Source organism: Desulfomicrobium macestii (genome assembly GCF_014873765.1).
In the GTDB taxonomy this organism is placed as follows: domain Bacteria; phylum Desulfobacterota; class Desulfovibrionia; order Desulfovibrionales; family Desulfomicrobiaceae; genus Desulfomicrobium; species Desulfomicrobium macestii.
Window position 1 is genome coordinate 1 of sequence record NZ_JADBGG010000032.1, and the last position, 53,774, is coordinate 53,774.

At 57.1% G+C, this 53,774-nt stretch carries 45 protein-coding genes and 6 tRNA genes; 25 read left to right on the plus strand and 26 right to left on the minus strand.

All coding sequences use genetic code 11. The annotated features are described in order from the left end of the window. Positions 1-255 precede the first annotated feature (255 nt). On the plus strand, positions 256-1,095 hold the full coding sequence (locus H4684_RS16570; RefSeq protein WP_192624603.1) for a hypothetical protein: 840 nt from the start codon (positions 256-258) through the stop codon (positions 1,093-1,095). Positions 1,096-1,469: 374 nt separating this feature from the next. Here the strand turns inward: H4684_RS16570 and H4684_RS16575 are convergent. The 6 genes from H4684_RS16575 to serS form a co-directional block, all read right to left on the minus strand. After that, positions 1,470-1,547 (minus strand) — tRNA-Glu (locus H4684_RS16575). A gap of 3 nt (positions 1,548-1,550) precedes the next feature. Next, positions 1,551-1,624: transfer RNA gene (locus H4684_RS16580), tRNA-Gln, on the minus strand. A gap of 25 nt (positions 1,625-1,649) precedes the next feature. Further along, positions 1,650-1,727: transfer RNA gene (locus H4684_RS16585), tRNA-Glu, on the minus strand. A 25-nt stretch (positions 1,728-1,752) separates the two neighbouring features. After that, positions 1,753-1,828 (minus strand) — tRNA-Glu (locus H4684_RS16590). Positions 1,829-1,834: 6 nt separating this feature from the next. Beyond that, a tRNA-Lys gene (locus H4684_RS16595) sits at positions 1,835-1,910 on the minus strand. Between the two features lie 52 nt (positions 1,911-1,962). Beyond that, the gene (serS, locus tag H4684_RS16600; RefSeq protein ID WP_192624604.1) at positions 1,963-3,246 is read right to left on the minus strand and encodes a serine--tRNA ligase; all 1,284 of its coding nucleotides are present in this window, start codon (positions 3,244-3,246) and stop codon (positions 1,963-1,965) included. Between the two features lie 293 nt (positions 3,247-3,539). Here serS and groES point away from each other — a divergent pair, with 293 nt between their 5' ends. Together groES and groL are read left to right on the plus strand one after the other, a co-directional pair. Further along, a complete protein-coding gene (gene groES / locus H4684_RS16605) occupies positions 3,540-3,830 on the plus strand; it encodes a co-chaperone GroES (protein WP_092193716.1) in 291 nt (96 codons plus the stop codon). A 27-nt stretch (positions 3,831-3,857) separates the two neighbouring features. Next, positions 3,858-5,495: a chaperonin GroEL gene (gene groL, locus H4684_RS16610; RefSeq protein ID WP_015774790.1), complete on the plus strand. Its 1,638-nt coding sequence runs from the start codon at positions 3,858-3,860 to the stop codon at positions 5,493-5,495. Between the two features lie 89 nt (positions 5,496-5,584). Here groL and H4684_RS16615 read toward each other — a convergent pair whose 3' ends face one another. The 8 genes from H4684_RS16615 to H4684_RS16650 are packed head-to-tail and all read right to left on the minus strand — an operon-like array spanning position 5,585 to position 15,265. Continuing rightward, complete coding sequence (locus H4684_RS16615) at positions 5,585-6,376, minus strand: NADH-quinone oxidoreductase subunit B family protein (protein ID WP_192624605.1); 792 nt, start codon at positions 6,374-6,376, stop codon at positions 5,585-5,587. An 11-nt stretch (positions 6,377-6,387) separates the two neighbouring features. Then, positions 6,388-7,869 (minus strand): hydrogenase large subunit, encoded by a 1,482-nt coding sequence (locus H4684_RS16620; RefSeq protein ID WP_192624606.1) that lies wholly within the window; start codon positions 7,867-7,869, stop codon positions 6,388-6,390. Continuing rightward, a complete protein-coding gene (locus H4684_RS16625) occupies positions 7,866-9,302 on the minus strand; it encodes a proton-conducting transporter transmembrane domain-containing protein (RefSeq protein WP_192624607.1) in 1,437 nt (478 codons plus the stop codon). The genes H4684_RS16620 and H4684_RS16625 overlap by 4 nt, the downstream gene beginning before the upstream one ends. Then, entirely contained in the window at positions 9,299-9,943 is a 645-nt protein-coding gene (locus H4684_RS16630) for a hydrogenase (protein WP_092193720.1), read from the minus strand. Before H4684_RS16630 ends, H4684_RS16625 begins: the two co-directional genes overlap by 4 nt. Then, the gene (locus tag H4684_RS16635; RefSeq protein ID WP_192624608.1) at positions 9,940-10,845 is read right to left on the minus strand and encodes a respiratory chain complex I subunit 1 family protein; all 906 of its coding nucleotides are present in this window, start codon (positions 10,843-10,845) and stop codon (positions 9,940-9,942) included. The genes H4684_RS16630 and H4684_RS16635 overlap by 4 nt, the downstream gene beginning before the upstream one ends. Next, on the minus strand, positions 10,845-12,785 hold the full coding sequence (locus tag H4684_RS16640) for a proton-conducting transporter transmembrane domain-containing protein (protein WP_192624609.1): 1,941 nt from the start codon (positions 12,783-12,785) through the stop codon (positions 10,845-10,847). The genes H4684_RS16635 and H4684_RS16640 overlap by 1 nt, the downstream gene beginning before the upstream one ends. After that, on the minus strand, positions 12,782-13,516 hold the full coding sequence (locus H4684_RS16645; RefSeq protein WP_192624610.1) for a PTS sugar transporter subunit IIA: 735 nt from the start codon (positions 13,514-13,516) through the stop codon (positions 12,782-12,784). Before H4684_RS16645 ends, H4684_RS16640 begins: the two co-directional genes overlap by 4 nt. 15 nt (positions 13,517-13,531) lie before the next feature. Then, positions 13,532-15,265, minus strand: coding sequence for a proton-conducting transporter transmembrane domain-containing protein (locus H4684_RS16650; protein WP_192624611.1), 1,734 nt, complete (start codon positions 15,263-15,265; stop codon positions 13,532-13,534). Positions 15,266-16,038: 773 nt separating this feature from the next. Here H4684_RS16650 and mraZ point away from each other — a divergent pair. The 15 genes from mraZ to H4684_RS16725 are packed head-to-tail and all read left to right on the plus strand — an operon-like array spanning position 16,039 to position 33,562. Continuing rightward, entirely contained in the window at positions 16,039-16,494 is a 456-nt protein-coding gene (gene mraZ / locus H4684_RS16655) for a division/cell wall cluster transcriptional repressor MraZ (protein WP_092193724.1), read from the plus strand. An 11-nt stretch (positions 16,495-16,505) separates the two neighbouring features. Continuing rightward, positions 16,506-17,468: a 16S rRNA (cytosine(1402)-N(4))-methyltransferase RsmH gene (gene rsmH / locus H4684_RS16660; protein WP_092193725.1), complete on the plus strand. Its 963-nt coding sequence runs from the start codon at positions 16,506-16,508 to the stop codon at positions 17,466-17,468. Beyond that, positions 17,465-17,740: an FtsB/FtsL family cell division protein gene (locus H4684_RS16665; protein ID WP_244150389.1), complete on the plus strand. Its 276-nt coding sequence runs from the start codon at positions 17,465-17,467 to the stop codon at positions 17,738-17,740. Before rsmH ends, H4684_RS16665 begins: the two co-directional genes overlap by 4 nt. 19 nt (positions 17,741-17,759) lie before the next feature. Further along, the gene (locus H4684_RS16670) at positions 17,760-19,694 is read left to right on the plus strand and encodes a penicillin-binding transpeptidase domain-containing protein (RefSeq protein ID WP_192624612.1); all 1,935 of its coding nucleotides are present in this window, start codon (positions 17,760-17,762) and stop codon (positions 19,692-19,694) included. Between the two features lie 2 nt (positions 19,695-19,696). Continuing rightward, positions 19,697-21,127, plus strand: coding sequence for a UDP-N-acetylmuramoyl-L-alanyl-D-glutamate--2,6-diaminopimelate ligase (locus H4684_RS16675; protein WP_192624613.1), 1,431 nt, complete (start codon positions 19,697-19,699; stop codon positions 21,125-21,127). Continuing rightward, positions 21,124-22,482, plus strand: a complete 1,359-nt coding sequence (locus H4684_RS16680; RefSeq protein WP_192624614.1) for a UDP-N-acetylmuramoyl-tripeptide--D-alanyl-D-alanine ligase — start codon at positions 21,124-21,126, stop codon at positions 22,480-22,482. The genes H4684_RS16675 and H4684_RS16680 overlap by 4 nt, the downstream gene beginning before the upstream one ends. Continuing rightward, entirely contained in the window at positions 22,479-23,555 is a 1,077-nt protein-coding gene (gene mraY, locus H4684_RS16685) for a phospho-N-acetylmuramoyl-pentapeptide-transferase (RefSeq protein WP_092193729.1), read from the plus strand. The genes H4684_RS16680 and mraY overlap by 4 nt, the downstream gene beginning before the upstream one ends. A gap of 7 nt (positions 23,556-23,562) precedes the next feature. Further along, positions 23,563-24,855, plus strand: coding sequence for a UDP-N-acetylmuramoyl-L-alanine--D-glutamate ligase (murD, locus tag H4684_RS16690; protein ID WP_192624615.1), 1,293 nt, complete (start codon positions 23,563-23,565; stop codon positions 24,853-24,855). Continuing rightward, a complete protein-coding gene (ftsW, locus tag H4684_RS16695) occupies positions 24,852-25,973 on the plus strand; it encodes a putative lipid II flippase FtsW (protein ID WP_192624616.1) in 1,122 nt (373 codons plus the stop codon). The genes murD and ftsW overlap by 4 nt, the downstream gene beginning before the upstream one ends. Then, the gene (gene murG, locus H4684_RS16700) at positions 25,970-27,061 is read left to right on the plus strand and encodes an undecaprenyldiphospho-muramoylpentapeptide beta-N-acetylglucosaminyltransferase (protein ID WP_192624617.1); all 1,092 of its coding nucleotides are present in this window, start codon (positions 25,970-25,972) and stop codon (positions 27,059-27,061) included. Before ftsW ends, murG begins: the two co-directional genes overlap by 4 nt. A 2-nt stretch (positions 27,062-27,063) precedes the next feature. Continuing rightward, complete coding sequence (murC, locus tag H4684_RS16705) at positions 27,064-28,440, plus strand: UDP-N-acetylmuramate--L-alanine ligase (RefSeq protein WP_192624618.1); 1,377 nt, start codon at positions 27,064-27,066, stop codon at positions 28,438-28,440. Next, positions 28,437-29,282, plus strand: coding sequence for a cell division protein FtsQ/DivIB (locus H4684_RS16710; RefSeq protein ID WP_092193732.1), 846 nt, complete (start codon positions 28,437-28,439; stop codon positions 29,280-29,282). Before murC ends, H4684_RS16710 begins: the two co-directional genes overlap by 4 nt. A gap of 39 nt (positions 29,283-29,321) precedes the next feature. Beyond that, a complete protein-coding gene (ftsA, locus tag H4684_RS16715; protein WP_015774769.1) occupies positions 29,322-30,551 on the plus strand; it encodes a cell division protein FtsA in 1,230 nt (409 codons plus the stop codon). 53 nt (positions 30,552-30,604) lie between these two features. After that, positions 30,605-31,855: a cell division protein FtsZ gene (ftsZ, locus tag H4684_RS16720; protein ID WP_092193822.1), complete on the plus strand. Its 1,251-nt coding sequence runs from the start codon at positions 30,605-30,607 to the stop codon at positions 31,853-31,855. 45 nt (positions 31,856-31,900) lie between these two features. Further along, positions 31,901-33,562, plus strand: coding sequence for a radical SAM protein (locus H4684_RS16725; RefSeq protein ID WP_318779653.1), 1,662 nt, complete (start codon positions 31,901-31,903; stop codon positions 33,560-33,562). Here H4684_RS16725 and H4684_RS16730 read toward each other — a convergent pair. Further along, positions 33,542-36,478, minus strand: coding sequence for a ligand-binding sensor domain-containing diguanylate cyclase (locus tag H4684_RS16730; RefSeq protein WP_192624619.1), 2,937 nt, complete (start codon positions 36,476-36,478; stop codon positions 33,542-33,544). The two genes, H4684_RS16725 and H4684_RS16730, sit on opposite strands and share 21 nt — an antisense overlap. A gap of 217 nt (positions 36,479-36,695) precedes the next feature. Between H4684_RS16730 and H4684_RS16735 the strand changes: the two genes are divergently transcribed. Continuing rightward, complete coding sequence (locus H4684_RS16735; protein WP_192624620.1) at positions 36,696-39,215, plus strand: TonB-dependent receptor; 2,520 nt, start codon at positions 36,696-36,698, stop codon at positions 39,213-39,215. 391 nt (positions 39,216-39,606) lie between these two features. Here the strand turns inward: H4684_RS16735 and H4684_RS16740 are convergent, their stop codons facing one another. The 4 genes from H4684_RS16740 to H4684_RS16755 are packed head-to-tail and all read right to left on the minus strand — an operon-like array spanning position 39,607 to position 42,617. Beyond that, a complete protein-coding gene (locus H4684_RS16740) occupies positions 39,607-40,524 on the minus strand; it encodes an amino acid ABC transporter permease (protein WP_318779654.1) in 918 nt (305 codons plus the stop codon). Further along, positions 40,521-41,333 (minus strand): transporter substrate-binding domain-containing protein, encoded by an 813-nt coding sequence (locus H4684_RS16745; protein WP_092193736.1) that lies wholly within the window; start codon positions 41,331-41,333, stop codon positions 40,521-40,523. Before H4684_RS16745 ends, H4684_RS16740 begins: the two co-directional genes overlap by 4 nt. Then, positions 41,321-42,136, minus strand: coding sequence for an amino acid ABC transporter permease (locus tag H4684_RS16750; RefSeq protein WP_192624621.1), 816 nt, complete (start codon positions 42,134-42,136; stop codon positions 41,321-41,323). Before H4684_RS16750 ends, H4684_RS16745 begins: the two co-directional genes overlap by 13 nt. Before the next feature lie 40 nt (positions 42,137-42,176). After that, complete coding sequence (locus H4684_RS16755) at positions 42,177-42,617, minus strand: universal stress protein (RefSeq protein WP_092193738.1); 441 nt, start codon at positions 42,615-42,617, stop codon at positions 42,177-42,179. 432 nt (positions 42,618-43,049) lie between these two features. On the opposite strand from H4684_RS16755, the gene pal reads away from it, so the two are divergent. The 3 genes from pal (at position 43,050) to H4684_RS16770 (ending at position 46,036) form a co-directional block, all read left to right on the plus strand. Further along, entirely contained in the window at positions 43,050-43,580 is a 531-nt protein-coding gene (gene pal, locus H4684_RS16760; protein ID WP_092193739.1) for a peptidoglycan-associated lipoprotein Pal, read from the plus strand. 367 nt (positions 43,581-43,947) lie between these two features. Then, positions 43,948-45,480 carry a L,D-transpeptidase family protein gene (locus tag H4684_RS16765; RefSeq protein WP_225940499.1) on the plus strand — a complete coding sequence of 511 codons (1,533 nt, stop codon included), beginning with the start codon at positions 43,948-43,950 and terminating at the stop codon, positions 45,478-45,480. A gap of 10 nt (positions 45,481-45,490) precedes the next feature. Continuing rightward, the gene (locus H4684_RS16770) at positions 45,491-46,036 is read left to right on the plus strand and encodes a YcbK family protein (RefSeq protein WP_192624623.1); all 546 of its coding nucleotides are present in this window, start codon (positions 45,491-45,493) and stop codon (positions 46,034-46,036) included. Positions 46,037-46,163: 127 nt separating this feature from the next. Here H4684_RS16770 and H4684_RS16775 read toward each other — a convergent pair whose 3' ends face one another. From H4684_RS16775 to H4684_RS16785, 3 genes are all read right to left on the minus strand, one after another. Further along, a complete protein-coding gene (locus tag H4684_RS16775) occupies positions 46,164-46,484 on the minus strand; it encodes a type II toxin-antitoxin system PemK/MazF family toxin (protein WP_192624624.1) in 321 nt (106 codons plus the stop codon). After that, positions 46,481-46,960 (minus strand): hypothetical protein, encoded by a 480-nt coding sequence (locus H4684_RS16780; protein ID WP_192624625.1) that lies wholly within the window; start codon positions 46,958-46,960, stop codon positions 46,481-46,483. The genes H4684_RS16775 and H4684_RS16780 overlap by 4 nt, the downstream gene beginning before the upstream one ends. A gap of 111 nt (positions 46,961-47,071) precedes the next feature. Next, positions 47,072-47,155, minus strand: a tRNA-OTHER gene (locus tag H4684_RS16785). Positions 47,156-47,285: 130 nt separating this feature from the next. Between H4684_RS16785 and H4684_RS16790 the strand changes: the two genes are divergently transcribed. Further along, a complete protein-coding gene (locus H4684_RS16790) occupies positions 47,286-48,467 on the plus strand; it encodes a tyrosine-type recombinase/integrase (RefSeq protein WP_192624626.1) in 1,182 nt (393 codons plus the stop codon). Between the two features lie 189 nt (positions 48,468-48,656). Here H4684_RS16790 and H4684_RS16795 read toward each other — a convergent pair whose 3' ends face one another. Both H4684_RS16795 and H4684_RS16800 read right to left on the minus strand, forming a co-directional pair. Next, the gene (locus H4684_RS16795; RefSeq protein WP_192624627.1) at positions 48,657-48,983 is read right to left on the minus strand and encodes a helix-turn-helix domain-containing protein; all 327 of its coding nucleotides are present in this window, start codon (positions 48,981-48,983) and stop codon (positions 48,657-48,659) included. A 41-nt stretch (positions 48,984-49,024) separates the two neighbouring features. Continuing rightward, complete coding sequence (locus H4684_RS16800; RefSeq protein ID WP_192624628.1) at positions 49,025-49,573, minus strand: hypothetical protein; 549 nt, start codon at positions 49,571-49,573, stop codon at positions 49,025-49,027. A gap of 221 nt (positions 49,574-49,794) precedes the next feature. Between H4684_RS16800 and H4684_RS16805 the strand changes: the two genes are divergently transcribed. Beyond that, the gene (locus H4684_RS16805) at positions 49,795-50,502 is read left to right on the plus strand and encodes a helix-turn-helix domain-containing protein (RefSeq protein ID WP_192624629.1); all 708 of its coding nucleotides are present in this window, start codon (positions 49,795-49,797) and stop codon (positions 50,500-50,502) included. A gap of 238 nt (positions 50,503-50,740) precedes the next feature. Continuing rightward, positions 50,741-51,019, plus strand: coding sequence for an ATP-binding protein (locus H4684_RS20705; protein WP_407644774.1), 279 nt, complete (start codon positions 50,741-50,743; stop codon positions 51,017-51,019). Here H4684_RS20705 and H4684_RS16815 read toward each other — a convergent pair. Together H4684_RS16815 and H4684_RS16820 are read right to left on the minus strand one after the other, a co-directional pair. After that, the gene (locus H4684_RS16815) at positions 51,005-53,203 is read right to left on the minus strand and encodes a helix-turn-helix domain-containing protein (protein WP_192624630.1); all 2,199 of its coding nucleotides are present in this window, start codon (positions 53,201-53,203) and stop codon (positions 51,005-51,007) included. The two genes, H4684_RS20705 and H4684_RS16815, sit on opposite strands and share 15 nt — an antisense overlap. A 388-nt stretch (positions 53,204-53,591) precedes the next feature. Continuing rightward, positions 53,592-53,774: hypothetical protein (locus tag H4684_RS16820; protein ID WP_192624631.1), on the minus strand; the 183-nt coding region annotated here is incomplete at its 5' end.

Sequence of the window (53,774 nt, forward strand, 5' to 3'; positions counted from 1 at the left end):
GATTTTTGTCGAGATGAGGAGCGAGACCGGCGAAGAATTCGTCGGAGCGCAGATTACCGTAGAGCGGTGTTAATCATGAATAAATCAACGGGCTGATAGCCTCCTGATGCTGCGGGCCTGCGAAAGGATCGGAAATGTGATCAACGCACGGGAGCTATGGGAGAAAGTAGGGAGGGCGAAAGACGGGCACACGCCAGCAAAGGCCGCCTGATGTCAGACAAAATAACTTTTTGGACTCTATAGAGGTAATACAGCATGGACCATGAATTCCCGAGAGAAGAGTTTGTCCTAAAATTCGAAGGCCCTGGAATCAGAAACCACGAGATGGAAATTTCCACCTTGGTCAACTCTTTGCTCGCGTTCAAAACTGCTGTAGAGTGCTCGAACACGTCCCTGAACGGAAAGAATTCATTTGTTTCAGTCAAGGTCCAGGGAGGGTTTCAAGCTGGATCTTTTCTCACCAAAGTAATCGCTGACTACATCTCTCCAGTTGCACCACTGTTCCCGCAGGCAGTAAACGTGCTAAAAGGTGTAATCGAGCTTAAGAAATTCTTGGGCGGCGAGTCTCCAGTAAAGACAGAACCAAAAGGGGTTGGGCAGGTGGAAGTGCAAAATACGCAAGGAAATGTACAAATTTTCAATACAAACATTGTAAATATGAACAATTCCGCACCTGTGAACAACGCATTGGGCAGGCTTTTCAAACCACTTGAAGAAGGCGCAAGTGCGGTCAGTCTTATGACAGACCTTGAGGACAAGTCCCCTACAAAAATTACTTCAGAGGAAAAGCACCTCGTTATTCCTTCAATTGATGAACAAGAGGACATTTCTTCTTATATCTCTGACCTTGAAGTGCTTACTTCGAACGTCGATGGCAAGGCGTCCGGTTGGAGATTTTACGACACAGAGAATGACGTTGAATTTTCTGCAAATGTTTCAGATGAAAAATTCTTATCTGATGTGAAAAATAAAAAATACAATTTCCAACGTGGCGATCAGATAAAGGCTACTGTTAATTCTGTAAAAAAAATGGTCAGCCAAAGAAAACGCACAGAGCGTTTCATTACAGACGTAACCACGCACATCCGGCCGTAATGGCAAATATCACGAAGGCATAAAAAAAGGGGCGCAAGCCCCTTGTGTATGTCAGCAGTCCTGACATCCAAACCGCATTTTCAAAATTCAAAACTAAGTGGCGCAAGCCAAAAATCGCCAAAATTTAAGTGGCGCAACTTCACGCGCCGCCCGCCGCCAAAACTCCCCACTCGAACGCCCGCCAACCCCCGCCACTCCTCAACATCCATTCCACTATATCCCGCACACCCCTCACCATATCCCGGTTCTCAAATATTCAAATCTATCTGTCGCTGCACATCCTGCGGAAAGGATTTGATTTGACATGAAAAGCGGTCAGCATGCGGATAAAAGAAAAAGGCCTTACATCTTGCGATGTAAGGCCTTGCTTCCTTTGGCGTCCCCAAGGGGATTTGAACCCCTGTTATCGGCGTGAAAGGCCGGTGTCCTGGACCTAGCTAGACGATGGGGACAGGTGGCTGGGTGACTTAGATTCGAACTAAGATTGACGGAGTCAGAGTCCGCTGTCCTACCGTTGAACGATCACCCAGCAAAAAAACAAAAAACAAAAAAAGTGGCGTCCCCAAGGGGATTTGAACCCCTGTTATCGGCGTGAAAGGCCGGTGTCCTGGACCTAGCTAGACGATGGGGACGCAAGTTTCGCGTCGGAGAAAAAAGTGGCGTCCCCAAGGGGGTTTGAACCCCTGTTAGCGGCGTGAGAGGCCGCCGTCCTAGGCCACTAGACGATGGGGACGCATTTTGGTGGGCCGTGAAGGGATCGAACCTTCGACTCTCTGCTTAAAAGGCAGATACTCTACCGTCTGAGTTAACGGCCCGTAAAGAGAAGACGCTTCTATAGGGGGGTACCCACCTTGTCAAGCCGGAAAGTCAGTCTTTTTTCAATTCAATTTTTTCCAGCCCGTTCATGTAAGGGCGCAGGACTTCAGGCACGAGTACCGACCCGTCGGCCTGCTGGTAGTTTTCCAGGATGGCGACCATGGTCCGGCCCACGGCCAGGCCCGATCCGTTCAGGGTGTGAACCAGTCTGCTCTTCTTGGCGTCCGCGGGCTTGAAGCGGATTCCAGCCCGGCGGGCCTGAAAATCCTCGAAGTTGGAGCAGGACGAAATTTCGCGGTATTTGTCCTGGCCGGGCAGCCAGACTTCGATGTCGTAGGTCTTGGCCGAAGAGAAGCCCAGATCCCCGGCGCACAGCGTGACCACGCGGTAGGGCAGCCCGAGCTTTTGCAGGATGCTCTCGGCGTGGCCGAGGAGTTTTTCCAGTTCATTATATGAGGAGTCGGGGTGGACGAAGCGAACCAGCTCGACCTTGTCGAACTGGTGCTGGCGGATCATGCCCTTGGTGTCCTTGCCGTAGGAGCCCGCCTCGGAGCGAAAGCACGCGGTGTACGCGCAGTGGGCGATGGGCAGCGCGGATTCGGCCAGGGTCGTGTCGCGGTAGATGTTGGTCACCGGGACCTCGGCCGTGGGGATGAGATAGTAGCTCGTGTTTTCGAGATGGAAGAGGTCTTCCTCGAACTTGGGCAGCTGCCCCGTGCCCATGAGGCTCTCGCGGTTGACGATGACCGGGGGCATGACCTCGTCGTACCCGTTTTCAAGGGTCTGCACGTCGAGCATGAAGCTGATCAGCGCGCGCTCCAGCTTGGCTGCCCATCCCTTGAGGATCACGAAGCGGCTGCCCGTGATCTTGGCCGCGGTCTCGAAATCGAGTCCGCCCAGGGCCGTGCCCAGCTCCCAATGCTCCTTGGGGGCGAAGGGCATGGCGGGTTTCTCGCCCCAGCTGCGCACTTCCAGGTTGTCCGCCTCGTCCACGCCCTCGGGCACGGAGGAGTGCGGGACGTTGGGAATGGACATGACCCAGTCCGAAGTCTGCTGCTCAATGTCCTTGAGCTCCTCGTCCAGGACCTTGATGCGCGTCGACATGATGCCAAGCTCGGCCAGGAGGGTATCGGCGTTCTCGCCGGCCTTCTTCATCCGGGCCATCTCGCCGGAGGCCTGATTGCGGCGGGCTTTCAGGTCTTCGGCCTCAAGGAGCAGGTCGCGCCTTTTCTGGTCGATGGCCAGGAAAGGTTCAAGGTCCAGCTTGCTGCGGCGTTTGCGCAGTCCGTTTTTGACCTCGTCCGGATTTGATCTGATAAATTTGATGTCGAGCATGGGGATGTCCTTGTAGCGGTCTTGCGGTCAGCCCTTAAGCGGGCGGTGGTGGCGGTTGTGAGGCGAAATGCATAGCCTGCCTTGATCCGAATCACAAGCCGCCCGGTTTGGCGAGGAATGAATTTTTTTTTTGACTTCGTCCCTTGACTTCACTGTCGCAGGGATTATTTGGGCCTCTGTCTCGCGCGGAACCTGAGCTGCATTTTCAGTTCCGCGTTTTGGCGCTCAGGCTTGCCGAGTGCCAAAAAAAATATCTACACGGAAGAAATTCTTAAACATCTTGGAGGAAAAACATGAAACTCAGACCACTGCACGACCGTATTCTGGTCAAGCGTCTCGAAGAGGAGCAGGTAACCAAAGGCGGCATCATCATCCCCGATTCCGCAAAGGAAAAGCCCATCAAGGGTGAAGTGGTTGCCGCCGGTCCGGGCAAGGTCGCCGAAGACGGAAAGCAGATCCCCATGGGCGTCAAGACCGGCGACAAGGTGATCTTCAACAAGTACGCCGGCACCGAGATCAAGATCGAAGGTGAGGAACTCCTCATCATGCGTGAAGACGACATCCTCGCTGTTATCGAAGCCTAATTTTTAAGAATTCAAGGAGACGCACACATGGCTGCTAAAATTATCAAGTTTGATGCCAAGGCCCGTGAAAAACTGAAAATCGGCGTGGACACCCTGGCCAATGCCGTCAAGGTCACCCTCGGACCCAAGGGCCGCAACGTTGTCATCGAGAAGTCCTTCGGTTCCCCCATCATCACCAAGGACGGCGTGACCGTAGCCAAGGAAATCGAACTGGAAGACAAGTTCGAGAACATGGGCGCCCAGATGGTCAAGGAAGTCGCCTCCAAGACTTCCGACATCGCAGGCGACGGCACCACCACCGCCACCATCCTGGCCCAGGCCATCTTTACCGAAGGCATCAAGCTGGTTGCCGCCGGTCGCAACCCCATGTCCATCAAGCGCGGCATCGACAAGGCTGTTGAAGCCGTCATCGCGAGCCTGGACAAGCTGGCCAAGCCCACCCGCGATCAGAAGGAAATTGCCCAGGTAGGCACCATTTCCGCCAACAACGACGCCACCATCGGCAACATCATTGCCGAAGCCATGGGCAAGGTCGGCAAGGAAGGCGTCATCACCGTTGAAGAAGCCAAGGGTCTGGAGACCAACCTGGACGTCGTCGAAGGCATGCAGTTCGACCGCGGCTACCTGTCCCCCTACTTCGTGACCAACCCTGACAAGATGGTCTGCGAGATGGATTCTCCGCTGATTCTGATCAACGAAAAGAAGATCTCCAACATGAAGGAACTGCTCCCCGTTCTGGAGCAGGCCGCCAAGATGGGCAAGCCTCTGGTCATCATCGCCGAAGACATCGAAGGCGAAGCCCTGGCTACCCTGGTTGTCAACAAGCTGCGTGGCACCCTGCAGGTCGTGGCCGTCAAGGCTCCCGGCTTCGGTGAGCGTCGCAAGGCCATGCTGCAGGATATCGCCATCCTGACCGGTGGCGAAGTTGTTTCCGATGATCTGGGCGTCAAGCTCGAGAGCATCGCCCTGAACCAGCTCGGTTCCGCCAAGCGCGTTGTCATCGATAAGGAAAACACCACCATCGTTGACGGTTCCGGCGAAGCCGAGGCCATCAAGGCCCGCGTGAAGCAGATCCGCAACGAAATCGAGGAGACCTCCTCCGATTACGATCGCGAGAAGCTGCAGGAGCGTCTGGCCAAGATCGTTGGCGGCGTTGCCGTGATCAACGTTGGCGCAGCCACCGAGACCGAAATGAAGGAAAAGAAGGCACGTGTGGAAGACGCCCTGAACGCCACCCGCGCTGCCGTTGAAGAAGGTATCGTGCCTGGCGGCGGTGTCGCCCTGGTGCGCTGCCAGTCCGCCCTGGATTCCGTCAAGCCCGCCGATGACGACGAAGCCGCCGGCGTACAGGTTATCCGTCGCGCCATCGAAGAGCCCATCCGTCAGATCTGCGGCAACGCAGGTGTTGAAGGCGCCGTGGTCATCGACAAGGTCCGCAACGGCAAGGAAGACTTCGGTTACAACGCCGCTTCCGGCGAATACGAAGATCTGCTCAAGTCCGGCGTCATCGATCCCAAGAAGGTGACCCGCATCGCCCTGCAGAACGCCGCTTCCGTAGCCTCCCTGCTGCTCACCACCGAGTGCGCCATCGCAGAGAAGCCCAAGGAAGAGGCTGCTCCGGCCATGCCCGGTGGCGGCATGGGCGGCATGGGCGGCATGTACTAAGCCGTTCATATCCCAGAATGATGAAAGGGCCGGAAGCGATTCCGGCCCTTTTTGCGTCTTATGGCGGGCTGTCGCCCGTGATCAAGGTCCTAGCGGTTGTGTGCGGGCAGCCGGTCCAGCAGGCGCAGGAAGCCGTCCAGGATGGTCAGCGGGTGGGGCGGGCAGCCGGGGATGTAGAGATCGATGGGGATGACAGAGGCCGCCCCGTCGTTGTGCTGCGGGTGCCCGACAAAGGGGCCGCCGCTAATGGCGCAGGCGCCGAGCGCGATGGCGATGCGCGGTTCGGGCACGGCCTCCCAGGTCTTTTGCAGGGCCAGTTCCATGCCCTTGGTCACCGGGCCTGTAATGAGCACGCCGTCGGCATGACGCGGCGAGGCCACGTATTGGATACCGAAACGTCCCAGGTCCCAGCCGATGGTGCCAAGCACATTGATGTCGGCCTCGCAGGCGCCGCATCCGCCCGCGCTGACCTGCCGCAGGCGCAGGGAGCGGCCCAGCAGGCTTTTCATTTTTCCGTCCAGGGCCGCCGCCAGCCGCAGTTCCTCCTTGCCGGGTTCGCCCAGGATCAGATCCTCGCGGCGGCGTACTGCCAGGCGATGGTCGCCCGTCCGGGTGATGGCTCCGCCAGGGCAGGCCTCCACGCAGTCTCCGCAGAACAGGCAGCGGCCGAGGTCGAGGCGTGCAGCCTGGCCCGGCTCGCGGGTGATGGCCGAGACAGGGCAGGCCGCGATGCACTCCGCGCAGCCTGCCGGGCAGGCCGAGGCGTCAAGGCGCAGGGCTCCGCCGTGCCGGTCCGGCAGGGCCGGGGCAGGGCCCTTGGGATAGGGCATGGTCTGGCAACCGCGCCGCATCCGGTTCATGATAGTGTCGAATATATACATGCATGATCCCCTTAGAGGTCAAAGCCGCAGTAGGACAGGTTGAAGCTCTTGTTGCAGATGGGAAAGTCCGAGATCGCCGTGCCGCGCAGGGACAGGGCCAGGCCGGTCCAGTTGTGGAAGGACGGGTCCGTGATCTTGTAGCGGCGGAAGCGGCCGAAGTGGTCGGTGAGAGCCACGTGGCAGACCTCTCCGCGCCAGCCTTCGACCAGGGCCACGACCATGGATTCCGGCTGCGGGGCGGGCAGGGCGGTGCTGGTGTCTCCATCCACGGGAGCGGCCAGTTGCTCGAAGAGATAGCGCCCGGAGCGCTGCACTTCCAGGGATCGTACCCGGGCGCGGGCGAAAATGTCTCCGCTGGGCCAGACTGCCACGGGCGAATGGGAAAAGCGGTGCCAGCCCGCCGGATGGTCGAAGCGCACGTCGCGGACCAGACCACAGGCCCGCGCCGCCGGACCGACCAGACCGATGTCCGAGGCCTGGGACGGATGCACGACGCCGACATTGCGAAAGCGCACCCGCACCGAGGCCGCGTCCCAGAACCAGGCCATGGCCTGCTCGACATCGTCCATATGGACTTTGAGCCGTTGCACCAGGGTTTGCAGCCGGTCCTCTTCGAGATCATGACGGCATCCGCCGGGGCGGATCAGCCCGCGGCCGAAACGGTTGCCGCACAGAAGCGCCGTCAGGTTCAGAAAGTCTCCCCGGATTTTTCCGCACGCCGCCGAGGTAGGCAGGAAGGCCACATCCAGGGCCAAAGCTCCCATGTCGCCGGTATGGTTGGCCAGCCGCTCAAGCTCCAGCGCGATGGCTCGCAGCCACTGCGCGCGCAGGGGGGCCTCCACGCCGCCGAGCGCTTCCAGGACCGATGCATGGGCCGTTGCGTGGGCGATGGTCGTGTCTCCGGCGACGGCTTCCACCTGGCTCATGGTCGCTCTGTGCGGGCCGTTCGCCAGGGCTTCCTCCACGCCTCGATGCTGGTACCCCAGCGCGATCTCCAGATGAAGGACCTCCTCGCCAGCGCACTGAAAGCGAAAGTGCCCGGGTTCGATGACGCCCGCATGCACCGGACCCACGGCCACCTCGTGCACCTCCCCGCCATCCACCCGGTAGAAGGGGGCGTTGGCCGGGGCGTTGCCGTAGGTGTGGCGCACGGGTTTGAGCCACGGGTGGCCGACGGGGACCAGTCCGTGCTGCTCCCAGACTTCGCGCTCGAAGAGGTGGGCCTGGGGGTGTTTCGGGGTGAGGGACGGGTATGAGCCGCCTACGGGTTCGCTACGGGCCACGGCCAGGGTGCTTTCGGCATCCATGGCCAGCACGGCGACCAGGATCGTGCCGTCATGTTCCGGGACGCCGAACCATGAGCACAGCCGCGCTCCTGATTCAAGCATTTCGCCGGTCAGGCGGACGAGCTTGGTCACCGAGAAAACCGGAACCGAGGCCCACGAAATTCTGGACGCATTGGGGAACTGGAAAAATGGGGCGAGTGTGTTCATGGTATTGGGAAGAGTTGAAGGACCGCGGCGGACCAGGCACCCTTCAGGATGTCCGGGGTGAAAAGACCGAGCCAGAGTGACGCCGCCAGTAGGAAGAGCGGGGGCAGGATGAGCCCGGCCGATTCCTTGAGGTGCGCGGGATTGGGTTTTTTGAGCCTCGGGCGGCCGTCGACAACGGCGAAGACGATGCGCGAGATTCCGAAAAAGGCCAGCAGCAGGCAGACCAGGAAGAGGCCGATGGCCCAGCCCTGCCCCGCGCCAAGGCCGGTGCGGATGATGAGCAGTTCGCTGAAGAACGGGCCGAAGGGCGGGCAGGCGGTGATGGCGAACATGCCCACGACGAAAAGAATGGAGGTGCGCGGCAGAACCTTGGACATGCCGCGCACGTCATCGATGGATGACGAGTCCGCGACCCGTTGCAGGTTGGCCGCGCTCAAAAAGAGGGCGCCCTTGGTCAGACCGTTGCTCCAGACATGGAAGAGCGCCGCCCAGACCCCGGGTCCGCCCAGGGAGGTGGCGATGCACAGGATGCCCATGTGTTCGATGCTCGAATAGGCGAGCATGCGCTTGAAGTCGCGGGTGCGCAGCAGGAAAAGCGCCGCGACCAGCGTCGAGAAGAGGCCGATGGCGAGCAGGGTGCGGCCGGTCACGACGCCCTCTCCGGCGGCATCTACCACGGACTTGATGCGCAGCAGGGCCATGAAGGCCACGGACGTGACCCCGCCCGCGAGCAGCGCGCCGACGATGCCCGGGCTCTCCCCGTAGGCGTCGGGCTTCCAGGTGTGCATGGGCGCAAGGCCCATCTTGGTGCCGTAGCCGACCAGCAGTAGCACCCATGCGGTCAGGACCCAGGCGCGGGAGAGGTTCGGTCCATGCTCCAGCAACGCCGTGAAGGTGATGTCCCCGCTTCCGCCTCCGTGCAGGGATGCGTACCCCAGGCAAATGGAGCCGAGAAGCGACAGCGCGATGCCCGTGCCGCCCACGAGCAGGTACTTCCAGGTAGCCTCGAAGGATTTCGGGGTGCCGTTGAAGTGGATCAGTGGCACGCAGGCCAGGGTCACGGCCTCGGTCGCGATCCACAGGATGCCCAGGTGCCTGGCCTGATGGGCGGCGCTCAGGAGCCCGAGGACCAGCAGCAGCGCCGGGACAAAGACCCTATTGTCCTGCTCTTTCAGCCGCAGATAGCCCACCGTATAGCAGGCGCAGACCAGGAAAAGCAGGGACACGCCGGGCAGGATGGCCCGCGCCAGGGGGTCAAAGGCCAGCCAGACCGCCGGGTCCACGGCTTCGGGCTTGGCCAGGAGCAGAAAGCACAGGATCGTGTGGACCAGTCCGACCGCGGGCAGGAAAAGGGGGCGGCTCTTCTTGCGTGGCCACAGCGCGGCCAGCACGGCTCCGATCAGGGGGATGATGATGAGCAGGTATGCGTTCATTCGTGCAGCGCCGTGAGTTTGCGGGTGTCGAGAGAATCGAAGGCCCTTTGGATGCGGTCAACGATGATGCCGATGACGAAGATGCCGACGGTGACGTCGAGCAGGATGCCGAATTCCACCAGGATCGGGGTGGATCTAATGAGCAGCAGCCCTGCGAGATAGATCCCGTTTTCAAGGATCAGGTAGCCGCAGACCTGGGAGATGGCCTTGGTGCGCCCGATGAGCAGGATGAACCCGGTCAGGATGAGGGCCATGGCCCCCGGGACATGCAGGTTTCCAGCGTGTTCGGGCAGGAGCGGCAGATAGCGGGTCAGGGCCACGGCGGCGATGGTTCCGGCCGCGCCGAGGAGCAGGGACGGGATGTAGCCGATGAAGGGTTCGAGCTCCCGGGCGATGTTGGCGGTTCGCATGGCGCGGATGAGCATGAAGGGGATGAGCACGCCCTTGCCGGCCACGGTAGCCAAGGTGATGAGGACCAGCCGCCAGTCCAGGCCGTGCGCTTCGAGCACCAGGGGCAATAGCCCCAGAAGCACGCCCTGCATGGCCACCGCCCGGATCAGGACGGGCAGGCGGCTGGTGCCCAGCGCCAGGAGGTTCAGGCCCATGGCCAGGCCGATCAGGAGGTTCAGCGTGTCGTTCATAGGTCACCCATCCAGGTCAGAAGCAGGGGAAAAAGGCAGAACAGGAAGCCGATGGTCAAAAGAAGCGGGACCCGGCGGAAAGCCAGGCGCGCGGTCAGGGACTCGACCAGTCCCACGGCCACGGTGATCAGCAGCACACTCACGAGCAGGGCCGCGACGGAGGCCAGAAGCGGCAGTTCCGAGAGGGGCAGCACGGCCTGCGCCAGGAAGACGGCGAAGAGCAGCAGCTTGACCGAGGCTCCGTGCAGTATCATGGCCAGCGGCGGGCCGCTGTGGTCCAGGACCATGACTTCGTGGATCATGGTCAGTTCGAGGTGGGTGTTTGGGTCGTCAAAGGGAACCCGGCAGTTTTCGGCCAGCAGGATGATGAAAAGCCCCACGGCCAGGAGTGCCGCGCCCGGCCCAAAGAGCGGCTCGAACATGGACGAGAGGGCGATGCTGCCCGATTGCACGACCAGGGTCAGGATCGCGGTGATGATCCCTATCTCGGCCAGGACGGCGAAGCTGACCTCGCGGGCCGCGCCCATGCCCTCGAAGGCGGAGCCCGTCTCCATGGCCCCCCAGGCCGTGCAGAAGCGGGCCAGGGCCAGCAGGTAGACCAGTAGCAGAACATCCCCGTCAAAGGAGAACGCCGTGCCCGTGCCGGCCAGGGGCAGCAGCAGGGCCGCCGTGACCACGGCCGTCCAGGCCACGGCCGGGGCGATGATGAAGCCGGGCGAAGCCAGGGTGCTGACCACCACGCCCTTGCGCCACAGTCGCGCCAGATCGTAATACAGTTGCAGCACCGGCGGACCCTGCCGTCCGGCCACCCAGGCCTTGACCTTGTTGATGACGCCCGGAAGCAGCGGCGCCAGAAGCAGCCAGAACAGAAGGCGCAGGGGAATATCCATATACAGGGGCATCACATCCCTCCCAGAAGAACCATGACTCCCAGAGCCGTGACTCCGAGAAAAACATACAGAATGTAGAGGTGCAGACGGCCATGCTGCATCTTCCTGGCTCCGTCGGCCACGAAGGACACGGCCGCCGCGCCGGGCATGACGGCTTTTTCGAGGACGGTTTCCGGCACCCGTTCAAGGATCAGGGCCGTGCCCGGAAAATGGCCGCGCACCCTCCGAATCATGATTTCGGGCCTGAGCAGCCATGCGAACCAGCCTCTTGCGATTCCGGCAAAGGAGCCGCTGGTATATTGCATGTGCGCGGTCGGAGCCGCATAGCCGCAGTCCCAGGTCGGGCCCGTCCTTGTCCCGGCGCCTTGAATCTTGCGCAGCATCAGAAAGCCGCCCGCGATCAGCGCGCAGATCAGGATGGTGTGCGCGCCTCCGAGGGTCCGGGTCGCAAGGAGCGGGTCTGCCATGGCCCATTGCGGGGCCCAGACGGCGACGGCGCCCATGATCGGACGGAAGAAAAGGCCGGGCAGCAGGCCGATGGCGATCATGATCATGGCCAGCAGGACCATGGGCGCGCGCATGATCCAGCCGCATTCGACGGCGTGCGCGGCGGGCTTGTTTCGCGGGGCCCCGAGAAAGACGATGCCGACCGCCTTGGCGAAGGCGGCCAGGGCGAGCGCTCCGGCCCCGGCGAGCACGATGACCGCGGGCAGGACTCCGGCGGCGGGCCCTTTCTGGGCCACGGCCCGCAGGAGGCCCTGGTAGATCGCCCATTCACCGACAAATCCGTTCAGGGGCGGCAGTCCAGACACGGCCATGGCGCCCACGGCGAAAAGGGCCGCGGTCCAGGGCATGACTTTCCACAATCCGCCAAGACGGCTCATGTCGCGGGTGCCCGTGGCGTGCAGCACCGATCCCGCGCCGAAAAACAGCAGGGATTTGAAGAGGCCATGATTGATGACATGCAGGAAGGTTCCGGCCAGGGCGGCCTTGCCCCATATGGGCTGACCGTGCTGGACGGCCAGCACGGAGAGGCCGAGACCGATCAGGATGATGCCGACGTTCTCCACCGAGCAGTAGGCCAGCAGACGCTTGATGTCGTTCTGGGCCAGGGCGAAGGCGATGCCCAGAAGCGCGCTCAGGCATCCGATGCCGAGCAGGACCCAGCCTGAACTTCCGGGCATGGGCAGCCAGCCGCTGAAGCGCACGATGCCGTAGACGCCCATCTTGATGGCCACGGCGGACATGATGGCCGAGACATGGCTCGGGGCGCCTGCATGGGCCGAGGGCAGCCAGATGTGCAGGGGGAACATGCCCGCCTTGACCCCGAATCCGAACAGGGCGAGCCAGAACAGCGGCGCGAGGCCGGCCTGGGCATGTACGGGGCCAAGCTCCCAGGTTCCGGTGCGGGCGGCCAGCGCCGAGAAGAAGGCTAAGAGGGCCATGGTTCCGGCGTGGGAAGCCGCCAGATAGAGCCACCCCGCCTTGCGTGCATCCTTGCGGTCGTGATCCAGGGTGATCAGAAAATAGGCGCTGAGGGCAAATGCCTCCCAGGCAAAGAGAAAGTGCAGGCCGTTGGCGCAGGTCAGGACCAGTCCCATGCTCAGGACCAGGGTGCTCCACCAGCAGCGTCCTCCTGGCGCGGAACGCGGGTGATGGTGCCCGGACCAGTATTCATGGGCGTACAGCGCGCCCAGACCGCCGACCAGGCAGACCAGGACCAGAAAAAGGGCGCTGATTCCGTCAAGACGCAGGAACGGGGTTTCCCCGCCCAGGACGATACCACCGCGCCAGATCCAGGTTTCTGTCGTGATCAGTGTGATCAGGGCCGCATACAGCCCGCTCAGGGAGGCAATGGCGCTCAGCCCAAGCCAGATGCGCGCATGCGTTCGCCCCAGGATCATGGCCAGGAGCAGGGACAGGCCGAAAATGCCCAGCAGCGCGGCGATCATCGGGTCTCTCCGGCGTTGCGCGGGGTCTGTCTGTCAGCGCACTCGGCAAGGATTTGCAGCAGGGTCTCGTCGTTTGCGCCCCTGTCCAGCGCTTCGCTCAGCATGCCGGAAGCGATGCCGCGCGCCAAAAGGCCCAGCATGTTCACATGCAGGCGGGGCGTCGGCGAGATGAAAAAGAGCAATCGGGTGATCGGCTTGCCGTCGGGGGGCTGGACCGCACCCCAGGGCGCGTTCAGCTGGATCAGCGCCACCAGGGCGCAGGCTTCGCCCAGGGCGACTCGCATGGACGGATGGGGCAGGGCAAATCCGTCGCCAACGGGAGCTGCGGTTATGCCGCCGGGGGCCAGGAGGCGTTGCACAATCAGGTTCGATACGGCCGGAGACAGGCCGGGCAGGCTGCGGACGATGCGTTCGAAAAGTTGACCGAGATCGGCCGTGTTCACGTCGCGCCAGATTCCGCCCCGGCGCAGCAAGGTGATCAGTTCCCGTGAATTGGCCAGCGAGGGCGCGGGCTCCGAGAGAAATCCGCCCTGGATGCCGAGCCCGTGGCTCGCCGCCCAGTCCATGACCTCGTCGCGTTCAAAGAGGATGCGATCACGGTCATGGACGTGGGGCACGTCGTTCTTGCGCACCCATTCCAGGATGACGTGCTCGAAAACACCAAAGGATTCGGCTATTTGGATGAGATTTATGTACATGGGAGTTTTTGATGTTCGGTTGTTTGAGGACATGGCTGTTTATCCGGTTCAAAGGAGCACGGCGATGGATAACACGAGGATGGCCGCGCACAGATACAGAAGATAGGATTGCACGCGTCCGTGCTGAAAAGTCCGTACGAAGTCCGCAAGGCGAAGAATGTGCGTGGCGGCCGGTATCACCACCTGCTCCAGGACCGTCTCGGGAGTGCGGCTTTCCAGGCTGGATCCGGCGGGAAAGATGTCGTCAGGCAGGCTGACTTTCACGGCGGGCCTCAGAATCCAGCCGAACCATGCGGTGATGATTCCGGCAAAAGATCCGGCAGTGTACTGCATGCGCGAGCTTGGAGCGCGGTAGCCGCAATCCCAGGTCAGCGCCCGTTTTTGGCGGCCGCGCGGCAGCAACACGGCGATTGCGGCCACGGTCAGGGCCGCCAGCGCCAGAAGCAGGTGGGCCGTCCCCAGCGGGCTCAGAGGGTTGGGAACGATCAGGCCCGAATCCGTGTGCGCCCAGACGCTCGCAACCCGCAGCAGTGTCGGCCAGAAAAACGCCGGGGCAAGGCCGATGATCAGGCAGCATGCACCCAGCACCGTCATGGCCGCACGCATGCCAACTCCGCATTCGCGGGCTTTTGCCACATCTTCGGAACGCGGCGCGCCAAGAAAGACCACGCCGCAGACCTTGACGAAGCAGGCCAGGGCCAGAGCGCCGGTCACGCCCAGCAGGATGGCCGCGGGCAGCGCGCCGAGGGCCACGCCGGTCTTGAGACGGCCGGCGTCAAGCAGTCCCCGGTAAACCAGCCATTCGCTGACGAATCCGTTCAGCGGCGGCAGTCCGCTGATGGCCATGGCCCCGAGGGTGAAGAGCGAGGCCGTCCAGGGCATGGCCTTCCAGAGTCCTCCCAGGCGGCTCATCTCCCGGGTCCCCGTTGCGTGCAGCACAGACCCCGCGCCAAGAAAAAGCAGCGCCTTGAAAAGCCCGTGATTCCAGACATGGAGCAGCCCGCCGGTCAAGGCCAGCAGTCCCCACTCGGGGCGGCCATGGTCCAGCGCAATCATGGCGAAACCCAGCCCGAGGAGGATGATGCCGATGTTCTCCACGCTGTGATAGGCCAGCAGACGCTTCAGATCATGCTGCCCAAGGGCGAAAGCGACGCCAAGGACCGCGCTGGCGGAGCCCAGCCCGGCCACGACCCAGCCTGCGCCCTCGGGCAGGGGAAGCCAGGAGCTGAACCGGACCAGTCCGTAAATTCCCATTTTGATGGCCACGCCGGACATGATGGCCGAAACATGGCTCGGGGCGTTTGCGTGCGCCGAGGGCAGCCAGATGTGCAGCGGAAAGACGCCGGCCTTGATGCCGAAACCCGCAAGGGCGACCCAGAAGAGGGGGGCCAGGGCGGTTTGCGAAGTCATGGGGCCAAGTTCCCAGCTGCCTGTTTTTGCGGCCAGGGTGGCGAAAAATCCGAAAAGGGCCAGTGTCCCGGCGTGGGAGGCAATGAGATAAAGGCGCCCGGCGGCCCGGACCTGGATGTTTTTGCGGTCGAGAGTGACCAGAAAATAGGCGGTCAGCGCAAAGGCTTCCCAGGCGAAGAGAAAGTGCAGCCCGTTGGACTGGGTCAGCACCAGGCCCATGGAGGCCAGCATGGCGCTCCACCACAGGCGGCTTTGTCCGGCGGAACGGGGATGCGCCTTTTGTGCCCAGTATGTCTGGCTGTACAGGGCCCCCGTGGCGCCAACGACGGTCAAAAGCAGTAAAAAAAAGGCGCTGATTCCATCCAGGCGCATGAAAACGAGCGTACCGCCAAGTGTCCAGGCGCTGTGCCATTCCCAGACCGGACCGCCTGACAGGGTCCTGGTTGCAGCCCAAAATGCGCATGCCGATGCCGTCAGAGTGGAACTGATCCACCAACGGGGAAATGCATGGCTCGTGCCCAAGCCAATGATCGTTGCTCCCAACGCGCATGCTAGTAAAAAATCTTGTTCCATTTTTCTGGGAAAGTGAAAAAAATCACTTTTTCTTCTCTATTTTCATATTGTTTGAATGATGCGTTGAGAAAGATCATGGTTATCACTTCATGCAGAAGTGACTGCACGGAAAACTTATTTTTCGTTTTTTGGATAGATAAAATTTTCAGAGTAATATTTAAAATTACAGTGAATTAATCTGGAAGCCTGTACGTTATCGTATCCACTCCCGGGGATATGCCTCTCAAAATAGAGAGTCAAGGAAATGAAGTCGCTAAAATGAGGTTTGTGCACGCGCGGGTGTTTTTGGTCGCAAAAGGCCTGTTTTCAGGGGCGGGTATCGCGAATGAGGGCAAAGACATGTTGTTTCAAGGAGTTGTCATTTGACTGTTGCGCGGTCGGGTGGAATCCCCCCTGGGGCGACGTTGTCCGGGGCGAAAGGATGGTTTTCGAAGTTACGGAAATGGCGTGCGCGCAAAGTTTTTTTTACGGGGTAAATCCGTAAAAAATGGAGGAATGGCTTGACTCCCCAAGAGATGCATGGGTAAGGGTGGTAAAAAGTGGTAAAAAGTGGAAAGGACTGAGGAGGCAGCATGTTCAGAGGGCATTCACAACGTACGCAAGATCCCAAGGGACGGCTCATGCTGCCCCCTGAATTTCGCGACGAGGTGTTCGCCAATTCCCCGGACGGCAAGCTTGTGCTGACCAACTTCGACGATTGTGTAGCTGCCTACCCCCTGCCAGAATGGGAAATCATTGAACAGAGTTTTTCCAAGTTGAACATGGCTGATCGCAAGGTTCGGGATTTTCACCGCTTTTTCATTTCCGGCGCAGCCGAGGTGACCCTCGACAAGCAGGGACGGATTCTTGTTCCACCACATCTGCGCAATTACGCGGGCTTGCAGAAGGACATCATTCTGGCCGGAGTGGGACGGAAGTTCGAAATTTGGGACCAGGAGCGTTTTGAGGCAGGACGCAACGCCCTGCAGGAGAATGTCGATCAGGTCATGGATGATCTGGCCGAAAAAGGATTTGAACTACGGTTCTGATCGGAGGAGCCATGGACGCATATTCCGATCACATTCCGGTCATGCTCGAAGAGGTCATGCATTGGATCGCGCCGAAACCCGGCGGGTTCTACATGGATGCGACCCTGGGCCTTGCTGGACATGCTGCCCGGTTGATGGAGATTACCGATGGGCAGGCCCTGCTTTTGGGGCTGGACAGGGACGAACAGGCCCTGGCCAAGGCCGGGGAGAGGCTGGCGATGTACGGAGAAAACGTACAGCTGGCCCATACGTCGTTTCAGCATTTTCCCCAGGCCCTGCGGGAGATTGGCTGGGACAGGCTTGACGGCGTGATCGCCGATCTGGGCGTGTCTTCACTGCAACTGGACAGTCCCGAACGGGGCTTTTCCTTCCTGCAGGACGGCCCTCTTGACATGCGCATGGATCCTGGTTCAGGCGGTGAGCCCGCATCGGCCATCGTCAACGGAGCCTCTTTCGAGCGGCTGCGCCAGCTCCTGTGGGATTACGGCGAAGAGCCCATGGCCGGGCGCATCGCGCGGGCCATCGTCAAGATCCGCGAGACGGCCCCGATCGAATCGACCCTTGAGCTGGCCCGCATTGTGGCCGCGGCCTACCCGGCCAAACGGCGCGCATTGTCGCGCAATCATCCCGCGACCAAGACCTTCCAGGCCCTGCGGCTGGAAGTGAATCAGGAGTTGCGGGAAATTGAATTTTTTCTGGAGCGCGTCGTCGATTATTTGCGGCCGGGCGCGCGCATCGCAGTCATATCCTTTCATTCTTTGGAGGACCGCATCGTGAAGAGGGCTTTTCGCAAGGAAAGTTCCGCTTGCCTGTGTCCTAGGGAGTACCCCGTATGTCAGTGCGGACACACGCAAAAGCTCAGGCTCCCCTTTCGCAAGCCGCTCATTCCCACCGAAGAGGAGATGCGGTCCAACAGCCGCAGCCGCAGCGCCAAGCTGCGCGTGGCGGAGAGGGTTGATGGAGAGGCGCAGTGAGCGAGGGCGGCAAGGGATATTTGAGCATGGGGGTCATGTTCCTGGTGACCATGATTCTCGGATTGGGACTGGTGTGGGTCAATATCGAACGGGTTGATCTGGCTTATGAATTGAAAATTCTCGAACGCGAGTTGCAGGAAAAGCAGGATCAGAATTCGAAACTGCAGGTGGAGCTGCATTACCTGCTCGCTCCGGCGACTCTGCGCGATCGGGCTGAAAAAGCGGGGTTGCAGCCTCCAAGGCGGGATCAGATACGTACCATGCAGCAATAGGCAGGACTGGGCTTAAAAAGTGACAAAAACCGGAAGCAAGCCACCCAAGGACAGAAGCCGCGGCAAGATACTTTTTGCCGGGGTTCTTTTCGCGTTGGCGCTGATGGGGCTTTGGGCACGTGCCTATTACGTGCAGGTGGTCAAGGGGCCCGAGTACGCGAAGATGGCCAATCGCCAGTACTGGGCCTCGGAGACCGTGTCCGGAAAGCGCGGTGAAATTTTTGATCGCAACGGCCTCCTTTTGGCCAAATCGATCGCGACCCCGTCCGTCTATGTCCGCCCCAACGAGATCAAGGACCCCTGGACCGTTTCGCAACGCCTTGGCTCCATTCTGGGAATGAGCCCCAAGGGCCTCGCTTCCAAGATGGGGCCCAAGAAGCGTTTTGTGTGGGTGGCACGCAAGATCAGCGACGCTCAGGCGGAGGCGATCAAGGCCGAGATGCTCCCCGGCGTCTATCTGGAAACCGAGAACTCCCGCCAGTACCCGCAGGGTCACATGGCCGGGCAGCTGCTCGGCTTCGTGAACATGGACGGACACGGCATCGAGGGATTGGAGAAGAGTTTCAACGACCTGCTCCTGCCGTCATCCACCAAGTACACCGTGCAGAAGGATGCGGCCGGCAAAAGGCTGTCATCACTGGAAAGCGGCGACAGAAGTTCTTTCAACGGCCAGGACCTGCGCCTGACCCTCGACAGCCAGGTACAGCTGGCCACCGAAGAGGCGCTGGCGCGCAGCGTGATCCGGGCCAAGGGCAAATCCGGGATGGCGCTGGTGGTCGAGGTGCCCACGGGCGATATTCTGGCCTGGGGGCATTATCCGTTCTTCAATCCCAACGCGGTCAAGAAGATCCGCGGGGAGTGGAAGAACCGCATGGCCGTGGATATTTTCGAGCCGGGCTCGACCATGAAGCCCATCATGGTCGCGGCGGCATTGCAGGAGAAGGTCTGTACTCCGGGCAAGGAGTACTACTGCGAAAACGGGAAGTGGAGCGTCAAGGGGCGTCGCGTCAAGGACACGCACAAGTACGAGAACCTGACCGTAAGCAAGATCATCCGCTATTCGAGCAATATCGGCGCGGCCAAGATCGGGCTTGAGCTCGGCGCCGCCAAGCTGAATCGATATCTGCAGGATCTCGGCTTCGGGCGCCGGACCGGCCTGCCCCTGCCCGGTGAATCGGCGGGGCTGCTCAATCCGGTCAGCCAATGGAAGGATGTCGAGCTGGCCAATATTTCTTTTGGGCAAGGCCTGGCCGTGACCATGCTGCAACTGGCCGATGCGTATCTGTGCATCGCCAACGACGGGGTCCGACTGCCTTTGCGCCTCATGCACGAGGCCGACAAGCCGGTGCAGGGCACCCGCGTCTTTGACTCGAATGTGGCCAAAATGGTCATGGCCATGATGGAAGAGGTGGTTCAGGAGGACGGCACCGGCACCCAGGCGCGCATCGAAGGCGTGCGGGTCGCGGGCAAGACCGGGACGGCCCAGAAAGCGAGTCCGACCGGCGGTTACGGCGGGGACTATGTCGCGTCGTTCGTGGCCATTTTTCCGGCGGACAAGCCCCGCTATCTGGTCTGCATGATGGTCGATGAGCCAAAGGCCGGGCATTACGGCGGCGTGCTGGTTGCCCCCGAGGTTCGCAACATCGGGGTCCAGCTGCTCAACTCCTCGGGCATGTTGGCCGAACCGGTGGATGCGATGCAGATGGCGAAGGTTTCGCCGGACCGATTTTCGGCCCCGGTGAAACGATCGGAACACATCAGCGTTGACGGGGAATTCATGCCGGACCTGCAGGGCGCGACAGTGCGCGAAGCGCTTGAGATACTTGTGGCGCGAGGGATCGTGCCTTCGGTCAAGGGCCAGGGCGTTATCATCGAAAAGCAAAAACCGCTCCCCGGCGAGAAGTGGCCGACGGACAAAAAATGTCAGCTCTGGCTGACTGGGCAACCGGGTTAGAAATGAATCAGATGAACCTTGATACCGTGCTTGAAATGCTTCGTGGCGGAACCGGGCTGCGCACCCACTCTGGTGCGGTGACGCCTGGCGACGTTTTCGTGGCCCTTTCCGGGACACGGGTCGACGGTGCGCGGTTCATCGATGACGCGGTGGCTCGCGGCGCTCGAGTCGTGGTGCATGGCGAGGGCGTCGATGTCCCCCGCCATGAGGGCGTTTTTTGTCTGGCGGTGCAGAGCCCCGCGCAGACTCTCGGAGTGCTGGCCCTTGCGGCGTTCGGAACGCAATCGCACCTGCCGAGGATCATCGGCGTGACCGGAACCAACGGCAAGACGACCACCGCGCATCTGATCCATTTTCTGCTGAGCCGCAACGGCATGGCCACCGGCCTCATCGGCACGGTGCATTGCTCCTGGCCCGGCGTCCAGGTCTCGGCGACAATGACCACGCCGGACTGCCTGAGCCTGCACGAGATTATCGGACGCATGGTCCGTGACGGCGTCGACAATCTGGTCATGGAAGTTTCCTCCCACGCCCTGGATCAGGAACGCATCGCCGGACTGCCCATGGAAGTGGGCGTGTTCAGCAACCTGACTCAGGACCATCTGGACTACCACGGGGACATGCAGCGCTACTTCGAAGCCAAGGCGCGCCTGTTTCTGGATGGTCCGGCGAGTTGCGCCAAGGGGCTCGTCAATGTCGACGACGAGTATGGGCGGCGTCTGAAAGAGATGCGTCCCGATCTGCTCGGATTCGGACTCGACTCCGAGGACGCCGGACTGCGGTGCCGGATCCTTGCCGCCGGGCCTTGGGGCATGACTCTTGGCCTGAGTCATGACGGGCATGCCTGGGAGCTGCGCACGGGTCTGGTGGGCCGTCACAACGCCTATAACCTGCTCTCGGCCGTGGGTACGGGGCTGCTGCTCGGTCTGACTCCGGCGCAGTGCGATTGCCTGAGCCAGGCTCCGGGCGCTCCCGGCCGCCTGGAACGGGTGCCCAATGAGCGCGGGCTCGATATTTTCATTGATTACGCGCACACCCCCGACGCGCTTGAAAAAGTTTCGGTGGCGCTCAAATCCATGGGTTTCAAGCGCCTGCTTACGGTGTTCGGTTGCGGCGGGGACCGTGACGCGAGCAAGCGTCCGCTCATGGGCGAGGCCGTGGCCCGACACGCCGACGTGGCCGTGGTCACTTCGGACAACCCCCGCACCGAAGACCCGGATTCCATCATCGACCAGATCGAGCCGGGTCTTGCAAAAGCGCGCCGGGTCCTGCGCGAGGCCGACCGGCGCAAGGCCATAGCGCTGGCCCTTGAGACCATGGAACCGGGCGACGCGTTGCTCATCGCGGGCAAGGGCCATGAGGATTATCAGATCATAGGTACGCAAAAGCGTCATTTTTCGGACTTCGAGGTCGTGCGGGAGTGCCTGTCATGAACATGACCTTGCAGCAGATCGCCTCCGCCATGGCCGCGAGCATCGAGCAGAGCCACGACCAGCCTGTGTGCCGGGTGAGCATCGACAGCCGTGCCGTCCGCCAGGGCGACCTCTTTTTCTGCATCGTCGGGCAGAAGCTCGACGGGCATGAATTCGCGCGGCAGGCGGTGGCGAACGGTGCCTGCGCCGTGGTGGCCAGCGCGCCTCTTGATCTGGATGTTCCGGTGTTGCTGGTACGTGACACGACATCGGCTCTGGGCCGACTGGCTCGGGTCTGGCGGGAAGGAACCCGCGCCAGGGTCATCGGCGTCAGTGGATCGGCGGGCAAGACCACGGTCAAGGAGATGCTGGCGCAGGTGCTGTCTGCGGCCGGGCGCACCGCCAAGAATTTCCGCAATCTGAACAATCAGATCGGCCTGCCCCTGTCCATTCTGGAGATGGACGGAGATGAGGATTTCTGGGTCCTGGAACTTGGCATCAGCCAGCCCGGCGACATGGATGAGCTTGGCTATATCCTGGCCCCTGACGCGGCGCTTCTGGTCAACATCGGCGCCTGCCATCTGGAAGGGCTCGGCAGTCTGTCCGGAGTGGCGGAGCAGAAATCCATTTTGCTCGATCATGTCCGCAAGGGCGGGTTCGCCTGCGTCAATGCAGACTATCCCGAGCTTTTGCAGCAAAGCGCCAGGCGAGATCCGAAGCTGGTGACCTTTTCCGGAGCCGGAGCCCGGGCCGACTATTCGTGTCTGCGGCAGGAGAACGTCGAGGGGTCCATTTCCTACACCGTGCGCGTCAAGGGTGAAGAGCTGCGCTGCAAGGTGTCGCACAACGTGCATATCGCCGAGAACCTGGCCGCGGTCGTGGCCATGGCCATGGAGCTGGGCCTGGGCATGGCGGCCATCGAGTCCTCCCTGGCGGAATACAGCCCGGTGACCCAGCGATTCGCGCAGAGCCGTGTCGGAACGTGGCTTTTCATCGACGACACCTACAACGCCAATCCCGTGTCCATGGCACGCTCCATCCGCGAAGCCGGGCGTCTTGGCGAAGGCAAGCGGCTGGTGCTGGTTCTTGGCGACATGCTCGAACTGGGCGCGGACAGTTCCCGCGCTCATCGTGAACTGGGCGAATTGATCGCGGACACGGGCGCGTCACACTGCTTTTTTCAGGGGAATCACGCACAGGACGTGGAGGCCGGACTCGGCGGATTCACAGGTGTTTTCAAGAAAGTGTCCGGGGCTGAAGAGGTTTTGCAAGCTTTGAGCGCAGTGCGCTGCGAGCAAGGCGTGATGCTCTTCAAGGGGTCGCGGGGATGTAAAATGGAGCAGTATTATTCTGCGCTGGAAAGGAGTTGGGCATGATTTATCATCTGCTGTACCCCCTTAGCGACCAAGTCAGTATGCTAAACGTGTTTCGTTACATCACGTTCAGATCCATCTATGCCATGCTGACTGCGCTTATCCTGTCGATAATCATCGGCCCAATTTTTATCAGATGGTTGCGCAAGCTTAAATTTGGCCAATATATAAAAGAATGCGGTCCGGATCATCAGGCCAAGAGCGGAACTCCGACCATGGGTGGCCTGCTGTTCGGATTCTGCATGCTGTTCAGTGTCTTTTTGTGGAGCGATCTGAGCAACAAGTACATATGGCTGACGGTGATGGTTTTTCTTGGTTTCGGGGCGGTCGGATTTGTCGACGACTACATAAAGGTCGTGCGCAGGCACAACGACGGGCTCTCCCCCAGGATCAAGCTCCTCGGACAGCTGATCGTCAGTGTCGGCGCGGTCTCCTTGCTGGTTTCGTTTCCGGAATATTCGACCAAGCTCATGGTTCCGTTCTTCAAGAATTTCAATCCGGACCTGACCTGGATGTATGTCCCGTTCGGGCTTTTCGTCATGATCGGGGCCTCCAACGGAGTGAACCTGACCGACGGCCTCGACGGTCTGGCCATCGGCCCAGCCGTGGTTTCGGCCGGGTGTTTCGCCCTCTTCGTCTATGTGGCCGGCCATGTGAATCTCGCCAACTACCTGCAGGTTTCCTACATCGCGGGGGTCGGCGAGGTCACGGTGATCTGCGGGGCCATGGTCGGGGCGGGCCTTGGGTTCTTGTGGTTCAACGCCTTCCCGGCCCAAGTCTTCATGGGCGACGTGGGCAGCCTGAGCATCGGGGGCACGCTGGGTTTCATCGCCATCCTGTGCAAGCAGGAACTGCTGCTGGTCATCGTGGGCGGCCTCTTCGTGGTCGAGACCCTGTCGGTGATCCTGCAGGTCGGATATTTCAAGGTCAGCGGTGGGAAGCGGATCTTTCGCATGGCGCCCCTGCACCATCATTTCGAGAAGAAAGGCATTCACGAGTCGAAAATCATCATCCGTTTCTGGATTCTGTCGCTTCTTTTGGCGGTCATGGCTCTGGGAACACTCAAACTGAGGTAGGAAGGGCATGCGCGAATTCATCCATGAAGATCAGCTTCGCGGTCACATCGCGATCGTGCTGGGGGCGGGAGCCTCGGGCATCGCGGCGGCGCGTCTTCTGGTGAAGATGGGCGCGTCCGTGCGCGTGCTGGAGAAGAACGAAGCCTGTGCCGCCAAGGTCCCCGCCGATCTGGGCTTCACGGTCTGCGCGGGCGAGCACGAACCAGAGCATTTCGCGGGCGCCAACCTGATCGTGCTCAGCCCGGGCATTGCCCGCTCGAAAGTCGCGCACCTTCTGCCTGCGGGCGTACAGGTGGTTTCCGAGCTGGAGCTGGCGAGCTGGTTTGTGTCCGAGCCCATCATCGCGGTGACCGGGACTAACGGTAAAACAACGACCACGACCCTCATCAGCCGCATTCTCGAAGTCAACGGCAAGAAGGTCTTCATCGGCGGCAATATCGGCACGCCCCAGTGCGAATACCTGCTGGGAGGCGAGCAGGCCGACATCCTGGTGCTCGAAGTGTCGAGCTTTCAGTTGCAGAACTCCCCGTCCTTTCACCCCCGGGTGGGCGTTCTGCTCAATTTTTCGGCCAACCACCTCGATTACCACGAGACCATGGAAGAGTATCTGAGCGCAAAGCTCTCCATGTTCGCGCACATGGGCGCATCGGACCTGGCCGTGGTGCCGCTGTCCATGAAGGATGAGCTTGAGAGACGAAATTTCACCCAGGGTCGCCGGGTCTATTTTGTGGCCAGTCCCCGTTTTGAATGCCCGGGGCTGCCCGGTCAGCACAACCGGGAAAACATGGAGGCGGCCTATCTGGCGTGCCGCTATTTCGGGCTTTCCGAGGAGGATGTGCAGCGCGGGATCGACGGTTTCGCCACCCTGCCGCATCGCATCGAGGCGGTCGCGGAGCACAAGGGCATAGTTTTTATTGATGATTCCAAGTCCACGACCATCGACTCCATGATTGCGGCGCTCAAAAGCCAGGACCGCCCCGTGCGCCTTTTGGCCGGAGGCGTGTTTAAAGGTGGTGATCTCTGTGCGGTGGTGCCGGTTCTGCGCGAGAAGGTTCGCGGCGTGTATCTGTTCGGGCAGTCGCGGGAAATTTTCGAAGCGGCCTGGAGTGGATGCGGCAAGGAACTCAGTTGGGACGCAACGCTGGAAGAGGCTTTGTTCAGGGCCGCCGCCGACGCCCGCAGCGGAGAATGCGTGCTCCTGTCGCCGGCCACGGCCAGTTTCGACCTCTTCGCCAACTACAAGGAGCGGGGCAAGGCTTTCCAGCGCGCGGTCAGGGAATGGGTGGAGGGCGCATCATGAAGATCACCCAGCGCGAAGCGGCCCGCCAGCTCATGAGCTTTGACGTCATCTTGCTGGGTGCGGTCATCTGTCTGGCTTCTCTCGGGCTGATCATGGTTCTGAGCGCAAGCGGCATCATGGCCGAGAAGGTTTACGGCGACAAGTACGCCCTGTTCTGGAAGCAGGTGCTGTTCATGGTCGCCGGAGGCGTGGTGCTGACGGTCGCGGCCCGCGCGAACATCGAATTTTTTTATCGCCACACCTATCTCTGGATTTTGCTGGCGGCCGGACTTCTGCTGCTGACCGTTTTTTCGCCGCTTGCCACCACCGCCGGCGGTGCAAGCCGCTGGTTGCGGATCGGGCCGTTCTCGGTCCAGCCGCTGGAGGCCGCCAAGATCGCGCTGGTTTTCTACCTGTCCTACTTTTTCGCCAACAAGCAGGACCTGGTCAAAACCTTCAGCGTGGGTTTTCTGCCGCCGATCATGGTGACGGGGAGCCTTTGCTTTCTGCTGCTCCTGCAACCTGACTTCGGCGGCGCGGTGTTTCTGGCGGGCCTGCTTTTCCTGATGTGCCTGGTCGGTGGAACGCGGATCATTTTTCTGGGATCGGCCGTTGTGCTGGCCCTGGTCTCGGCGGCGCTGCTGGTGGTCAATTCCCCGTATCGTTTTCGCCGGGTCTTTTCCTTCCTGGACCCGTTCCAGGATGCCCAGAACACGGGATACCAGCTGGTGCAGTCTCTTTACGGGCTGGGTTCGGGCGGATGGTTCGGCCTGGGGCTGGGCGAGGGAAAGCAGAAGCTTTTCTTTCTGCCCGAAGCGCACAACGACTTCATCATGTCCGTGCTCGGTGAAGAACTGGGCTTTGTCGGGGTGTCCCTGATCGTCATCCTGCTCGGTGTGGTCTTGTGGCGGACTCTGGCGATCAGCGTCCGTCAGGCAACCATGCATGACCGCATCACCGCCTTCGGCATGGGAGCGATCGTGATCGTCGGCGGCATCCTGAACATGGGCGTGGTCCTTGGCGCCATTCCCCCTAAGGGAGTGCCCATGCCGTTTTTGAGTTATGGCGGCAGCCACCTGCTGACCGGATTTTTTTGTACCGGGGTGCTGCTCAACCTGTCACGCAAGGTCAAGGCATGAAACGTTTGATTCTGACCACAGGCGGCACCGGAGGCCACATTTTCCCGGCACTGGCCGTGGCGGAGTCCATGCGCGCCACCGTACCTGACTGCGAGATCCTGTTCGTGGGCTCGGAACGTGGCCCCGAAGGTGAATGGGCGCGCAAGGCCGGACTGTCTTTTGTGGCTCTGCCGGCCCAGGGCGTTCTGGGGCGCGGCATCAAGAGCGCGGCCACGGCCTTGTGGCTGGGGCGCAGCCTGCTCAAGTCCTGGCGGCTTCTGCGTGAGTTCAAGCCCGACGTGGTGCTGGGTCTTGGCGGCTACGCGGGATTTTCCTGCCCCCTGGCGGCAAGTCTGATGGGCATTCCTTCGGCCATTCACGAGCAGAACAGCGTGCCCGGAGTGACCAACCGTATTCTGGCACGGCGCGTGGACCGCGTGCTGGTCAGCTTCGCGGACATGGAAGGCCCGATCTTCGGCGGCCCAAAAGCGGTCGTCACCGGCAATCCCGTCCGCGCCGAAATCCGCACCTTGCGTGAAGAGCGGCGCATGCCGGGGCGAAATATTTTGATTGTGGGCGGCAGTCAGGGCGCTTCTGCCCTGAACGGCTTCGTGGTGCGGGAACTCGACAGGCTCAAAGCCCTGGGGCTCGGCATCTGGCATCAGACGGGAAAAGACGAATTCGAGGCCATCCGAGAGGTTTACGCCCAAAAGTATCCCGCCGCGCGTGTGGAGCCGTTCATCAGCGACATGCACGAAGCCTACCGCTTCGCCGATCTGGTGATTTGCCGGGCCGGAGCCACGACCATCGCGGAACTGACGGTGGCGGGGAAGCCGAGCATTCTGGTGCCCTTTCCCTACGCAACCCACGACCACCAGCTAAGGAACGCCCGTTCGCTGGAAAAGGTCGGGGCGGCGCTGGTCATTCAGCAACGCCAGCTGGATGAGTTGAATTTGTCTTCTGTGGTGGGCGATCTTTTTCAAATGCCGGAGAATCTGGCCAGAATGGCCCGGGCGGCCCGCGAAGCCGGCATCCACGATGCCGGGGACAGGGTCGTGGCGCAATTGCAGGATTTGGCGTCGAGCAAAACACGGCGTGACAGACGGTGAACATGAAGTCGAAAATTAGAAAAATACACATGGTAGGCATCGGCGGCGCAGGCATGAGCGGCATTGCCGAGGTGCTGCTGACCCTTGGCTACGAAGTGTCGGGTTCGGACTTGGTCAAGGGGCCGGTGGCGTTGCGCCTTGAGTCTCTCGGGGCAACGATTCATGCCGGTCACGAGAGGAAGAACGTCCGCGATGCCCAGGTCGTGGTCCGCTCCACTGCCGTGCGCGACGACAATCCCGAGCTTGAGGAAGCTCGCGCCCATGGCGTGCCCATCATCCCGCGCGCCGAAATGCTGGCCGAGCTGATGCGCCTCAAGGTCGGCGTGGCGGTGGCCGGGACCCACGGGAAAACCACGACCACGTCGCTCTTGGCCACGATATTCATGGAAGCCCACCTTGACCCCACGGTCATCATCGGCGGCCGGCTGAACGCCTACGGTTCCAACGCCATGCTTGGCCAGGGACGCTATCTCATCGCCGAAGCCGACGAATCCGACGGGTCGTTTCTGTGTCTTTTGCCGAGAATATCCATCGTCACCAACGTCGATGCGGATCATCTCGATTACTACAAGGACATGGACGAAATCCGGGACAGCTTTGTCGAATTCATGAACAGCGTGCCGTTTTACGGGCTGAACGTGGTCTGCGGTGACGACAAGGGCGTGCAGTCCATTCTGCCCAGGGTCCGCCGTCCGGTCATGACCTACGGCTTCGGCGAGGGAAATGATCTGCGCGCCGAAATCATAAGCTGCGAGGCGGGATCGCGATTCAACGTCTATCGCCACGGGGAATTCTGGGGCGAGGTGTCCCTGACCCATCCCGGCCGTCACAATGTCTTGAATGCCTTGGCCGCCATCGGCGTGGCCATGGAGGCCGAGGTGCCAAAGGCGGACATCATCCACGGTCTTGGAGCCTTTGCCGGAGTCGGGCGCCGTTTTGAACACAAGGGCGAACGGAACGGAGTGCTCGTGGTCGACGACTATGGCCACCATCCGACGGAGATCGCCGCAACCCTCGAAACCGCGCGGCTGTGCTATCCGCACAAGCGCCTGGTTGTGGCCTTCCAGCCACACAGGTTCAGCAGGACGCAGGCCCTGTTCGGCGATTTTTCCAAGGTGTTCGCGGGGGTTGATCAATTGCTGTTGACGGAGATCTATCCGGCCAGCGAATCCCCAATCCCTGGGGTCAGCGGGCAGAGTCTGGCTCAGGCCATCCGACAGGTGACCAGCACTCCGGTGCGATTTTTCGAGGATTTCGGCGCCATGCAGTCTGCCCTTGGCGAGATTCTGCACGAAGGCGATCTGTTTTTGACGCTGGGCGCGGGCAGCATCTGGACCGTCGGCCAGGGATATCTGGATGAAGGGGCGGGGACTCCGTGAGCACGGCGGTTCTGGGCAAGAAGATTCGCCGGAACGTACCCCGGCGCAAGGAACGCAGGCAGCCTGTGGACAAGGGCGCGGTGCTTGGCGGACTCCTTCTTGGCCTGGGACGCACGGTTTTCGTTCTGACACGCTGGACTTTGGGCGTTGCCGCGGTGGTAGTTGTCAGCTTCGGGATTCTGTTCGCCTACAGATGGGTCACGGCTCATGAGTTTTTTGCCCTCGTCAATCTGCGGATCGAAGGCTCTCAGCGGCTCGGGCGCGAGGAGATCGCGGAGATGGGCGGGGTCAGCACGGGTTCGAATGTATTGAGCATCAATATCGCGGAGGTGCAGCGCCGCATCGCCGCCAGCGAATGGGTGGAAAGCGTGGCCGTGACCCGGGTTCTGCCCGACGGCCTGATCATCGAGGTGAAGGAGCGGGAACCCGCCTTCCTGACGCGCCGCGACGAGCAGCTCTACTACGCGGACATCAACGGGCAGACCATAGCGCCCGTGAGCGTGGACAAGTTCATATCGCTCCCGATTCTGGAGACGGAAGAGGGCGTGCAGGTCGGAAGCGGAATCAGGACGCTGCTGGACGAGGTCGCAAGGAACTCTCTGCCTTTCGGCATGAGCCAGATAGCCTGGCTGCGGCAGGACAGCGCGGATCAGTTCAGCATATTTTTGGAAAAGCCGCGGGTGCTCGTGCAACTGGATGGCGCGGATCTGGATTCCGCGCTGGCAAGCCTGACCAAGGTCTGGGCTGATTTGGGGCGCCGGGGCGAACTTGATCGCACCGAATTCATGTTTGTCATGCCCGGTCGGGCATGGATCAGGCTACATGCCGATCAAACACTCTAGGGAACGCATGCCGGCCAGAGCCGGGAGATGAGGGGAAGTATGGCCAAGTCTGAATTGATCGTCGGTCTGGACATCGGAACGACCAAGATATGTACCGTCGTGGGCGAGGTGGGTACGGATTCGCTGGTGGATATCATCGGCATCGGGACCAGCCCTTCCACCGGCTTGCGCAAGGGCGTGGTCGTCAACATCGAACAGACCGTGCAGTCCATCAAGAAAGCCCTCGAAGAAGCCGAGCTCATGGCCGGTTGCGAGATCAGGGCCGTTTACGCAGGGATCGCGGGCAGCCACATCAAGGGCTTCAACAGCCATGGCGTGATCGCCGTCAAGGGCGGCGAAGTGACCGCCCGCGACATCGAGCGGGTCATCGACGCGGCAAAGGCCGTGGCCATCCCGCTCGATAGGGAAGTCATCCATATTTTGCCCCAGGAGTACATCGTCGACGACCAGACCGGCATCGCCGATCCTCTGGGCATGGCCGGGGTGCGCCTTGAGGTGAAGGTGCACATCGTCACCGGAGCGGTGACCAGCGCCCAGAACATCGTCAAGAGCTGTCACAAGTCGGGGCTCGACGTCGAAGACATCGTGCTTGAGGCCTTCGCCTCGTCCAAGGCCGTACTGACCGACGAGGAGCGCGAGATCGGCGTCGCGCTCGTGGATATCGGAGGCGGCACCTCGGATATCGCGATTTTTCACGGCAACTCCATCAAGCACACCGGGGTCATCGCCCTTGGCGGGACCAACCTGACCAATGACATCGCCTTTGGCCTGCGCACGCCGACCCAGGCCGCCGAAAAGATCAAGATCAAGTACGGCTGCGCACTGGCGGAGCTGGTCAAGAAGGATGAGATCATCGAAGTGCCGAGCGTCGGCGGCCGGGAGCCGCGCAAGCTGACTAGGCAGGTCCTGGCGGAGATCTGCGAGCCGCGCATGGAGGAATTGCTCGCATTGGTGGACCAGGAGCTGATCCGCTCCGGGTACAAGAAACTTATAGGCGCGGGCGTGGTGCTGACTGGCGGCGCGTCGCGCATCGAAGGGATTCAGGAATTGGCGGAGCAGGTCTTCAACCTGCCGACCAGGACGGGTTCGCCTGCCGGAGTGGGCGGACTCAAGGATGTGGTGGACAGTCCTACCTATGCCACGGCGGTGGGACTGCTTCTCTATGGCGCGGAAAAACATGGGCGGGACAGCAAGATCCGCATCCGCGACAAGAACATCTTTCACTCCATCCTGGCGCGGATGAAGAAATGGTTCGTGGACATAAGCTGAAGGGTTTCAGGGAAAAAACGGAGAACGGGAACAACGAAAAACGTGGGGGAATTATGGATTTCCTGGAAATTGAACGCGAAGACAATGCTTTGATCAAAGTGATCGGAGTGGGTGGCGGAGGCGGTAATGCGGTGAACAACATGATCAAGGCCGCCATGCAGGGCGTGACCTTCATCGCCGCCAACACGGACATGCAGGCTCTGAAGCATTCCCAGGCCGAGTACAAGATTCAGCTCGGAGACAAGCTGACCAAAGGCCTTGGCGCTGGCGCGAATCCGGATATGGGTAGGGACGCGGCGCTTGAGAGCCAGGCCCAGATCAGGGATATCCTGGGCGACTGCGACATGGTTTTCGTCACTGCCGGCATGGGCGGCGGCACGGGTACGGGAGCCGCTCCGGTCATCGCGCAGGTGGCCAAGGACATGGGCGCGCTGACCGTGGCCGTTGTCACCAAGCCTTTCTTTTTTGAAGGCAAGCGTCGGCAGCAGCAGGCCGAACGCGGGATCAAGGAGCTGCGCGAGATCGTCGACAGCATCATCACCATCCCCAACGACCGCCTGCTGACCCTGGCATCCAAGAAGGCCTCCTTCGTGGACATGCTGGGCAAGGCCGACGAAGTCCTTTTCCATGCCGTGAAGGGCATCTCGGACCTGATCATGGTCCCCGGTCTCATCAACCTCGACTTTGCCGACGTGAAAGCGGTCATGGAAGAGATGGGTCTGGCCATGATGGGTACGGGCATCGCTTCCGGCGATGGCAGAGCCCGCGAGGCGGCCCTGAAGGCCATCACCAGCCCGCTCCTTGAGGACGTGACCATCGACGGCGCTCGCGGCGTGCTCATGAACATCACCTGTGGCCCGGACCTGACCATCGAAGAAGTCAGCGAAGCCGCCAGCATCGTGCACGAAGCCGCTCACGAGGATGCCAAGATATACTTCGGCACGGTCTTCGACATGGATTGCGTGGATGAAATGCGCATCACCGTCATCGCCACCGGCATTCAGGACGGAAACGCACCCCTGGAAAAGGGAACCAAGGTCACGCCTTTCGCCGCGAATCCGGCTGCGAGCCGCCTCGGGGCCGAAAGCGAAGGCTCCTTCATCCGTCCGCGCACCCGCAAAATCACGGTCAACGAGAGCGCCGATCTCAGCGTTCCGGCCTATATTCGGGCCAAGACCCAGCCGGGCGCGGAAGAAAAGCGGCATGAAGTTCGCAAATGCGTCAACGGCGGCGATGACGCCGAGTTCCTGTTCGAAGAGGAGGAATTTGAAATTCCGTCATTCATCAGAATGCAGGCAGACTAGCATTACAAGTCTCCCCGACTTGTCACCCCGTCCGTGGAGGGAACTGTGTCCGAGCTCTATCTAGGCCGAACCGCCCCTCGACTGAAGGATTGGGGAGGCCGGCTGCCTGTTGCTCTGGTATTTCCAGAGGCAGCGCGGCACGGACTCTCCACTCTGGGTTGGCAGGTTGTCTACCGGCTGCTCGCAGGTCGCGAGGAGCTGGCCGTTGAGCGTTTTTTCTGGGACCCCACTTCTCCGAGGCCCAGGTCCGTTGACTCCGGACGCGACCTGGGCCTCTTCCCCCTTGTTCTGTTTAGCCTCAATTTCGAAGGTGATTTTCCAACGGCCATACGGCTTCTGCAGGATGCGGACATTCCGGTCAGAGCCGAAGAGCGTCAGTCCTGGCCAATGATCCTGGCCGGCGGGCCCCTGGCGTTTCTCAACCCGTTTCCGATCTTGCCGGCGCTGGACGGAATCTTTGTCGGCGAGGCCGAAGCAGGGCTTTCCGCCGTCATGGACAATATAGCCAACGCCTGGAACAGCGGCGGAGACAAGGCCGCTGTACTGGAGGATATCGCCGGGCTGCCCGGAATGCTGATTCCCGGCAAAAGCATCGAGCCCGTGCGCAGACTTGTCGATATGTCCGGATCCAGGACTCTGCACGATCCTGCCTATTCCTGTTTTGTCAGTTCCGAGGCCCAGTTTCGGGACATGCTGCTTTTGGAAGTCAACCGGGGATGTCCCTACGGTTGCCGCTTTTGCGCGGCAGGCAGCATCTACAAGCCGCCCCGCCACGCCGAGCTGGAGACGCTGCAAGAGATCGTCACGCGCTGCGCTCCGCAAAAAGTGGGTCTTGTGGGCACGGCACTGACCGACTGGCCGGACCTGTTGCCATTTTTGCGCTGGCTGCAGGAGCGCAAGATAAAATTTTCGCTGTCGTCCCTTCGTGCCGACGGCCTGACCGACGAGTTGCTCGAATTTCTTCGCCATACAGGCACTCGTTCCGTGACCCTGGCCCTGGAGGGCGCGAGTCGCCGCCTGCGCCAGGCCATGAACAAGCATTTTTCGGAAGAGGCCTTTCTGGACGCCGTGACGCGCATCAGCCGATTGCAGTTCAACACCTTGAAACTGTACATGATCACGGGCTGGCCGGACGAAAGCGAAGCGGACTGGGCCGAATTCGAGTCCTTTCTGGGCAGCATCGAAGAGGCCAGGAAGATGGGGCAGGGCAACCGCAAGAAGGGGGTGGAGCTTGTCTCCCTGTCGGTCAGCTGCCTTGTGCCCAAGGCCTGGACTCCCCTGCAATGGGCGGACATCCCGGAAGAGGACTGGTTCAAGAAGGCCATGAAGCGCTTCAAGGGCGCTGTCGGACGCTTCAAGGGCATGCGTTTCGCGGGAGAGAACCCCGGTCAGGCCCGGATACAGATGTTTCTGGCCAGGGGCGGGGAAGAAATTTTTCCCTGTCTGGAACGGGCGGCCGAAATAGGACTTGCCGAAGCCGTGAAGGAATTCGACGAGATGGTGCGGCAGGTTTTGCATCGACCGCTTGACCGGGAAAGCGTGTTTCCCTGGGAACGTCTGGATGTAGGGGTTTCAAGGAAATTTCTGTATTCGGAGTGGACCAAATATAAGCACGGAATGATCACGCCTCCATGCCCCGAGTCCGGTTGCCGTGAGTGCGGGGTCTGCGGGATGGACCGCTTCCTGTCATTGCCGCACGGGAGTTAGGGCCAGACAGTGATCCTTGTAGAAAAAGCAGTTCCGCCCGTTGCGTTTGGCTTGGTAGAGGGCCTGGTCCGCTGAAAAGAGTCCCGAATCGATGTGCAGGTCGGTTTGCGGGCTGAATGTCGAAATGCCCAGACTCACCGTGATTCTGTCCGAAAGCGGTGAGCCCGGATAGGGGATGTTGGCCAGGAAAAGGGCCTGCTGAATTTTTTGAGCCACCCGCTCCGCCCCGCTGCGGTTGGTGCTGGGCAATACCACCACGAATTCTTCCCCGCCATATCTGGCCACGAAATCCTCCGGTCGCTTGAGCGTGACGTTCAAGGTTTGCGCGACGCTGCGCAAGGCCATGTCGCCTGCCTGATGACCGAAGCGATCGTTGAATCCCTTGAAAGAATCAATGTCGATCATGAGCACCGAGATCTGGTGGTTGCTGCGTTTGCAGCGGCTTTTCTCGGCTACGAGCACTTCCTGGAATTTGCGTCTGTTGGGTACGCCCGTCAGCGGGTCCTGCATGACCAGGTTTTCGAGCATCTCCTTGCGGATGCGCGTGGTCTGCAGGCGGGCAAAAAAAAGCGAAGAGAACAGGAATGTGGACACCAGGAGCAGCGCGTAGCCGGCCTTGGCCCACGAAGTCATCCACCAGGGCGGAGAGATGTTGACGCTTATGGACTCGGTGATAGGACTGTTGAAGCCGTCCTTGAGCTTGAACACGTAGCGCCCAGGTTGCAGATGCGCGTAGCTGACCGACGACTGCCCGCCTGAGTCGGTCCAGGCGGAATCCACGCCTTCGAGTTTGTAGACAAACCTGGGTGTGCTGAGGGGGCTGATTTCAGGGATGGCGAAGGAAAAAGTCAGAAAGTTCTGGAGATGGTCAAGTTCAAGAGCTTTGGGCATCCGTCCCAACGGGGTGGGGGGCACCTTGCGCTCGAAAATGCGCACATCGGATATTTTGGGCTGCGTGGGGGAGCTGGAGATGAGTTTTTGCGGATCAATGAGCAGTAATCCGTCGGAATGTCCGTAGACGAGCATCTGGCCAAGGATAACGGGAGCCGCAGTGATGCTGGAAGCAGGATGCCCCGCGCCGGTGGCCATCTCCTGCGCCTGGTTTGATCCGACCGGGAGATGATGGATTTTTGATTGGGTATGCATCCAGATGCCGCGCCCGTTGTCGTCCCAGAGCGACAGCACGCTTGGAATGGGCGCATTTTCAATCGTGCGCACGGGTGTGACCAGCCCTGATTTCAGGTCGTAGCGGAGCAACTGGCTCGTCGTCCCTATGAGCAGTTCTTCGGGGCCGGTCTTGAGCATGCATTTGACGTTTTGCGTCTTCCCCTCTTTTGCCGGTTCCGGCAGGGAATACTGGATGGTATGCCCGGAGCGGGTATCGATCCTGTGGATCGAGCTCAAATGCCCGACCCAGAGTTCAGCACCGGATTGCATGAGAAACGACCCTCCCGGCTGCGGGGAGAAGGACATCTCTTTGCGAACGCCTGGGTCGCCGGGGCTCCAGGAGTACAGCTCGGCAGTGTTGGAGACCCATACTCTTCCGTCGTTCATGGGTACGATGTGGTGGATGTAACTGTTCGGCAGCGAAGGATCGACGTCGTCGAAAACGAGCTGCGTAAGTTCCATTCTGCCGTCGGGGGTGATGCGCAGAAGAGTGTTCTGAGTGCCGCAGAGAAGGGAATTGTCGGAAGCCCAGGCAAGTGAACGGATTCTCGGCGTGTCGAGAAACGGTTCGATTTCAATACTGGTCGACAGGGAGAGTTGGTCCGGATCCAGCGGCAAGGAACGATACAGTCCGCCGTCCTTGAGCGCGACATAGATGCGGGAGTCCACAGGGCTCACCGTGCAGATGGCATTGGCATTGCGCAATGGCTCGCGTTGTCCCCTGATCCTGAGTTCGAGCAATTTGGCGCCGGGATAGGCCGGCCGGTGCAGCACCCCATGATTGTATGTCCCGATCCAAAGCGTCCCGGCCTTTGTTTCATTGATGCTTGCGATGTAGAGCGGTGTCTTGCCGCGTGAATCGGTTATGCGGAAGGGGTGGTAAAAGATTCTGCCCTGGCGGAAGGCGTGGCGGAATAGGCCCCGGGCGGTGGAAATCCAGACATCGCCGCTGCTGTCGGTGTAGAGATCGAGAATGCGCTCTTCAGTAATTTCGTTCACCGGAACGAGTTCCTGCTTGGAGGCGTGTGCCGGGAGGATCCACAAACCTTTTCCTGCGACGCCGACCCAGAGGTTGCCTGCGCCGTCAAAGGTGAGTTTTTTGGCCGAGTAGGGTGCGCCAGAAGGCAGAGGGATGGCCGTGGCCGGTCCTCTGGTGCCTGTCAACCGAAGCACGCCCTGGCCCGTGCCCAGCCACATGTCCCGCTGGGCATTTTCGGCGATATCGAAAACCGTCCAGGCCTTTTCCGGGTTCGGCGGAACAATCTCGACGCTCTCGAATTTATCGAAGGACGGCTCGTAACGATGCAGTCCCCCATTGCCGGTTCCTGCCCAGAGGAAGCCCTTCTGATCTTTGTGGAGGACGAAGACGGTCTCGGTGGAGAGTCCGGCTGGAGTTTCGCTTGTCGTGTACCAGCGGGGAGTTTTTGTCGCCAGGGAGTAGGCCAGCACGCCTGAATTGGTGCCCACCCACAGGATGTCATTGTCGTCTATGCGCATGTCTCGAACGTTCTTTCCCTGCAAGACATCATCAAGCACGGGACGGATCGACCGGCCGTCATACACGTGCAGCCCCCGGATGGAAGCCAGCCAGATGTAGCCCTGGGAATCCTGGGCGGTGGCGATGACGCTGTTGTGGCTGTTGCGTTCCAGGGAAATGTCCAACTTGCTGACATCAAGGGGGATGTCCTGGATGGCAAGGGCTTGTTGCGGAAGGAACAACAATATGAGTATAAAAATCAGGGTTCGCATGGAGTGCTTGATGTTTTGTAATACATCCTTCAAGTAGTACTTGGCGTTGGGTACTTACGGTTCAACAGGTGCGTGGCATTTGTCGGGAAAAAGAGCAACCATCATCTTTCAAAAAAAGCAGGGGAAAAAAAGGAGAGGCGCACTCTCTCTTTTTTTTCTGTTGTTCTTGCTGATTCAGGGCAGCGCCTGGGCGGAAAACTTCACGGACGGAGCTTTTTTGCCGGTACCCCAAGGCTCCATGCCGGGCGAAGGGCAGGACAATTCAAGTCCCGGAAACAATGGAACCGGCCCGGGCAATGCCACGACGGATATTTTCAACGGCTCGGCCGACCAGTTGCAAGATCTTCTGAACGATCAGGACGATCTGATTTATCAATTTGATCCGGTGAAAGTTCTGGGAGAGAGGCATCTGTCCGGCAAGGCGACGATCGGTGGAGACGAATTGCAATCCCTTCCTTCCCGCACGGGCTCCATCACCGAGGCCATCAAGGGCTTCTCCAACGTTCAGTTTTCCAACGAAGAGACCTCAAGCCTCACGGGCGGGGAAATACGTCCGCCTCGCATCTCCATCGCAGGAGCCAAACCCTACGAAAACAATTTTCTCATCGACGGCATGAGCGTCAGCAACACGCTCAATCCCAACGGACTGGATGCGGATGGGGACTCCATTGCCCCCAATGATCTGGACGTCAACGGTGCGGACCAGACAATTTTCTATGACAGCAGCCTCGTGGACACGGTGACTGTTTACTCCAACAACGTGCCAGCCAAGTACGGGCGCTTCGTGGGTGGCGTCGTGGATGCCAAATTGGTTGATCCGCGTCTGGATCGTTGGCACGCGGTCTTTTCGGGCGGCCATACCCGCAGTGAGTGGTTTGATCTGAGAGGAGTGGACGAAGAGTCGACGTCGTCCGCCAATCAGCCCCGTTTTCGATCCTACGCCTTGAGCGCCAGCGCGGACGGTCCTCTTTCGGGAAATACCGCTCTTTTGGTCGCGGCGTCGCAAAGGCGCTCGGTCATTCCCTTGAAGCGGGATAAGCCCGACGACTCCACGTATGATGATGATCAAAAGCGGAGCAGCGAGAATTTTTTCGCAAAACTGTTGGTCATTCCTGGGGCGGATTTGAAGCTGACCCTGGACGCGACATACGCTCCATATGCTGAGGAACGATGGAAGGCGGTATACGACGAAAGTGACTGGAAAACGCAGAACAAGGCGTACAGGTTGGCCGGCTCGGCGACTGTCGGTGGGTCATGGGGCGAGTTGACGGCCAAGGCGGCCTATTCGCAAAACGGGTACAGCAGGGATTCCAAGAACAATCTGCGTGAGACGTATTCCGGGACCGGGGTGCCCGACGAGGAAAAATATTTCAGGGGTGGACTTGGGGACGCCGAGGTCACCAACCGCGGCATCGACGCAGCTATTGATTTCGACCTTGCGGAGTTCGAGACCGGCGTTCTGGTGTGGCGGCTTTCCTCGGGCCTGGATCTGAGCAACGTGACCACGGACATATGGAACGAGGAGGCCCGTCTGGAACTCGTGACGATGCCCTCCAGCGGGAAATGGAACCGCGTCTTCACGACCTATCCCGAGAGCGATCAGACCAGGACCCTGAACACGCTGGGTTGGTACGGACAGGCAGAGGTCCAGTGGGGGCGATTCACGCTCACGCCCGGATTGCGCATCGATCATGACGATTTCTCCTTCAATACCGATGTCGCCACACGTCTCAAGATGGAGCTGGACACCATGGGGGACGGCGCGTTGCGGCTGGTGGCCGGGGTCAACAGGTACTATGGCGGGCAGCTGCGCGCCTACGCATTTGATAGGCATCGGCCGTCCCTGACAAGGATGATCAAGTACAATACAGATCCTGACAATTTGCCTCCCATCAAGGTAGGCACCGACAACAGCTACCAGGCCAAGGGCCTTGAGACTCCGTATTCCGACGAGCTCATGGGAGGGATTCTCGGGGACGTGGCGGGATTTGAGTATGGCCTGGAGTTCGTGCACCGGGATCACCGGGATCAGATCATCAGCAAGGCCAGGGAAAAGGGCGTTTATGAACTGACCAACGACGGCAAGAGTACATACGACGGCATTACCCTGTCCTTGATGCGATCCTTCGAGACTGGTCGGTTCGGAACCCATGCGCTCTCCCTGGGCGTGACCAAGTCCTGGTCCAAGACCTTCAACGGTGCCTTTGACAGCGAGATCGACGAGTACAAGGATGTCGACTACGATTACGACAGGGTCTACTTCGAAGGCGAACTCATTGATCGCAGCCAACTGCCTGCCAACGACTACAATTCCCCCGCGGTTGTCACGCTGTCCTGGCTGGGCAGTTTTTACGATGACAGGTTCAAGATCAATTGCGTCTCTCGCTGGCGCGATTCAACCACCGGCCTCATGAATGACCAGCGCACCGACGCTGAAACCCCTTTCGGCACCGTGGAAAGCAAGCCCACGACTCCAAGCTCCAAGTGGTTTGGCGAGGACGGGTTGTATCACGATGCCTACAAGGAGGGGATCATATCCGGAGGCTTGGTGACTGACGTTTCGCTGGAGCTTGATGTGGTCAAGGAGGAGTTGCTCACGATCAGCCTGCTGCTGGACATATTCAACGTGTTTGCTTCCGATGGACATACGGGAGTGTCCGAACTTGGTGGAGGGTCGAAACTTCCGCGCAGCGAATACGGGCGTGGCTACTACGCCGGCATTAGCTGCGAATTCTAGGCGACCGTTCAGAACGCGTTCTGGACTGCGTTGCTCCCCGATTTTGCAAGGCTCATGTAGTGGGCTACACATCGCCTTCCAAAATCGGCTCGCGCCTTGCCAGAACCCGTTCTGAACGGCCGCCTGGCGTTGAACCGTCCGCGGAGCAAGGAATTCGTCTGATGGGCTCTGTTCGGGTGCTGCGCATCCGGAACGCGTTCTGGACTGCGTTGCTCCCCGATTTTGCAAGGCTCATGTAGTGGGCTACACGTCGCCTTCCAAAATCGGCTCGCGCCTTGCCAGAACCCGTTCTGAACGGCCGCCTGGCGTTGAACCATCGTTGGATCAATGGCCCTATCCTGAGGGGCTTTTTTTTCAAGATGCACATCCGGAACGCGTTCTGGTACGCCGCCTAGACGCTGTACCTGCGGCGCAGTAGATGTTCCAGGCGTGCAGCGCCCATGGAGCAGGAGAAGGTCAGTGCGAAGTACAGAAGCGCCACGCAGGTCCAGACTTCCATGGTCAGGTAGGTCGTGGCCATGAGTTGCATGCCCTGGAAGGTCAGTTCCTGGATTGAGATGACCGAGACGATGGCCGAATCCTTGATCGTGGAGATGATCTGTCCGGCCAATGGAGGGATCATGTTGCGCACGGCCTGGGGCATGATGATGTAGACCATGAGCCCAAGGCGCGGGAACCCCTGCGCACGCCCCGCCTCCCATTGCCCGGCATCCACCGACCGAATCCCTCCGCGCACGATTTCAGCGACATATGCCCCTTCGTAGAGTCCAAGGGTGAAGGCCGCCGTGACAAAGGCGTCAACCTGGTCCAGGCGGCCGATCAACACTCCAGCCACGGCCTTGACTCCGTCCGGGGCCGTGCGCAGCGCGTCCTGCAGGCCGATGGCCGGGGCGATCTGGTCGGCCAGGAAAAAATAACACAGAAAAATGAGCACCAGGGGCGGCAGGTTGCGGCACAGCTCGACATAGGTGCTGCCCACAAGCCGCAGGTAAAGACTGGGGCTGGTGCGCGCCAGCCCGGCCCAGACGCCCAGAAACAGTGCTATGAGCGCGGACCAGCAGGTCAGGCGGATGGTGGTGAAGAGGCCCTGCAGCAGCAGGCCCGGGCGTCCGTCCCCGCGCACCAGGTACTGGCCGAGCACTCCCCACTCCCATGGTTTTCCGTTCTGGGCGCTGATGCGCCAGACAACGTACCCTGCGCAGCCTGCCAGGAAAATGAGCAGGACGGCGTCGAGTTTCGTCAGGGGTGACCTTGGGCCTCGTCCTGCCCGGAGTACGTTCCCCGGGGTCTGGCGCGTTGCGGGGCTCACTTGATCCGGGCTTCCCAGTCCATGGTCTTAAACCAGTATGCATATCTCTCGGCCAGCCAGCCCTCGGCTCCGGCCACCAGCACCCAGTTGTTCAGGAAGTTCAGGAAGTCGTGATCACCCTTGCGTATCGCGAAGCCGATGGGCTCCTTGGTGAATGTTTCACCCTGCAGCGGCAGATAGAGCTTGTCCTTGTTGCGAATGGCCTGCTGTTCAGGAAAGGGGGCCGATGCGACCATGGCGTGCGCCCTGCCGTTCAGGACTTCCTGCAGGGCCTGGGCCTCGTCGTCGAACATCCGCACGGTGGCCTTCGGCATGTGCTTCTTGGCCGCGGCAACGGAGGTGGCGCCGGTTTTCGCGGACAGGATAATCTCGGGCTTGTTGAAATCGTCCAGGGAGGACAGGTTCGGCGCCGCCTCGATACTCGCGACCAGGGACATGCCGGAGAATTCGTACGGGCTGCTGAAGTTGACCTTGAGATTGCGGGCCGGCTGGATGCCCATGCCGCCGATGATGACATCGAATTTGCCGGTCAAAAGGGCCGGGATGATGCCCGACCATTTGGTGGGCACAAACTCGATCTCTACGCCCATGTCCGCGGCCACGCGTCTTGCCACATCGATCTCGAAGCCGATGTATTCACCGTTTTTGTCCTTCATGGCCCAGGGCACGAACGTGTCGAAACCCACGCGCAGCACGCCTCTCTCCATGACCTGATCGAGCACTCCTTTTTCAGCGGCCGAGCTTTCCACGGGCACGAGGCTGGCGCAAAGACTGAGACACAGGATTAAAATCGCGGCTATTTTGTGCATGAATCCTCCAAATGTGGTGATGATGAGTGTTGTTCCAGTAGCCTGGCCAGCGACGACAGCGTGACCGTGAAGACAAGATAGATGGCCGCCACCACGGTCCAGATTTCGAAGCTCAGGAATGTCTCCGCGATGATGGCCTGGCCGTGCATGGTCAGGTCGTAGATGGCGATGGTCGAGACCAGGGCCGAGTCCTTGATCAGGGAAACACCCTGGCTGGTCAGGGGCGGAAGAACGTTGCGCAGGGCCTGGGGCAAAATGACCTGCATGTAGATGCTCGGTTTCTTCATGCCCAGGCTGAGCGCTCCTTCCCATTGTCCGCGCGGGATGGCCAGGATGCCTGCCCGGATGATTTCCGAGGCGTAGGCGCCCTCGAACAGGGCCAGCGCAAGCACCGCCGAGGACATCCTGCCCAGGTCAACGGCCGGAGCCAGGACAAAATAGATGAAGAAGATCTGGACCAAGAGCGGCGTGTTGCGGATCAGTTCCAGATATACCCGGGCCATGGCCTGGCCGACCACGGAGCCCGACAGTCGGAGCAGGGCGGTGCCCAGCGCGAGAACGGCCGCGCCGACAAGGCCGAGCCCCGAGACAAGCAGGGTGATGCCCGCGCCCTGCAGCAGGGGTCCGGGGCTGCCGTCCGGGAGCAGGATGAAGCGCGGGACCCTGTACCACTGCCAATTGTAGCCCATGCTCTCAGCGCCGCGCAATACGATCCACGCCACGCAGAACATGGTCAGGGCGTAGGCGGCGACGGAACATGCCGTGCCGCATCGACACCTCAGGGAATGGAATCTGGCTATCATGGCAGAGCCCGCGGCCCGGTTCGGGCCGCGGGAAGATGATTTATTGCGGGCGGATGGTCATGACGGGCACGGCCGATGTCTTGACGACTTTTTCGGCTACGGAGCCGAAAAGAAGGCGATTCAAGCCCTGGCGGCCATGAGTGGACATGATGATGATGTCCGCTTTTTCCGCCTGGGCCAGATTGACGATGGCTTCGGCCGCGTCTCCGCTGACCACCTTGCCCGTTGCACGGACATCGGAGAAATGCTTGTCCACGAATTCGGTCATGGTTTTTTCCGCCCCGGTGACGATGTCCCCGACAAGCTGCGGCAGCGAGGCGGCAGGCAGGTCGAAGATTTCATACTGGATCATCGACGGCGCGACATACACCACAAGGACATCGGCATCGAATTTGAGGGCGAATTCCCGGGCCGTCTTGGCGATGGCCGCACTGGATTCGGAAAAATCCACGGGACAGAGGATTTTGGAAAACATGCTCATTTCTCTACCTCCTGGCAGATGGTTGACTTGCCTATCAGGTCGATTTCATGGTTTAAAATTAGCACAGCTGGTAAACATTGCAAGGCCGGAAGCCGTGAATAATCGGATTGCGGATGATTCACGAAGGCGTCCAAAGATGTTCTGAAAGTATGCCTGAAATGGATTTTATCACTCGATCATGTCGAAACATTTGGACATTCTTTTTAACCTTCGAGAGACAAAGGTCAACGGGTTGTCGCCGAATTGACGGATTTTCGCATTCCCGCACGCTGGCGGGCCGAATTTTTCACGCTGATGTACGCCCTGTGTGTTTTTTTGGAGTCAGTGAACCAGTTGAAAGAATTGCGCTACACTTTGTCTTGAAAATGCGTTACCAAAACTTGAAAAAATGGATGCGAATATTCTTCAACGTCTTCACCACAGGGGGATTTCATGAAAAAATCAAGCGTGATCGTGCTGATCGTTCTGGCCTTCAGCCTCGTCATGGTCGGCGGTTGTTCCAAGAAAGTGAGCTCCACTCCCGCAGGGACCTCGGCCGCCGGTTCGAGCACGGAAACGGGCGGTTTGAGCGCCGAGCAGCTCGAAGCGCAGCGCCTGGCCGAGCTCAGACGTCAGGCCATCGACAAGATCGGTGCCGACCGGATCTATTTCGCCTTCGACAAAAGCGAGCTGACGGATCTGTCCCGTCAGGTTTTGGCTGAGAAGGCCGAGTTGTTGAAGGCCCATCCGTCCCTGTCCTTGCTTATCGAAGGGCACTGCGACGAGCGCGGCACCAACGAGTACAACATGGCTCTTGGCGAACGCCGGGCCAGGGCTGCCTATGAATATCTGGTCCTCATGGGGATCGAGTCCGGCCGGTTGACGATCATCAGCTACGGCGAAGAGTATCCGGCCGTACCCGGTTCCAACGAAGAGGCCTGGGCCAAGAACCGGCGCGACGAATTCAAGGCTTCGGTAAACTAGGCTCTTCGCTTCTTTCATCTTGAACTACTGAACGCAGAACACTATAACGCCGCTCATGTTCCTGTGCAAAATGGAACTTGAGCGGCGTTTTCGTTTGCGAGCTCGTGGTCGGAATATTTTTTTTGGCAATACCGTGCGCTCCGGTGATGTTTTCAAGGATTCAGTCCCGGTTTTCCGGATTGATTCGTGTTTCCGTGAAATCCGCGGTGAATTTCTGATCGCGGTCCGGGATGGCTTTTTGTCATTTGGGATTGAATTTTTACAACTGTCCATGGAGAGATTCGATTTGAGCTGTTGCAACCGTTCTTGTACCGCGTGTCTTCATGCCGGAGCAAAAAAGAGTCGACGCGTCGCGTCCATCCTGCTGATGGGCCTGTTTTTATTGGCGAGTCTCCCCGGAGCAACGGCCCTTGCCGAGGACCATCCGCTCTGGTTCAAGGACGGGCGACCAGTTGCTCAGGCGCTGGAGGCTGTAGCCATTCTGACGGATGCTGCCGAGGAGGGGCTCTCGCCCCGAAAATACGGTGCCACCGCTCTTGCTCAGGCGCTGGCGGCAACGCAGCGGGCCGAAGCGCTGTCGTCAGGGGTTATCATGCGCCTTGAGCAGGATTTGACGGACGCCATGCTCCGCTACTTCAACGACCTGCATTTCGGTCAGGTCGATCCCCGGCAAATTCAGGAAAATTTCACGCCCAATGCCCCCGACAGGTTTGATCCGGCGGCTCACCTGAGGAGGGCGGTGCACGGCATGCGTTTGCGCGAGGCCGTGGCCGAGGCCGCTCCGCAGGTGCCGCTTTATGACCGTCTGCGTCGAGCCCTGGCGCACTATCGCGGACTGGCGGCGGATCCGGTTTTCAGCAAACTGTGGCAGTCTGCGCTGCCTCCTCTGCCCAACGGCAAACTGGAAATCGGGCAGACCTATGCCGGGATGCCGCTGGTCACGCTGCGCCTCATCGCCCTTGGCGACCTGCCGCGTGAGACGATCGTGACCGAGCACTATGAAGGGCATATTGTGAAAGGCATCATGGATTTTCAGGTCCGCCATGGGTTGGAACCGGACGGCGTCATCGGGCGCAAGACGCTTGCGCAGCTTGAGATTGCCCCATCCGTCCGCGTGCGGCAGATCGAGCTGTCCATGGAGAGGCTGCGCTGGACTCCGCTCCTGCATGCGTCGCGTATGATCGCCGTGAATATTCCGGAGCACATCCTCGAAGCCTACGAGGTGGAGAACGGCACGATCGACGTCCAGACATCAATGCGAGTCATCATCGGCAGCGCACTGGACACGCGCACGCCGCTCTTTGACGGCCGGATGCGGTTCATCGAGTTCAGCCCCTACTGGAATGTCCCCCTGTCCATCGCCCGGTCCGAGGTCGTGCCCAAGATCTTGCGCGATCCAAGCTACTTCACGCGGCAGGGGTTTGAACTTGTCGCTGCCGACGGACGGATCATCACGACGTTATCCCTGGATGATTTGGACGCCGTGCGCAGAGGGCAGATGCGGATTCGCCAGCGGCCCGGGCCCAAAAATGCCCTGGGCGACATAAAATTCATATTTCCCAACAAAGACAGCATCTTTTTGCATCATACGCCGACCACGCATCTTTTCGAAAAACAACGGCGTGATTTGAGCCACGGTTGCATTCGCGTGGAAGACCCGGTAGGGCTGGCGAAATTTGTCCTGCAACACGATCAGGTCTGGGGCGAGGAGCGCATTCGCGAAGCGATGAGTTCAGGCGTTTCCACCACGCTTCGTTTGCGTGAACCCCCTCAGGTCGTGTTGGCCTACAACACGGTGCAGGTCAAAAACGATGGTCGCGTCCATTTTTTTCAGGACATATACGGCCAGGACAAACTTCTCGATCAGGCCTTGCGCAGGTCTGTTCAAGCCAGCCAATGATCAATACCGCATGAAACAATCACGTCGCCACTTTCTCTGCAGCATGGCCAATCTGGCCGTAGCCGGTGTCGCTCTGACCATCGCCCCTTCGGCCTTTGCGGCCAAGCCCGGGGCGCGCAGCCTGACCTTTGCGCATACGCACACGGGCGAGAAGCTGCACATCGTCTACTCCACCGGAAATCAGTATGTTCCAGGAGCCCTGAAAACGCTCAATCGGTTCCTGCGCGACCACTACACCGGACAGATCGGGCGGATGGACCCCAAACTTTTTGACCTTCTGTACAAGCTCAAGCTGACCCTGGGCAGCAATGAGCCCTTCGAGATCGTCTCCGGCTACAGATGTCCTGCCACCAACACGAAATTGCGCAGGAAAGGGGGCGGCGGTGTCGCCAAACGCAGCCTGCACATGGAAGGCAAGGCCCTCGACCTGCGCCTGGCGGACGTTTCCCTGGCCGATTTGCGCGATGCCGCCAAGGCTTCCCGCAAGGGAGGAGTGGGCTTCTACCCGAAGGACGGGTTTGTGCATGTCGATACCGGCGCGGTGCGCAGCTGGTAGAAAGGCCGCTTTTGCTTCGCGCGCATCTCATTTTTTGCAGCCAGTGAATAACTTAGCTGTCTCTTAAAAAAGATGGAGGCGTGGAGCGCTGACCAAGTGCCTCAAAAGAGAAAAGCCCCTTTCGGGGCTAGTCAAAAACAGTCTTCGTTGCATTTAGTGTCTCTTGCAACTTATCAGGCTTCAGCTCATCAATTTTCTTAAGAAAAATACGATTCTCACAGGTTACGATCCTGTCTACGCGGATCAATCCTGGGCGGACAGCAGCGTTTTTGGTGTCGTTGGGAGACAAGGGTACTGCGTATTGGGAACGGCTTGGCTGGGTGGTGAGCATGCAAACGATGCAGTCATTTCCAGGGAGTGAGCTGAGAACCAGAACTGGACGAACCTTTGCATTCTTGAGGTCTGTGAAGGGAAACGGCATGACGAAAATGTCTCCCCGTTTGATCATTTCTCGCCTGCTGCAAAATTCATCATGCACATTCGCGTCAGATCTTCCTCGGTATCTTCCTTCATGTCTTCCCACATCTCGTCGAGCATTTTGGATGAGATGTTTTCCATGAGTCCGGTGATGTGCTCTGATGTCGGCGAGATCGTTTCCGCGGCTTTGGCTTGTACGTAGGATTCTGCGAACTTCCCAACCATCGCAAGGGATTGGGCAAAGTTGAATCGTGTCTTAAAGGTGTTTCCTTCGACGTCGAGTGCCTGGGTGTAATATTTTCTCACGGCGTCCACGTCGTCTCGAATCGCACTGATCGCACCCATAACATAGATGTAGTTGATCCAGTCACTATCTTTCGACGAAGCTGCCAGCTTTTCAAGGCGTGACAAAGTGAATTCGTCAAACTTGTCGCTTTCGACTCTGGTTGCAAGCTCACCAAGTACCTTGGCGGCCTCGGATTCTTCGTGCGCGACGTGCTTTGCCATGTCCTACGGCTATAACACGATATGGCCAGAGTCAACGAACGGCGGAATATCTCAGGAGCTATGTCGTAGAAAAGGACTTGTCGCATATAGCTACAAGTCCTTTAAATTCATTGGTGCCCAGGGCGGGACTTGAACCCGCACGACCCGAAGGTCAAGGGATTTTAAATCCCTTTTATATGCTTACCTAGAAGTCACGGATAATCACGATTGTTTGACATTTTAGATTGTTATGTGTAAGTGAGCTTCACCGATGTTCACGAAATTTACCCATACTTCACGAGATTTCGGGGGACAGGTGGGGGACAAATTTTTAAGGGGGGGGAGAATGGGCTACGAGTGGAAAAAGACAAAGTATGAGGGGATCAGGTACCGCGAGCATCCGACACGCCAGCATGGTGTGCGTAAGGATCGTTATTATGTCCTTCGGCAACGTGTCAACGGGCGGCGAGTTGAAGAGGCCTTGGGGTGGGAATCTCAGGGTTTCAATTTGCAGAAAGTGCGCGAGATTCAGTCAGCTTTGCTCCTAGCTGCGAAGACTGGTAGTGGCCCACGGACACTGGCCGAAATGCGGGCCGCTGATGAACAGGCCCGCAAACGAGAAGAAGAAAATAAGGAGATTGAACGAAACAAGTCGATATCGATAAGCGACTACTGGGACACATATCTTGCCTTCGCAAAAACCAAAAAAGGTGAGTCTAGCTGGGAAAAGGAAGAATCGCACTATAGAAATTGGATTTCCCAAGTCCTGGGAGATGTGCCGATCCGAGAGCTTTATAGACTTGAACATTGGGATAAGTTGATGGCGGTCCTTGTAGATGCAAATTTAGCGCCAAGGACTCGTCAGTATGTGGCTTTTACACTCCGTCAATGCGTTGTTCATGCATATAAAAGGGGTATGGTTGACGCACCGCCGCCGCAGCTAAAGGATGTCGGGGCTGTGCTGAAGCCGAATAGCAATCAGCGGACTAGGGTTATTTCAACTGAAGAGTTTAAGCAGATCCTTAATAACTTGCGAGAAAAAGACGAATATGCGTATAGAATGACTGTTTTCGCAGCTATTACCTGTTGTAGAGCATCGCAAGCTTACGATCTTGAGTGGGGCGATATAGATTTTTCTGAGCGTACTGCGCTTGTAAAAGAAAAAGATCATACGAAAAGAAAAATATATCTTGGCGACAAGGTCATGGATATGCTGAGAGATATGGATAGAGTTGGAGATTATGTTTTTGTAAATGAATCTGGAGACAAATACAAACAAGCGCCAAAGTCATTTGCTAACGTAGTCAAGAAACTTGGTTTGAATAAAGGGCGTCGTCGTTTAAATAAGATAGTATTTCATTCACTCAGGCACACTGGAGCTACTAGGCTTGGCAAATTGATACCTTTGCGAGATTTAATGGATGTTATCGGTTGGAAAACAGCCACTATTGCTATGCGATATCAAAAAACTGAGAAGGAAATTCAAGATAAAGCGACGATTGAGCTGGAGAAAATGGTATTGAGCTAAGGATAAGGTTGAGTCGACGGGAGCTTGGTCAGTTGCGTGAAAAAACCTTCTAGACGATGAGGTCATCAGGTTTCTTGTAATCCGCCAGGAGGAGGGAGTTGATCGGGTCGACTAGAAGAGGCTGAGGGCGATTATCGACAACTGACCGTTTACACGAAATTTAAATGCCCAGAGTGTTGATGGGTTGTATTAAAAATCAAATTTTTTATCATCTTGAATGATGTTGTTATAATTATTTTTGAAATTATCTTCGGAAAGATGATTTTTGTATGAATCTTTCATGGGATTTGCAATTTGAAGTATTTGTCGCTCTATCTGCATTGCGTATAAAATATCAATAATATTTTTTATAGGGGTTTCTGGGTCACCTTTTTCAATTTTTTCAATTGTAGTGGGGCTTAATTCGGAAATTTCTGCTAATTTCTGGATTGATAGTTCTCTTCTTAATCTGGCAGATTTTAAGTTTTTTCCAACCTTCATAGAAAGAACTTCAGTCATGCTAAATGATTTTTTCATAGATGAAATATCCTCTAATAATATTTTCTTCAAATTAATACTTATTCGTGATAGAGTTTTTCATAATTGGGTGCGCCAAGCATGGCAAAAAATGGTAAATATCTCCATGTTTTTAACTCATGTCTTTTCACATAATATCTGGTTCTGCATAATCTGAACAAGCTTTTTATTATTTGTTTTGTTGTATAATTAAACCCTTTTGCACCTAAAAATAATTGTATAAATAATATTATCGTGTCTAAATTAGTTTCGTTAATTATAAATATTTTTTTCATGTCATCTGGGAGATCGTATATTTCGAAAAGAATAGTCTTTATAAGTTCTTCGCTTATTGTAGGTAATTCTATTTGTTTGAAATGCGCTTTTCCGCTGTTGTCAACATGTATAGTATATCCAGATTCGATAGCAATGTCGTAATCATTTTCTTTGAATGAAAAAGTAGAAAATGATCGTTGGCGGTCACATTCTACTGATTTTTCAACGTTTAACGGGCTATTGTGGTGGACAGGATAGCTGAAATAAAAATCTTTATATAAATCAGATTCGATTTTTAAGTAATCGGGAGTTGAGACAAGGTAAGAGTGTTTCATAAGTCACATCTCCTTTTTGGGGCTAGAAGTTAATCAAATCATGAACAATAATTTAGTAAATAAATATAACCCTTTAATTCAGTTGGTTGGTCGCCATTGAGGTTGATAAGTTTTTGAGGTTTGAGTACTCTGTGAGTGTTAGTTAGTTTTTAACTAATAGTCTTGAGCGAATTTGTCAAAAATAAATTAATTTAAAATTATCAAAATCTTGGACAAAATAGATGCCAGCTTCATTAGACAACTCTGAGCTTAGTAAAGAACAGGCTGCGGTAGGCTTGGATTCTCAAGGAAGGGCGTCCGCTGAAAATAATGATGCCGCCTCATTTGAGGTAATATTGTCCAGAATGCTTGCTGTAATCGGCGGGGAGCGTCCGGCAGATCTTGCGGGTGTCTTGGGTATCTCGCAGGCGTCAGTGTCAGGTGCCAAGAAAAGGAAAAATATCCCTGATAATTGGTTTTGGGCAATTTCAGATAAGTATGGGGTATCAGTCGACTGGCTTCGGAATGGTACAGGGGAAATTCCGGAGGGCGTTGGGTTTAATGTTAAGACTATGCCTGTTAAAAAGGTTAGGAATGAGAGAGTTGTTCAGAGCCAAGGGCGTATGTCTCGGACAAGATCTAGTTCTCAATCTTGTTCGATTGAAACGCATGGTGATGAAACAGATTTAGATATCGTTGAGCTTCTTGGGAAGGTTGTTGAGATTTTAAAATCGGAGAGCGTATATTCAGTTGCAATGGTTCATAATATACAAGCTTTTCACCAATCTATTCGTAACGATCGAGAAATAGATAGGTTGCGAAACAAGCTTGATCACAATAAGCATATATTAGAAATACAGGTAGATGATATTGTGAATGGGTTTAAGGTTTTTCAAGAGGAAAATGAGTTGTTCAAAAAGCAAAAAGTTGAAAATAATAAAAATGATTAACATTGAACGCGCCAAAAAAGTCATTGTGCACTGAGCCCGACCTGGACGGTCGTAGCGTTAGACCAAGGTGGTCGGTTGATCGGGGTTGCCGCCACGGAAGGGTCATAGATATGACGTCGAGTTGTCGGACGTTCCGGCTCCTTGAGGACTTGCAGTGTGGTTTCGTCCATGTTGGCGAGGGTCCGCTTGGCTATGTGACCTGGAAGAACGGATTCGCCGGGGTCTCGCTGAAGGGTAGGTGTTGATCTCGTCGATAATCAACGGTCTCGGGCCAAGCGGGACAGGGAATGTTGCACTTAGCCATTTGGCCATGGTTCTGGGCTATCTGCCCACGCAGTATGGCATCAAGGTCCGCTTCATGTCTGCGGCGTATCTGATGCTTTATCTGGAGAGCGCAAAACGTCAGGGCGCTACAAAGATTGCCTCAAATGGAGCGTCCTTGATCAGAGGAAAATTTTGTCCTCTTTGCGGTTCATCTTTTTGTTTTCATTGGTATGAAATGTCAAAAAATATCTGAAGTTATTTCTTTATATATGTTGGACTTGTCGCTAGGCAAAAATCTAGCATAATGATCTTTGACAGTTTGTTCGTCATCATTAATTGCCATTGCAGCAAGTGCATATGATCCAGTTTTTTTTATGACATGGGTTGCGATTATGTCGCGTAATGCATGCGGTCCATGCGGCTGCAAATTTTCAATTCCTGGATCAATTCTGTACTTATGATAACACATGTACTGTTTGGTAAAATTTTTTATCATTTTCGAAAACGATTTTTCTGAATATTGTTTGTTTTTATTTGTGACAATTAGATATTGATTTGTATTATTAAATAATATGTTTTTAACTGATGTGTAATTTTCAATGTCTTTGTATAGATTGTTAGTATTTGAAATTTCAGTATATGTTCTTTTTTTGTTTTTTACTCTGTTTGCAGGGACATCAATGTAGTACATATCGGCAATTTTAAAAAGTTGCTCGTTTTTTTCATTGTGTCCATCAGTCTGCATAATAGATCTTGTGTTTTTTGCTCGTAATGCTGTTTGAAGAATTATCATTAGGCTTAAATAGCCATTCATAAAATTAAAAAATTCTAATGGCCTTGTATCAATATATGAAATTCTACTCCTTACTTTGCAAAGTAAAGATAGGTATTCTTTGATCGGTTCGTCAGAATTTAATACTGGCTCAATTGGCTTAAAAGGGTCGCGTGATTTTTCTATGGAGCCGTTTCTGTCGATTTGTGTGCTTTTATACGTTGAATTAATTTGTTTTTTTAATTCTGTATAATACTTGCGTGTTTGTAGGCAAAATTTTTTCCAACCTTTTTCAGTGAGAATGTCGAATTCGCCCATATCAAACGTGGTCAGTGAAGATAGTTTTTGAATTAGAGTTTCATTAGCATAAAAATTTGTTTGATAAATAAATCCGTAATTTTCTCGCAATAGTCCGCACACAAGTACGAGGAATTGAATGTCATCGGAGCATATCTTTCCGCGTTTATTGATTTTAAACTGTATATATTTATAAACGAGATTTTTGTTTAAAAGTAAAGACAGGGAGTAGTCCTGTTTTTGAATCTTATCAGACTGCTCAAATTTGTCTATATATCCAAAAAAATATAAAATAGCGTCTTTATTTTTTTTGGAGGTGGCTGAATTCCATGACTTAAGTTTGCTGTAATTTATATCAGGGATTAACGACTCTTTAAATTCAATTAAGTTTAGCAGTTCATTTTTTAAGAGTGGTGATTGGTCAAGTTCTTTGTATTGGTATTGGTTTTTAGCGTTTTCTGCGCATTTTTTGCTAAATTCGTTGTCGGCGATAACAATGTTGTTCATAATCCATTTGCACACTTCGATTTTTTTTTCATCTGTAGCTGTTTTAAATTCGAAGTTTAGGTTTGATAAATACGGTTTGAGGATGGTGTATTTTTCAACATAATAATTGGGAAGATCTGATTTTTTGATATCCTCTGTGGTGTTTTTTTTTGGCAACTTGTTTAATAATGTATGCTTCGGTAAGTTATATGCTTTTTCAAGTTTCATGACAATTTCAGTATTTTTTGGCGTGTTGACACCTCGGATAATGTGTTTCGCATTTCCTTTTTTTATATTTGCAAGTTTTTCTACCTGGCGTATTGATAGGCCGCTTTCTTCGTGAATTTTCTTGATGGTTTCAGCAAAGCTATCGGGTAGATTTTTTGAGATAGCGTAGCTATCATAATATTCTTTAATTTTTAATGCAAATTTGATATATTTTTGTTTAGTTTCAATTTTTTTGTCATTGAATATGGTCTCTATGGCATATTTGTATTTTTTAAATTCTAAATTGAACAGATCGTCTATATAATCATCTTCTGATTTTTCAAAGTGTTTCATTATTGACTTGAATACAGTCATAATTCCATTATTTTTTGAGTAATCTCTCAAACTTGCTTTCTCTGCATATGATAAAAAATCACGTACGCATATTTTTGTGTATACATTGTTGAGAATTGGTTGGTTAGCTAAAATTTCTTTTCTTTGATTTATCATTTTTCTTGCAGTCATTGATTTTAGATATTTGACAGGCAATTTTGTTGCTTCTGCTATTTCATAGAGGTCGACAGTGTCGTTTCTCAATCCTGATTCGGGCAAGAATTTTATTTCTCTTAGGTAATTTTCTAAAATTGTTTTGTTTTCTTTGTTTGTCTTATTCATGTTTTAGATCCTCATGATTGATATCAAATAATCCATCGGAAAATGATTTTTTTTCTATTTTTTAAATAACTATCTGTAATATTGGTGATAAATAAAGAAGATATTTACTTGGTTATTTTCAGCTAGGCAGGTTTATATTTTTTTCCAAAATCAATTATTTTTTTACTAACTAGCTGATTTAATTTTCTAATAATTTAAAGAATTGCCTAATTAATTATTTTTTCTGTTGATATCACTTTTTCTGGCTTCTTTTATATGACTTTCGATGATGCTGTTTAAGTACTGATTCATGCTTGTTAGGTTTTTTTTAGCCAACATTTTTATTGATTCAATGTTTTCGTTGTTTGTTCTGAGTAGATATTTTTGTGTTTTCATATTTTGTCCCTCTTTAATTGATATCATCGGATTTTAATTTTTTTTTAAATTCACAAAAAAAAGCGGCTTGCGCCGCTTTTTTTTGTTGATTATATTTTTTTATGCGCATTCCGGACAAACTGACCAGTGATTCCACTGCAAACTGCCCACCTGTTCCGGCTGAAACTGACCAGGAAATCGGAGCGAAGCGACGCTG

Bases quoted from the DNA above. Each gene is read 5' to 3' on its own strand.
- ftsZ (WP_092193822.1), top strand. From the start codon at position 30,605: ATGGATTTCCTGGAAATTGAACGCGAAGACAATGCTTTGATCAAAGTG.
- H4684_RS16770 (WP_192624623.1), top strand. From the start codon at position 45,491: ATGAAACAATCACGTCGCCACTTTCTCTGCAGCATGGCCAATCTGGCC.
- H4684_RS16795 (WP_192624627.1), bottom strand. From the start codon at position 48,983: ATGAAAAAATCATTTAGCATGACTGAAGTTCTTTCTATGAAGGTTGGA.
- H4684_RS16805 (WP_192624629.1), top strand. From the start codon at position 49,795: ATGCCAGCTTCATTAGACAACTCTGAGCTTAGTAAAGAACAGGCTGCG.
- groES (WP_092193716.1), top strand. From the start codon at position 3,540: ATGAAACTCAGACCACTGCACGACCGTATTCTGGTCAAGCGTCTCGAA.
- H4684_RS16635 (WP_192624608.1), bottom strand. From the start codon at position 10,845: ATGCCCCTGTATATGGATATTCCCCTGCGCCTTCTGTTCTGGCTGCTT.
- rsmH (WP_092193725.1), top strand. From the start codon at position 16,506: ATGGACGCATATTCCGATCACATTCCGGTCATGCTCGAAGAGGTCATG.
- H4684_RS16640 (WP_192624609.1), bottom strand. From the start codon at position 12,785: ATGATCGCCGCGCTGCTGGGCATTTTCGGCCTGTCCCTGCTCCTGGCC.
- mraY (WP_092193729.1), top strand. From the start codon at position 22,479: ATGATTTATCATCTGCTGTACCCCCTTAGCGACCAAGTCAGTATGCTA.
- H4684_RS16680 (WP_192624614.1), top strand. From the start codon at position 21,124: ATGAACATGACCTTGCAGCAGATCGCCTCCGCCATGGCCGCGAGCATC.
- H4684_RS16780 (WP_192624625.1), bottom strand. From the start codon at position 46,960: ATGGCAAAGCACGTCGCGCACGAAGAATCCGAGGCCGCCAAGGTACTT.
- serS (WP_192624604.1), bottom strand. From the start codon at position 3,246: ATGCTCGACATCAAATTTATCAGATCAAATCCGGACGAGGTCAAAAAC.
- H4684_RS16775 (WP_192624624.1), bottom strand. From the start codon at position 46,484: ATGATCAAACGGGGAGACATTTTCGTCATGCCGTTTCCCTTCACAGAC.
- H4684_RS16570 (WP_192624603.1), top strand. From the start codon at position 256: ATGGACCATGAATTCCCGAGAGAAGAGTTTGTCCTAAAATTCGAAGGC.
- H4684_RS16650 (WP_192624611.1), bottom strand. From the start codon at position 15,265: ATGCGCCTGGATGGAATCAGCGCCTTTTTTTTACTGCTTTTGACCGTC.
- H4684_RS16615 (WP_192624605.1), bottom strand. From the start codon at position 6,376: ATGTATATATTCGACACTATCATGAACCGGATGCGGCGCGGTTGCCAG.
- H4684_RS16815 (WP_192624630.1), bottom strand. From the start codon at position 53,203: ATGAATAAGACAAACAAAGAAAACAAAACAATTTTAGAAAATTACCTA.
- H4684_RS16800 (WP_192624628.1), bottom strand. From the start codon at position 49,573: ATGAAACACTCTTACCTTGTCTCAACTCCCGATTACTTAAAAATCGAA.
- H4684_RS16645 (WP_192624610.1), bottom strand. From the start codon at position 13,516: ATGTCCTCAAACAACCGAACATCAAAAACTCCCATGTACATAAATCTC.
- H4684_RS16730 (WP_192624619.1), bottom strand. From the start codon at position 36,478: ATGCGAACCCTGATTTTTATACTCATATTGTTGTTCCTTCCGCAACAA.
- mraZ (WP_092193724.1), top strand. From the start codon at position 16,039: ATGTTCAGAGGGCATTCACAACGTACGCAAGATCCCAAGGGACGGCTC.
- H4684_RS16790 (WP_192624626.1), top strand. From the start codon at position 47,286: ATGGGCTACGAGTGGAAAAAGACAAAGTATGAGGGGATCAGGTACCGC.
- ftsW (WP_192624616.1), top strand. From the start codon at position 24,852: ATGAAGATCACCCAGCGCGAAGCGGCCCGCCAGCTCATGAGCTTTGAC.
- H4684_RS16765 (WP_225940499.1), top strand. From the start codon at position 43,948: ATGGGCCTGTTTTTATTGGCGAGTCTCCCCGGAGCAACGGCCCTTGCC.
- H4684_RS16755 (WP_092193738.1), bottom strand. From the start codon at position 42,617: ATGAGCATGTTTTCCAAAATCCTCTGTCCCGTGGATTTTTCCGAATCC.
- H4684_RS16630 (WP_092193720.1), bottom strand. From the start codon at position 9,943: ATGAACGACACGCTGAACCTCCTGATCGGCCTGGCCATGGGCCTGAAC.
- groL (WP_015774790.1), top strand. From the start codon at position 3,858: ATGGCTGCTAAAATTATCAAGTTTGATGCCAAGGCCCGTGAAAAACTG.
- murD (WP_192624615.1), top strand. From the start codon at position 23,563: ATGCGCGAATTCATCCATGAAGATCAGCTTCGCGGTCACATCGCGATC.
- pal (WP_092193739.1), top strand. From the start codon at position 43,050: ATGAAAAAATCAAGCGTGATCGTGCTGATCGTTCTGGCCTTCAGCCTC.
- H4684_RS16620 (WP_192624606.1), bottom strand. From the start codon at position 7,869: ATGAACACACTCGCCCCATTTTTCCAGTTCCCCAATGCGTCCAGAATT.
- H4684_RS16625 (WP_192624607.1), bottom strand. From the start codon at position 9,302: ATGAACGCATACCTGCTCATCATCATCCCCCTGATCGGAGCCGTGCTG.
- ftsA (WP_015774769.1), top strand. From the start codon at position 29,322: ATGGCCAAGTCTGAATTGATCGTCGGTCTGGACATCGGAACGACCAAG.
- H4684_RS16675 (WP_192624613.1), top strand. From the start codon at position 19,697: ATGAATCAGATGAACCTTGATACCGTGCTTGAAATGCTTCGTGGCGGA.
- murG (WP_192624617.1), top strand. From the start codon at position 25,970: ATGAAACGTTTGATTCTGACCACAGGCGGCACCGGAGGCCACATTTTC.
- H4684_RS16750 (WP_192624621.1), bottom strand. From the start codon at position 42,136: ATGATAGCCAGATTCCATTCCCTGAGGTGTCGATGCGGCACGGCATGT.
- murC (WP_192624618.1), top strand. From the start codon at position 27,064: ATGAAGTCGAAAATTAGAAAAATACACATGGTAGGCATCGGCGGCGCA.
- H4684_RS16745 (WP_092193736.1), bottom strand. From the start codon at position 41,333: ATGCACAAAATAGCCGCGATTTTAATCCTGTGTCTCAGTCTTTGCGCC.